At 66.4% G+C, this 56382-nt stretch carries 53 protein-coding genes, 3 tRNA genes and 1 pseudogene (2 of these 57 cut by a window edge); 26 read left to right on the forward strand and 31 right to left on the reverse strand.

Annotated elements, in window-relative coordinates; genetic code table 11:
• Positions 1-124 carry the 5' portion of a cold-shock protein gene (locus DKM19_RS47540; RefSeq protein ID WP_012886943.1) on the reverse strand. It extends 80 nt beyond the left edge of the window, so only the first 124 of its 204 coding nucleotides appear in the window; the start codon lies at positions 122-124; its stop codon lies off the left edge, out of view.
• A 218-nt stretch (positions 125-342) separates the two neighbouring features.
• On the opposite strand from DKM19_RS47540, the gene DKM19_RS47545 reads away from it, so the two are divergent.
• Positions 343-1158, forward strand: coding sequence for an HAD family hydrolase (locus DKM19_RS47545; RefSeq protein WP_369987583.1), 816 nt, complete (start codon positions 343-345; stop codon positions 1156-1158).
• A gap of 68 nt (positions 1159-1226) precedes the next feature.
• On the opposite strand, the gene DKM19_RS47550 is transcribed toward DKM19_RS47545, so the two are convergent.
• Positions 1227-1742: a bacterial proteasome activator family protein gene (locus DKM19_RS47550; protein ID WP_110705135.1), complete on the reverse strand. Its 516-nt coding sequence runs from the start codon at positions 1740-1742 to the stop codon at positions 1227-1229.
• 4 nt (positions 1743-1746) lie between these two features.
• Positions 1747-2703, reverse strand: a complete 957-nt coding sequence (locus tag DKM19_RS47555) for an NAD(P)H-quinone oxidoreductase (protein WP_110705136.1) — start codon at positions 2701-2703, stop codon at positions 1747-1749.
• A gap of 117 nt (positions 2704-2820) precedes the next feature.
• Between DKM19_RS47555 and DKM19_RS52410 the strand changes: the two genes are divergently transcribed.
• The 3 genes from DKM19_RS52410 to DKM19_RS47570 all read left to right on the forward strand — a co-directional run bounded on the left by DKM19_RS52410 (position 2821) and on the right by DKM19_RS47570 (position 6918).
• Positions 2821-5298, forward strand: coding sequence for an AAA family ATPase (locus DKM19_RS52410; protein WP_239513984.1), 2478 nt, complete (start codon positions 2821-2823; stop codon positions 5296-5298).
• 136 nt (positions 5299-5434) lie between these two features.
• Positions 5435-5523: transfer RNA gene (locus DKM19_RS47565), tRNA-Ser, on the forward strand.
• A 420-nt stretch (positions 5524-5943) separates the two neighbouring features.
• On the forward strand, positions 5944-6918 hold the full coding sequence (locus DKM19_RS47570; RefSeq protein ID WP_110705137.1) for an ankyrin repeat domain-containing protein: 975 nt from the start codon (positions 5944-5946) through the stop codon (positions 6916-6918).
• A 442-nt stretch (positions 6919-7360) separates the two neighbouring features.
• Here DKM19_RS47570 and DKM19_RS47575 read toward each other — a convergent pair whose 3' ends face one another.
• A complete protein-coding gene (locus DKM19_RS47575) occupies positions 7361-7681 on the reverse strand; it encodes a hypothetical protein (RefSeq protein WP_110705138.1) in 321 nt (106 codons plus the stop codon).
• A 316-nt stretch (positions 7682-7997) separates the two neighbouring features.
• On the opposite strand from DKM19_RS47575, the gene DKM19_RS47580 reads away from it, so the two are divergent.
• Positions 7998-8570, forward strand: coding sequence for a hypothetical protein (locus tag DKM19_RS47580; protein WP_110705139.1), 573 nt, complete (start codon positions 7998-8000; stop codon positions 8568-8570).
• A 91-nt stretch (positions 8571-8661) separates the two neighbouring features.
• On the opposite strand, the gene DKM19_RS47585 is transcribed toward DKM19_RS47580, so the two are convergent.
• On the reverse strand, positions 8662-9144 hold the full coding sequence (locus DKM19_RS47585) for a GNAT family N-acetyltransferase (RefSeq protein WP_110705140.1): 483 nt from the start codon (positions 9142-9144) through the stop codon (positions 8662-8664).
• 430 nt (positions 9145-9574) lie between these two features.
• Positions 9575-10456, reverse strand: coding sequence for a sigma-70 family RNA polymerase sigma factor (locus tag DKM19_RS47590; protein ID WP_110705141.1), 882 nt, complete (start codon positions 10454-10456; stop codon positions 9575-9577).
• Positions 10457-10536: 80 nt separating this feature from the next.
• Here DKM19_RS47590 and DKM19_RS47595 point away from each other — a divergent pair, with 80 nt between their 5' ends.
• The 3 genes from DKM19_RS47595 to DKM19_RS47605 all read left to right on the forward strand — a co-directional run bounded on the left by DKM19_RS47595 (position 10537) and on the right by DKM19_RS47605 (position 12486).
• Complete coding sequence (locus DKM19_RS47595) at positions 10537-10917, forward strand: DoxX family protein (RefSeq protein ID WP_110705142.1); 381 nt, start codon at positions 10537-10539, stop codon at positions 10915-10917.
• 301 nt (positions 10918-11218) lie between these two features.
• A complete protein-coding gene (locus DKM19_RS47600; RefSeq protein ID WP_110705143.1) occupies positions 11219-12097 on the forward strand; it encodes a permease-like cell division protein FtsX in 879 nt (292 codons plus the stop codon).
• An 83-nt stretch (positions 12098-12180) separates the two neighbouring features.
• Positions 12181-12486: a hypothetical protein gene (locus DKM19_RS47605; RefSeq protein WP_110705144.1), complete on the forward strand. Its 306-nt coding sequence runs from the start codon at positions 12181-12183 to the stop codon at positions 12484-12486.
• A 28-nt stretch (positions 12487-12514) separates the two neighbouring features.
• Here the strand turns inward: DKM19_RS47605 and DKM19_RS47610 are convergent, their stop codons facing one another.
• From DKM19_RS47610 to DKM19_RS51435, 9 genes are all read right to left on the reverse strand, one after another.
• Positions 12515-12796 (reverse strand): hypothetical protein, encoded by a 282-nt coding sequence (locus tag DKM19_RS47610; protein WP_110705145.1) that lies wholly within the window; start codon positions 12794-12796, stop codon positions 12515-12517.
• A 696-nt stretch (positions 12797-13492) separates the two neighbouring features.
• Complete coding sequence (locus tag DKM19_RS52415; protein WP_239513985.1) at positions 13493-15508, reverse strand: endo-1,4-beta-xylanase; 2016 nt, start codon at positions 15506-15508, stop codon at positions 13493-13495.
• 756 nt (positions 15509-16264) lie between these two features.
• Positions 16265-17680: an FAD-dependent oxidoreductase gene (locus tag DKM19_RS47630; RefSeq protein ID WP_110705147.1), complete on the reverse strand. Its 1416-nt coding sequence runs from the start codon at positions 17678-17680 to the stop codon at positions 16265-16267.
• 176 nt (positions 17681-17856) lie between these two features.
• Positions 17857-17985 (reverse strand): hypothetical protein, encoded by a 129-nt coding sequence (locus tag DKM19_RS52700; protein WP_255415489.1) that lies wholly within the window; start codon positions 17983-17985, stop codon positions 17857-17859.
• 76 nt (positions 17986-18061) lie between these two features.
• On the reverse strand, positions 18062-18925 hold the full coding sequence (locus DKM19_RS47635) for a protein phosphatase 2C domain-containing protein (protein ID WP_110705148.1): 864 nt from the start codon (positions 18923-18925) through the stop codon (positions 18062-18064).
• Between the two features lie 354 nt (positions 18926-19279).
• Positions 19280-19447 carry a hypothetical protein gene (locus DKM19_RS50375; RefSeq protein WP_162642311.1) on the reverse strand — a complete coding sequence of 56 codons (168 nt, stop codon included), beginning with the start codon at positions 19445-19447 and terminating at the stop codon, positions 19280-19282.
• Positions 19448-19657: 210 nt separating this feature from the next.
• Positions 19658-19996, reverse strand: coding sequence for a hypothetical protein (locus DKM19_RS47640; RefSeq protein WP_162642312.1), 339 nt, complete (start codon positions 19994-19996; stop codon positions 19658-19660).
• Between the two features lie 51 nt (positions 19997-20047).
• A complete protein-coding gene (locus DKM19_RS47645; RefSeq protein WP_162642313.1) occupies positions 20048-20557 on the reverse strand; it encodes a hypothetical protein in 510 nt (169 codons plus the stop codon).
• A 93-nt stretch (positions 20558-20650) separates the two neighbouring features.
• Complete coding sequence (locus tag DKM19_RS51435) at positions 20651-21274, reverse strand: hypothetical protein (RefSeq protein WP_204358561.1); 624 nt, start codon at positions 21272-21274, stop codon at positions 20651-20653.
• Between the two features lie 597 nt (positions 21275-21871).
• Between DKM19_RS51435 and DKM19_RS47655 the strand changes: the two genes are divergently transcribed.
• Positions 21872-22630 (forward strand): PrsW family glutamic-type intramembrane protease, encoded by a 759-nt coding sequence (locus DKM19_RS47655; RefSeq protein WP_162642314.1) that lies wholly within the window; start codon positions 21872-21874, stop codon positions 22628-22630.
• A 107-nt stretch (positions 22631-22737) separates the two neighbouring features.
• Here the strand turns inward: DKM19_RS47655 and DKM19_RS47660 are convergent, their stop codons facing one another.
• From DKM19_RS47660 to DKM19_RS47670, 3 genes are read right to left on the reverse strand one after another with little or no spacing between them, the layout of a single operon-like run.
• On the reverse strand, positions 22738-23634 hold the full coding sequence (locus DKM19_RS47660) for a TIGR03943 family protein (RefSeq protein WP_162642315.1): 897 nt from the start codon (positions 23632-23634) through the stop codon (positions 22738-22740).
• The gene (locus tag DKM19_RS47665; protein ID WP_110706502.1) at positions 23631-24662 is read right to left on the reverse strand and encodes a permease; all 1032 of its coding nucleotides are present in this window, start codon (positions 24660-24662) and stop codon (positions 23631-23633) included. The genes DKM19_RS47660 and DKM19_RS47665 overlap by 4 nt, the downstream gene beginning before the upstream one ends.
• A 55-nt stretch (positions 24663-24717) precedes the next feature.
• Positions 24718-25581 carry an NUDIX hydrolase gene (locus tag DKM19_RS47670; protein WP_110705153.1) on the reverse strand — a complete coding sequence of 288 codons (864 nt, stop codon included), beginning with the start codon at positions 25579-25581 and terminating at the stop codon, positions 24718-24720.
• A 334-nt stretch (positions 25582-25915) separates the two neighbouring features.
• On the opposite strand from DKM19_RS47670, the gene DKM19_RS47675 reads away from it, so the two are divergent.
• Complete coding sequence (locus DKM19_RS47675) at positions 25916-26689, forward strand: neutral zinc metallopeptidase (RefSeq protein ID WP_110705154.1); 774 nt, start codon at positions 25916-25918, stop codon at positions 26687-26689.
• A gap of 71 nt (positions 26690-26760) precedes the next feature.
• Here the strand turns inward: DKM19_RS47675 and DKM19_RS47680 are convergent, their stop codons facing one another.
• Complete coding sequence (locus tag DKM19_RS47680; RefSeq protein ID WP_239513986.1) at positions 26761-27540, reverse strand: M15 family metallopeptidase; 780 nt, start codon at positions 27538-27540, stop codon at positions 26761-26763.
• Positions 27541-28281: 741 nt separating this feature from the next.
• Between DKM19_RS47680 and DKM19_RS47685 the strand changes: the two genes are divergently transcribed.
• Positions 28282-29463, forward strand: a complete 1182-nt coding sequence (locus DKM19_RS47685) for an ATP-binding protein (RefSeq protein WP_110705155.1) — start codon at positions 28282-28284, stop codon at positions 29461-29463.
• A gap of 120 nt (positions 29464-29583) precedes the next feature.
• Here DKM19_RS47685 and DKM19_RS47690 read toward each other — a convergent pair whose 3' ends face one another.
• Together DKM19_RS47690 and DKM19_RS47695 are read right to left on the reverse strand one after the other, a co-directional pair.
• Positions 29584-30423 (reverse strand): MauE/DoxX family redox-associated membrane protein, encoded by an 840-nt coding sequence (locus DKM19_RS47690; RefSeq protein WP_110705156.1) that lies wholly within the window; start codon positions 30421-30423, stop codon positions 29584-29586.
• 5 nt (positions 30424-30428) lie between these two features.
• Positions 30429-31379 (reverse strand): hypothetical protein, encoded by a 951-nt coding sequence (locus DKM19_RS47695; protein WP_110705157.1) that lies wholly within the window; start codon positions 31377-31379, stop codon positions 30429-30431.
• 307 nt (positions 31380-31686) lie between these two features.
• Between DKM19_RS47695 and DKM19_RS47700 the strand changes: the two genes are divergently transcribed.
• Entirely contained in the window at positions 31687-32232 is a 546-nt protein-coding gene (locus DKM19_RS47700; RefSeq protein ID WP_110706504.1) for a SigE family RNA polymerase sigma factor, read from the forward strand.
• A 44-nt stretch (positions 32233-32276) separates the two neighbouring features.
• Positions 32277-33863, forward strand: a complete 1587-nt coding sequence (locus tag DKM19_RS47705; protein WP_369987593.1) for a fatty acid--CoA ligase — start codon at positions 32277-32279, stop codon at positions 33861-33863.
• Between the two features lie 268 nt (positions 33864-34131).
• Here the strand turns inward: DKM19_RS47705 and DKM19_RS47710 are convergent, their stop codons facing one another.
• Positions 34132-34668 carry a MarR family winged helix-turn-helix transcriptional regulator gene (locus DKM19_RS47710; protein ID WP_239513987.1) on the reverse strand — a complete coding sequence of 179 codons (537 nt, stop codon included), beginning with the start codon at positions 34666-34668 and terminating at the stop codon, positions 34132-34134.
• Between the two features lie 101 nt (positions 34669-34769).
• On the opposite strand from DKM19_RS47710, the gene DKM19_RS47715 reads away from it, so the two are divergent.
• Positions 34770-35330 (forward strand): YceI family protein, encoded by a 561-nt coding sequence (locus DKM19_RS47715; protein WP_179282469.1) that lies wholly within the window; start codon positions 34770-34772, stop codon positions 35328-35330.
• Between the two features lie 268 nt (positions 35331-35598).
• Positions 35599-35687, forward strand: a tRNA-Ser gene (locus tag DKM19_RS47720).
• A 226-nt stretch (positions 35688-35913) separates the two neighbouring features.
• On the opposite strand, the gene DKM19_RS47725 is transcribed toward DKM19_RS47720, so the two are convergent.
• On the reverse strand, positions 35914-37017 hold the full coding sequence (locus tag DKM19_RS47725) for a serine hydrolase (protein ID WP_110705160.1): 1104 nt from the start codon (positions 37015-37017) through the stop codon (positions 35914-35916).
• A gap of 498 nt (positions 37018-37515) precedes the next feature.
• Here DKM19_RS47725 and DKM19_RS50380 point away from each other — a divergent pair.
• From DKM19_RS50380 to DKM19_RS47760, 6 genes are all read left to right on the forward strand, one after another.
• A tRNA-OTHER gene (locus DKM19_RS50380) sits at positions 37516-37617 on the forward strand.
• 848 nt (positions 37618-38465) lie between these two features.
• Complete coding sequence (locus DKM19_RS47740) at positions 38466-39341, forward strand: hypothetical protein (RefSeq protein WP_110705162.1); 876 nt, start codon at positions 38466-38468, stop codon at positions 39339-39341.
• A 573-nt stretch (positions 39342-39914) separates the two neighbouring features.
• Positions 39915-40487, forward strand: coding sequence for an RNA polymerase sigma factor (locus DKM19_RS47745; protein WP_239513988.1), 573 nt, complete (start codon positions 39915-39917; stop codon positions 40485-40487).
• A gap of 20 nt (positions 40488-40507) precedes the next feature.
• Positions 40508-41131: a hypothetical protein gene (locus DKM19_RS47750; RefSeq protein ID WP_110705163.1), complete on the forward strand. Its 624-nt coding sequence runs from the start codon at positions 40508-40510 to the stop codon at positions 41129-41131.
• A 202-nt stretch (positions 41132-41333) separates the two neighbouring features.
• Positions 41334-42059, forward strand: coding sequence for a helix-turn-helix transcriptional regulator (locus DKM19_RS47755; RefSeq protein ID WP_239513989.1), 726 nt, complete (start codon positions 41334-41336; stop codon positions 42057-42059).
• 78 nt (positions 42060-42137) lie between these two features.
• Positions 42138-42665: a hypothetical protein gene (locus DKM19_RS47760; protein ID WP_204358562.1), complete on the forward strand. Its 528-nt coding sequence runs from the start codon at positions 42138-42140 to the stop codon at positions 42663-42665.
• Between the two features lie 304 nt (positions 42666-42969).
• Here DKM19_RS47760 and DKM19_RS47765 read toward each other — a convergent pair whose 3' ends face one another.
• The 3 genes from DKM19_RS47765 to DKM19_RS47775 form a co-directional block, all read right to left on the reverse strand.
• Positions 42970-44211, reverse strand: coding sequence for a serine hydrolase (locus DKM19_RS47765; protein WP_110705165.1), 1242 nt, complete (start codon positions 44209-44211; stop codon positions 42970-42972).
• A gap of 451 nt (positions 44212-44662) precedes the next feature.
• On the reverse strand, positions 44663-45070 hold the full coding sequence (locus tag DKM19_RS47770; RefSeq protein WP_110700390.1) for a hypothetical protein: 408 nt from the start codon (positions 45068-45070) through the stop codon (positions 44663-44665).
• A gap of 330 nt (positions 45071-45400) precedes the next feature.
• Complete coding sequence (locus tag DKM19_RS47775; RefSeq protein ID WP_110705166.1) at positions 45401-46339, reverse strand: LysR family transcriptional regulator; 939 nt, start codon at positions 46337-46339, stop codon at positions 45401-45403.
• Between the two features lie 150 nt (positions 46340-46489).
• On the opposite strand from DKM19_RS47775, the gene DKM19_RS47780 reads away from it, so the two are divergent.
• From DKM19_RS47780 to DKM19_RS47795, 3 genes and pseudogenes are all read left to right on the forward strand, one after another.
• Positions 46490-46762 (forward strand): hypothetical protein, encoded by a 273-nt coding sequence (locus DKM19_RS47780; protein ID WP_204358563.1) that lies wholly within the window; start codon positions 46490-46492, stop codon positions 46760-46762.
• Between the two features lie 411 nt (positions 46763-47173).
• Positions 47174-49306 (forward strand): transglycosylase domain-containing protein, encoded by a 2133-nt coding sequence (locus DKM19_RS47790; RefSeq protein WP_369987600.1) that lies wholly within the window; start codon positions 47174-47176, stop codon positions 49304-49306.
• A gap of 348 nt (positions 49307-49654) precedes the next feature.
• Positions 49655-49834 (forward strand): annotated as a pseudogene (locus tag DKM19_RS47795) (transposase family protein); the annotation flags it as partial.
• A 176-nt stretch (positions 49835-50010) separates the two neighbouring features.
• Here the strand turns inward: DKM19_RS47795 and DKM19_RS47800 are convergent.
• From DKM19_RS47800 to DKM19_RS47820, 5 genes are all read right to left on the reverse strand, one after another.
• The gene (locus DKM19_RS47800) at positions 50011-51690 is read right to left on the reverse strand and encodes a hypothetical protein (protein ID WP_162642316.1); all 1680 of its coding nucleotides are present in this window, start codon (positions 51688-51690) and stop codon (positions 50011-50013) included.
• 351 nt (positions 51691-52041) lie between these two features.
• A complete protein-coding gene (locus DKM19_RS47805; protein WP_204358564.1) occupies positions 52042-53025 on the reverse strand; it encodes a phosphotransferase family protein in 984 nt (327 codons plus the stop codon).
• A gap of 225 nt (positions 53026-53250) precedes the next feature.
• Positions 53251-53640, reverse strand: coding sequence for a VOC family protein (locus DKM19_RS47810; protein ID WP_110705171.1), 390 nt, complete (start codon positions 53638-53640; stop codon positions 53251-53253).
• Entirely contained in the window at positions 53637-53924 is a 288-nt protein-coding gene (locus tag DKM19_RS47815; RefSeq protein ID WP_110705172.1) for a helix-turn-helix transcriptional regulator, read from the reverse strand. The genes DKM19_RS47810 and DKM19_RS47815 overlap by 4 nt, the downstream gene beginning before the upstream one ends.
• Positions 53925-54131: 207 nt before the next feature.
• Complete coding sequence (locus tag DKM19_RS47820) at positions 54132-54881, reverse strand: TetR/AcrR family transcriptional regulator (RefSeq protein ID WP_110705173.1); 750 nt, start codon at positions 54879-54881, stop codon at positions 54132-54134.
• 123 nt (positions 54882-55004) lie between these two features.
• Between DKM19_RS47820 and DKM19_RS47825 the strand changes: the two genes are divergently transcribed.
• Positions 55005-55934, forward strand: a complete 930-nt coding sequence (locus DKM19_RS47825) for an ATP-binding cassette domain-containing protein (RefSeq protein ID WP_110705174.1) — start codon at positions 55005-55007, stop codon at positions 55932-55934.
• Positions 55935-55960: 26 nt separating this feature from the next.
• Positions 55961-56382, forward strand: the 5' portion of a protein-coding gene (locus DKM19_RS47830) for an ABC transporter permease (protein ID WP_110705175.1). The gene runs 364 nt beyond the window's last position; only the first 422 of its 786 coding nucleotides appear in the window; its start codon is at positions 55961-55963; the stop codon falls past the right edge of the window.

Raw genomic sequence — 56382 nt, forward strand, 5'->3', positions numbered from 1 at the left:
GGCTACGGTAGCCATTGCCTTGGATCTCGGAGAAGTGCACGAACACATCCGGTGCACCGCCATCCGGTGCGATGAAGCCGAAGCCCTTTTCAGCGTTGAACCACTTGACGGTTCCCTGAGCCATTAAAGCTCTCCCTCAGGATTTGAAGCTTTGGGATTCACACCTCGTGAACCCCATGTGTCGTACAGCGGGCCCCGGGGTGGCTCAGTCAAACTGGTTTTCACAACGGGATTCAGCTAATACAACGCCATCACATCTAACACTATCCGGAGAGGCCGTGTTCCCGCCATCAGGAAGATTGCTCGGTTAGAGATCCCGGGTCGGGCACGTAGAGGATCACGGTGCAGACTGGACCTGTTATGGGAAGCCCTCGGCTCGTCGCCACCGACCTTGACGGCACCGCTCTGCGCTCGGACGGCACCGTCTCCCCCCGCACCGCGGCCGCATTTGCGCTTGTGGAGAACGCCGGGGCCACGCTGGTCTTCGTGACCGGTAGGCCGCCCCGGTGGATGCACACGGTTGCGGGAGTCGTGCACCATCGAGGGCTGGCCATATGCGCCAATGGCGCCCTTGTCTACGACCTGCACACCGAACAGATCGTCAAATCGCATCTAATGCACTCAGATGTGCTCGAAGAGGTCGTTAGGCGACTCCGCGAAAAGGTTCCCGAGCTGGCCTTCTCCGTGGAATACGAAGGCGGATTCGCTCACGAATCGGACTTCCGTCTCGGAGGTTGGGATAGTAGGGAGGTCGCCGCGCTCAGTGTCGGAATGGCCACACTCATCTCACGGCCCTGTGCCAAACTCCTGGCCCTGCACCCCAGGATGGACCCCGACATTCTCCAGGCGATGGTCTGCGAACTGGTCGGCGATCTGGTTACGCCCACTCACTCCAGCGGCCGGGCTCTGATCGAGATGAGTGCACTGGGTGTCACGAAGGCCTCGGCGCTCGCCGAACTCGCGGAGGCGCAGGAGATCAAGCCCGCTGACGTGATCGCATTCGGGGACATGCCCAATGATCTGCCCATGCTGCAATGGGCGGGTGTCTCCTACGCGGTCGCGAACGCCCATGCGGAGGTGCTGGCCGCGGTCGATCACGTGACCGCGGCCAACAACGACGACGGGGTCGCCAGAGTCCTTGAGGAGCTCTACGCGTAAGGACTTCCATGACTTTCGAGAGCCTTGTGACCAAAGGACTTTGAGAGCGGGAGCCAACACGTGGGTCTTTACAGGTAGGGACCCGAGCTACCGCCCTGCTGCCCCTCCTGCTGCTGGAGGGACACACCGCCGGGCAGCGCCCTGCGCATGTTCTCCAACTGGGCCCGGGCCGCCATCTGCTGGGCGAAAAGCGTGGTCTGTATTCCGTGGAACAGTCCCTCAAGCCAGCCGACCAGCTGCGCGTGGGCGACCCTCAGCTCGGCCTCGCTCGGCGGGGTGCCGTTGTCGTTCTCGGTGAAGGGCAGCGACAGCCGTTCCAGCTCGTCGACCAGCTCGGGCGCCAGACCGTCCTCAAGCTCCTTGATGGAACTCTGGTGGATCTCCTTGAGGCGCTTGCGGCTGGCCTCGTCCAGCGGAGCCGCGCGGACCTCCTCGAGCAGCTGGCGAATCATGCTGCCGATGCGCATCACCTTGGCAGGCTGTTCGACCAGGTCAGCGACGGACCGCTCCCCGCCCTCCTCCTCACCCTGGACTTCCTGGGGATTCATGACCACGATGTGCGGAGTGCTTTCCTCAGCGTTCATAACCTCAACTTACTAGCAGGATTTTCCCGATGTGGTCTCCGGTTTCCATGATCCGGTGGGCCTCGGCGGCGTCGCTCATGGGCACCCGGGCGTGCACCACCGGCCGGATCACCCCGGCGTCGACGAGAGGCCAGACGTTGTCGACGACTCCGCGCACGACGGCCCCCTTCTCGTCCGTGGGCCGCGCACGGAGTGTGGTTCCGTGCACCGAGGCCCGCTTGGCCATAAGCACTCCCAGGTTGAGCTCACCCTTCGTGCCGCCCTGAAGCCCGATCACGACCAGCCGGCCGCCGGTCTTGAGGGCCGTCACGTTTCCCGGAAGATATTTGGCGCCCATGATGTCGAGGATCACATCGGCCTTGACCTTCTCCGCGAAATTCTCCTCGCGGTAGTTGATCGCCTCGTCCGCGCCCAGCTCCAGGCAGCGGGCGATCTTCTCGGCCGATCCGGCGGTGACGACGACGTGGGAGCCGAACGCCTTCGCCAGCTGAATGGACATCGTCCCGATCCCGCTGGAGCCGCCGTGAACGAGGAGGGTCTCGCCCTTCCTGAGACGCGCGATCATGAACACGTTGGACCAGACCGTGCACGCCACCTCGGGCAGCCCGGCCGCCTCGGTCAGATCCACACCGTCAGGAACCCGCATGACCTGCTGCCAGGGCACGGCGACCTTCTCCGCGTAACCGCCGCCGGTGAGCAGCGCGCACACCTGGTCGCCGGGCTTGAAGCCCTCGACGTCGGAGCCCACCTCGGCGATCACGCCGGAGCACTCCAGCCCCGGGTACGGCGAGGCGCCGGCGGGCGGGTTGTAGAAACCTTGTCTCTGCAGCGTGTCTGCCCTGTTGACCGCCGACGCGGTCACGTCGATGAGGACTTCGTCACGCTCGGGCCGGGGGTCGGGGACCTCTCGCCAGACCAGTGCTTCGGGTCCACCTGGTTCGTCGATAACGATGGCGCGCATGATTCCAAAGGTATCCGCTGAGCCCTAACTTGGTGGTTGCGAGCGTTGACGAGAACACAAGGCGTTAACCTGCTATGTGTTTGCTGCCCTTTTATGCCCATCCCGAGGGGGAACACGGTGGCAAGACACGATCGTGAGGAATCTCTCGAGGAACAGCTCGCCTGGCTTGACGCCATTAAGGAGCAGGAGGAGGCGCCTGTCGTCGCGGCGAAGAGCGCCGCCGTGGTGGACGACGCCGTCATTTCGCCATACCCGAAAGACCCCTGGAGCTCGGTGCCGACCGAGTCCGATGCGACGTCGTCGCCGCTGTTCCGCGCGGCCGTCGACTCGGCCTACCAGCCTGCGAGCGCATCCACGACCGTGATCGTCCCACCGGCGGAAGACGCCGACGCGGCCGAATGGATGGAGACCTCCGACACGGAGAGCGCCTTCACCGTGCCTCCTCCCGGTGCGTCCGGCAAGCAGGACAACGACGGTTTCCTCGCACCGCTCAAGCCCCTGCCTCGCCAGGAGCCGGGTGGCGTCGACACCTACACTCCGCCGAGCGAGTTCACCGAGCCCGCGGTCCGCACGCCGTACGTGGAGCCCGAGCAGGAGCCGTCCCGAGGCCTGTTCGAGCAGCCCCACCGTCCGGATGAGCCGGTCGAGCCCTTCAAAATCACTCCGGCCATGCCCGTCGGTCCCGACGCCGGACCGTTCGAGCCCGCGGCCTCCGAAACCCAGCGGTTCGCGTTCGGCAGCGCGGACTTCGCGGACTTCGCTGCCAAGGACTCCGGCCGGGTCACTTCCAGTGGCACGGATGCCGCTTCCGCTTCCGGCGGTACGGACTCCGGTCCGTTCACCGCCGGTGGCGCCGAGTCTGATCGGTTCTCCTTCGGCAGTACGGACTCCGGTTCCGCTGCTTCGGGTGGCACCGACGCCGCTTCCGCTTCCGGCAGTACGGACTCCGGCCCGTTTGCTTCCGGTGGCACCGACTCCGCCTCCGCTTCCGGCGGTACGGACTCCAGTCCGTTCACCGCCGGTGGCACCGAGCCTGATCGGTTCTCCTCCGGCGGGAAGGACTCCGAGGGGTTCACCGACGGCAGCGCCGAGCACGACAGAGACCGGTCCATCTTCAAGGCCGCCGAGCCGATCGAGGCCAAGGAGCCTCCTCGGACGACGCCGGAGCGGTTTGGCTCCGAACCGCTTGAGCCCTTCCGGGCGCCCGAGTCCTTCGGTGCCGACCGGCCGCAGCAGGCGTCCTCGCCGGATCGTTCCGCCTCAGGTGCGTTCGGCTCGGGCTTCTCCGGCCCCTCGGACTCTCCCGGCTTCTCCGGCTTCTCCGGGCCCTCGGCTTTCGGCCGGGAGCGGGACACGGCTTTCGGGCCCAGCAGGGACATGCCTTCCCCTGCCGACCGGCCCTCTCCGGACCGAGCCGACCGGACCTCCTCCGACCGAGCCTCTTTCGATCGGACCTCCTTCGATCGGACCTCTTTCGACCGGGTCGATCAGGTCCCCTCCGACCGGGACACCGTCTCGATCTCGGGGGAGACCGCCTTCGCACCGCCGCGAGAAACGGACGAGCCCGCTCGAGAGCCGTACCAGGCACGCCGTCGCCAGTCATCCGCTCCGCCGCCCGCTTTCAGCACCCCGCCCCGGCAGCAGCTTTCGGGTGTTCCCAGGCAGTCGGCAGACAGCCTGGATCCCGAGTCGCTGCTCAGGGGCCGCCGCAACGGGCCCGCCGGCGGCTGGCGAAAGATGATCTACAAGGCGTCGGCAGGCCTGATCAAGCCCGGTGAGTCTCCCGAGGTCCGCCGTCGCCGCGAGCTGGTCAGCCGTGCCCGTACCCCCGTCGCCACCGGCCATCACCGCGTCGCCGTACTCAGCCTGAAGGGCGGTGTCGGCAAGACCACCACCACGGTCGGCCTCGGCGCCACCCTCGCGCAGGTCCGTGGCGACAGGGTCATCGCGGTCGACGCCAACCCCGATCGTGGCACTCTGTCGGACAAGGTCGAGCTCGAAACCTCGGCCACCGTCCGTGACCTGCTCAACGAGCGTCAGCAGATCAAGCGCTATGTCGACATCCGGGCCTTCACCTCGCAGGCCCCGTCCCGCCTGGAGATCCTCGCCTCCGACCGCGATCCGTCGGTGTCCGAGGCATTCAGCGCATCGGACTACCAGTCGGTCTCCCAGGTCCTGGAGAACTTCTACTCGATCTGCATCACCGACTGCGGCACCGGCCTGCTTCACTCGGCCATGTCCGGCGTGCTCGGACTGGCCGATCAGCTCGTCCTGGTCAGCTCGCCATCGGTGGACGGCGCCCGCGCCGCCTCCGCGACGCTGGACTGGCTGGAGGCCCACCACTACGAAGATCTGGTCCGCTCCGCCACGGTGGTCCTGTGCAGCGTCCGCCCTCGCTCGAAGTCCACGGTGGACCTCGACCGTCTGGAAGCTCACTTCGCAGCGCGCTGCCGCGCCGTGATCCGCGTCCCCTACGACCCACACCTCGAAGAGGGCGCGGAGATCGACCTGGAAAGGCTGCAGCCCGCCACACGCGAGTCCTACCTTCGCCTGGCCGCCTCGGTAGGCGATGGCTTCGCCGGATTGCAACCCTGAATCCGGGTACGGCAGGCGAAACCGGGTAATGCGGGAGCCTCGTCTCGAAGGAGAGGCGAGGCTCCCGCAGTCCCGTGCACGCTTGGGACAGTGAGAGACTAAGGTGCATCTGACACGTTCTTCGGACGTGTCACCAGGAGAGCTCGCCTAGTGGACGATGGCGGCGGTCTTGAAAACCGCTAGGCCGGGTGACCGGTCTCGTGGGTTCGAATCCCACGCTCTCCGCTGAGCATCAGAAACGGCGTCTGACCAGGCACTTCGCCTTGGTGAGACGCCGTTGATCGTTTCCGGGATGTGCAGCCGTAGGTCACCGTGAACGGCTCTCGGCCAGTGGTCGCGGAGTATACGCGGAATGATGTTGGTCACGTTTCCCCAGGTCGTGCTCGCAGAATCGGGTGGGACACGCCGGACCCGCTCATCGGATGCCAACCGGTGCCGCGACGATGACGTTTGTCGACCTCGGCTGTGCCCTCGCGCCGAGGGTCCGTTGACTTTTCGTCGACTCCGCCCAGCCCTCGCGGCATGACCATGATCGCCGGAAGGCGCCGTTCCCTCGTGGACCGACTGCGGCCGCGGCCCGAATCTGTCGGCCTCGTACGCCATGATCGGCATTCATATATCCCGCACATTCCCCCGAGGAGAGCCATGGCCGTCAACGACGTCGTCAACGATGGATCCGGGTGGTCCGGCGTTGGTTGGGACGACTGGACGAACCTCAGCCTGATCCGTGCCCGGCTCGACGCGGGCGCTGACCCGAATTCAGAGGTGTTCTTCCACGAACGACCGCTTCACATGGCGGCCAGGTGCGGCTCGCCCGAGGTGGTCGCGGAGCTGGCTCAGCGCGTCGACGACGTTGACGCGGAGCACGAAGGTCGTACCGCGCTTTGGGAAGCCGTCTTCGCCGACCACCCCGGCAACGCCCGCGCCTTGGTCGCCGCCGGAGCCGACCCGTGGCGACCGATGATGAACGGCTGGTCCCCCGGACGGCTCAGCTTGGCCACTCCCACCCCTGACCTGTTCACTCTTCCCGATGGCGAGGTCGGCCTGTCCACCGCCGAGACCGCCGCCGTGGCAGAGGCCAGACGTCTGATCGCCGCATTGGGGCACATCGACGGCTACGGCCACAGCCTCGCCTGCGTGGCCGACATCACCGCTGCCGAGGCGGTACGGCGCCTGGAGGCCGTACCGGCCGATGCCGCCGACGTTGAAGAGATCATGGATGATCCCTGGACGGATTTCGATGCCGGCTTGGCCGTCATCGGTGTCATGGACGTGCCCGGCGGATGCGTCGTCGTTCAGCCGTGGGGATACGTCGCGTCCAATCCCGGCGTCATGGAGCGCTTGTCGGTGGGCACCGTCTGCTACGGACTGTTCGCCAATCCCAAGAGCGGCAACCAGGGGGCCGTCGCCCGTGACGGCGTCGTCGAGGAATGGGACACCCACCCCGGCGGCGGCAGCGTCGACGCCGAAGAATCCGCAGATGAGATCCTCGCCACCTATCTCTACCAGGGCCAGGCCGAGGCCTACTGCCATGCCGGAGCGAGCCTGCGGCCGACCGACAACCGATCGATCACCGGCCGGGCCGACATGTGGCTGAGACTGCCCGAACACCTGCGTTAAGGAGAATCGATCTTCCACATGCAGAGGCCAAGACGGCCAGCCCATCTCGATCGTCTTGGTCGACTCCAGCAGCACCGAAGGACTGCTCATGAGCTGGGCACAGGGCGTCGAGATCCACCCGGTCGTCCCTCTCCCGGCCCAAGTGGTTCTGACACGGCAGGGATGGCTTACCCCCATGACCCTGTCGCCTGCCAGTGCCCGGAGACTGGGGCGACTCGTCCCATCCGTACTCAGTGATCAAGAGATCTTCGGAAAGATCGAGCGACTCCACACCGTCGCTGCTGAGTCCGCCACCGAACCCAATCCAGAGCTTTGAACGTCGGGCCATCAGCGGGCCATTGACCAGGGTGACGAGGGGCCACCACGGTCACTCATGACCAGTCGAACGCCCAGTTCGGCCGCCTCACCTGTCGTACTCGATGCACTTCTCAAGCTGATGGCCTCAGTCCGCCGGACGTGGCAGTTTCGGGTAGTGCAGGACCTCCACGAACATGATCCGCCCCTCAACGACGTCAAGGATCAGATCACCCTTCGGCGAAATTAGAGGCACGCATCTGTGCCCAGGACCGTACGCCCCATCAGGACGCTCGGCTGTACGGAAGCTCTGGCAAAAGTCATCACCGCATCCGCACTCCTCGTAGAACCGAATGTCCCAGGCGGAGATGGCGAGATCTTCCTCTCCTTCTTCTCTCAGGCACGCGATGAGATCCGCGACGAGATCGGGGAACAACTCGCGTACGAGCGGCCGCTCGGTCTTGCTCATGTCGCGTAGTCTCCCAGTCCCTCTTCGGAGTCTCGTGGGTTCGAATCCCACGCTCTCCACCAAGCTTGAAAAAGGTGCCTGACCGGGGATCCCCCTCGAACTGGGCAGCGTTGATCGTTTCCGGGTTGTGCAATCGTATGTTGCTCTGAGCGGCCGCATGTCGCTGGTCGTGGGGTACCCGTGGGGTGGAGCCGACCGCGTTTATCCAGCTACACCCGTGCGTGTGATGTCGATCTCATGGGTGGGATCCGTTCGGGCGACGCCGCCGAGTCTGCCGGTGATGCCACCGAGATCTTCGCTGGCCACGATGTCGTGCGTGGACACTGACGAAATACGCCATCACATCGTGGAACTCAGCGAGAAGTTCGGTATCGAACCGCCCGGTGTCGTTGAGGGGAAGACCCCGCAGGGGGTCGAGTGCATGGCCAAGGCGGGTGGCCGGCAGATCGTGATCGGGCCTGCGTTCAAGGACCTGCCAGAAGCCGTCCAGCACGCTTCCTTCGCCTTGCTCATCGCGGCCTTCGAACGGAGGGGATCGAGCGGGAAGACATTGATGATCATGATGTTTCACTTCTTGGTGATCCTTGCCATGGGCGTCGGCATCGGCCAGGTGTTCTCCTTCGTCGAGAACCCGCCCCCGTTGGCGATGGAGATCTGCCTGCTGACCTGTGTGGCCGCATACGTGATTCTGCGGTCCAGGCGATACATCTATGCCTGCGACCGGAAAGCCGCCGACGTGTGCGGCAGGGAAACGGTGTTCGCGATCCTGGACCATGAACGGGAACAGAGCAGCCGGCCGCGAGGAATCTACTGGCTGCTGACGAAGATGCAGCCTTCATCGGATCGACGTGCGGCCCGCCTGTCTTCGAAGTTGCGCGCCAATCTGTGAAGGTCGGATCGCATCGCTCGCCTCCCAACCGGCAAGCGGGTTGGCGGAACCCCCGTAGGGCAGCGGCGGCGCCGTCGTAGAGCCCGGCTTCTCATAGGTCGGCGGCGAGCGTGCTCTCCAGCGGGGCGAATCCATGTCGCTGATAGAAACGGATCGCACCCTCGTTGGCGACGTAGGCCGTCACCCGCAGCTGGACTGCGCCTCTGTCCTTGGCCCACGTTCTGAACTGCTCGACGAGCTGCGCTCCCACCTTCTGTCCGCGCCACGGCGCCAGGACATTCAGGCTGACCAGATGTGCCCTGGGCGCGGTCCACATCACCGAGCCGGCGTAGAAAACGCCGGTGAGGTGCCCGAGAACGGTCCCGTGGTGCTCGGCCACCAGGACGAGGGCGTTCGGGTCGGCCAGATTCCCCTTCTCATATTCCAGGGCATGTTCCTGCGGCCAGCCGGAGCTGCGCAACCGGTCACGAGCCACACCATCCTCAATGAACAGTGCGCTGCCCGATGCAACCAAGCCATCGATGTCCGCCATGGTCGCCGTGCGAACCACTACGTTTTTCAGTATCGGTTCCATGAGATGCAAGCGTACTTGAACGCTAAATCGATCGGAGAGCAATTAAATCAGCCCTGGCGCGGGGCGCCAGCCGGTGTTCGGCTCATACGGACCCTCAGGTCAGCGCCTCCCCAGCTCAGCGACCGGATGCGTTGGAGAGTTCCCAAGCTGATGATGCAGATCTCTCTATTCCACGTCGGCTTTCCTGGATCGTTCAGGGTTTAGGAAATATGGAAAGAACTAACTCGTTGACTTGGACGCGGTGGGATCGCATGGCGGATCAGGCCAGCCCTTCGGGAAGTAGCGCTCAATTATGGCGTCCAAGCTGTTCTCTTTATCCATGCCTCTGGCGTGCTATCGCGAACGATATGTTCCGAGACCGGTGGGCAGCGGAGGAAGAGTATGCGCTCTCCCCGGACATGACATCGCGATTCGGCTGGCTGCATAATGCCTAGTCGGGACGTCCCGGAAGGTCCATCGCCGCGAGGCGTTCCGAATCCGTCACCGACAGGATCTCGACGATCCGGCCATCGACCACGGTGCACGCCATCACGCTCAGCGGCTTGCCCTTCGCGCTCCAGGCCACAATCCCCGGCTCGTCATTGACGAGGACGCGGCGCGCGGTTACCTTCGCGCGAATTCCGTGCCGGACCTTACCGGCCACCTCGGTCGCGCCCAGTCTGACGACCACGCCACGCGCCGTGTGGGCACGCCACGTCACCTCCGGATCGAGCACCCGCAGCAGCCCTTCGAAGTCTCCGCTCCGCGCTGCCGCGAGAAACGCATCGACCACTGCACGCTGCTGCTGCCGTTCGCCGATTGGACGATGCGTGCCCTGCACCTTCCGGCGGGCCCGGCTGGCAAGCATCTTGGTAGCGTCCGTGGAGCTGCCGATGATCTGACCGATCTCCTCGAACGGCACCGCGAACATGTCGTGCAGCACGAGTGCCAGCCGCTCGGCGGGGCGGAGGGTGTCGAGCAGCACGAGCAGCGCCAGCCCGACCGAATCGGCGAGCAGCACGTCGTCCTCGGGTGCCCCGTCGTTGTCCTCGGTAACCACCAACTCGGGCAGCTGGTCGTCGTACGACGCCTCGGGCCTGGCCTTGCGCGAACGCAGCATGTCAATGCACACCCGGCCCACCACGGTGGTCAGCCAGCCGGCGAGGTTGTCGATCGAGGCCGCGTCTTGGCGCGCCAGCCGCAGCCATGCCTCTTGCACCGCGTCCTCTGCGTCGGCCTGCGACCCGAGCATCCGGTGGGCCACCGCCACAAGGCGGCCGCGCTGTTCCACGAAGGCTTCCGCTACGGCTTCGTCGAGACCTGATGCGGTCATGTTGTTACCTTCCCCGAGCGAGTTCCGTCATGAGTGATGACGGGCCCGGAAGGGCCGAGGTAACCGGCAAGGAGAAACTCATGAACCTCGCTCTGTGGATTATCGCCGGTCTGCTGGCCGCTGTCTTCCTCGTGGCGGGCGCCAACAAGCTGTTCATCCCCCAGGAGAAACTGGCCAGGGCTCCTGGAGGGGGATGGGTCAACGACTTCGGCGCCGGCTTCGTCAAGGCCCTCGGAGCGGTTGAGATCCTGGGCGCCGTCGGCCTGATCCTGCCCGCCGCACTCGACATCACGCCGATTCTGGTGCCGCTGGCGGCCGTCGGACTGGCGGCGATCATGGTCGGTGCGGCGATTGTGACTTTCCGCCGTCGAGAGCCCATGCACGCGCTGTTGAACCTGACCTATCTCGCCCTGGCCGTCTTCGTGGTGTGGGGCCGCTTCGGTCCTGAATCCTTCGGGTGATCGTGCGTGACGTGGTGCGGTCGCCCTCCCCGGTCGAACGATCTGTGTACGGGCAAGGCAGAGGCGGCGTTTCCGCACATGAGGCCCCCGCGGGTTGAGCCCCGGGTGGCGCAGCTGCGCGGGGCGCCTGACCGTACTTTCGTGCATCGGTTCTCCGCGGTAGCGGCATGAACAGCCGCCGAGGCCGCCGGAGATATCGGCGCCAAGCCGTACGGTGCGGCTCACTTGCGGGGCAGGCGGACCGTGGTGCCCCTCTGACACACCTTGACCGGAACTCGAAAAGATCGACATAGTCGGGCAAATGGAATATGAGGAGTTGGCCTTCGGCGGTGACGACCCTGGTCACGAGCCGGGGTTCGGCCCCTGGGCGGCGGCGCACGCCAAGCTGCTGACCATCTGCGCCGCGGTGCTGGTGGTCCTTGGCCTGGCCGGGGCCGGCGGCTGGTATCTCTATGAGCGATCCTGGCTGCCCCAGCCTCCGCCGGATGTCGCGCTGTCCCCGTCCTTCGGGTTCCAGGTGGCCATGTGCGGATGCGACGGCATGGTCGCGGCGACCGTTGAGCAACGACAGGAGGCCGAGGCCATGCTCCGGGCGTTGCCCCAGGTGGCCTCGGTTGAGGTGCAGAGCGGCCAGGAGCGGTCCGAGCAGTTGCGTAGAAGTTTCGAACGGATTGGGGACACCAGGCGAGCGCAGAGTTCGAGTCTCCCCGGCGACGTCCTGCATGGCACGCTCCGTCGCGCAGAGGACTTCCCCTCCGTGGTCGAGAAGATGAGGTCGGCGCCGATGATCTCCACCGTGTCGCGGTCGGCGGCGAACTTCTGGGAAGGCAGGGCTGAGGCCGAGATCTCTCTGTGCGGGAAAGATTTCGTCTCCCAGGCCACATCCGGGTGCCAAAAGGTCAAGCGCGGAGAAGTAACGGGGATGGTCACCGAGAAGGAGAAGGCGGCGATCGTCGCTCGGCTGAGGGACCTGCCCGGAGTGGAGACGATTTACTTCCAAGATCCCGGCCATGCACTGAAACTCGCGAAGCTCTCCGATCCGAAGTCCGAGTTGGATGGGACCTATCCGGGCTCCTTCTATGTCAAGTTCTCCGATCCGGCTCTCGCCCGCACGATCACCCCTGCCATCGGACCGATGCCCGGCGTCCTGGAAGTGTGGCCGGTCTTGCTGAAGAAATGACGGGCAGGGCTCTTCAGCCTGTAGGGCTCTCGCAATCTTGTTCGCGAAACGCCAGACTTTCCTCTACGCGTCAGGGGAGACAGATGATCAGGGAAGTTCCACTTCAGCCCAGTTCCAAACGGGTATGGCGCCGCTGGCCGGTGCTCGTTTCAGGGGTCGCGCTGATGCTCATGGTCGGGTTCTACCTGGCGAACCGGAGCGATCCCGGGCAGGTGAATCGGCCGGTCACCACCCCGGTTGAGCAAGATGGCACATCAAATATGAAGATTATCGAAAAAAATCAAGTCATCGACGTCACCACTTTTGATCAGAAAGACAGCCCGCTGTGGCCACTGGTTCTTGAGTTCCGCAAGGCGGAGCTTAAAAGGGACCGTATGGTCACCGACTGAAAGGGCTGCGCCGCAAGGGCCGAGTGCGTCACCCGTCGATCCAGGATCGCAGCCGACGGAGAAGCTCGCGCAAGTGAGCGTCGTCGGCGAGCCCGGGAGGCGCCCATGGTTCGGTCCTGAGCTCGCTCTCGGCATCAAGTTCGGCCCAGAGTTCCTCGAACGAGTCCCTGATGCTCAGCTCGCGGGGGCCGGCGGCCTCGAACAGGCCGCGGAGATCGTCGACCAGCTTGGGCAGGGGGATCTCACCTGAGTCGTACAGGGCGAGGCGCCCGGTCATTTGGCCGATGAGGGCGCGCTGGTAGTCCTCCACGGCATCACCCTCTCGACTCCCCGGTCGTTATGTCGATGGTCGGCCGGCGCGGGATATACGCGGGATGACTTTCATTGCATCTAGGCGCAAGGGATTTCCGGGAGCCGGTACCGGCCGTCGGCGGCTCGGATACACCAATGCACAGCGTCGATTCGCATCACAATTCCTTGGTTGCCCAGGATTTTTCCGTACGGCATCGTTCGGCATTGCGTACTGTTTCCCCGTGATTGAGGCGATCTTGAGCATTCCTGTAGCGTTTGCGATCGGCTCCGTGGGATTCGCGGCGCAATCGGCTTCGGACGGCCGGCACGCTCGCGTACGTCGACAGCATCTGATCTGGGGATTGACTCTGTCGGTGATCGGCGTCGTAGTGATGGCACTCACCGCGCCGGTGGATGAGCCTCGAGGGTAGCGGTAGGGCATCGCGCACCTCTCGCACCAACGATCGCCTCCGCGTGGCTGATGTGCGTAGCCGGCTGGGGGCGCTGAATGATGCCGGCCGCATCCGCGCGGGTCGGGTTGGACGTACTCGTGGCGAGGCGTTTTCGCGGAGCGACGGTGAAGACGGTGTAAGACCGGGCAGTGGCCACCTCATCCGTCGCGTGCCCAGGCCGGGAGATCGTCAAAGTCGTGTGGTGCGGCGATCTCCCGATCGCCGCACCACACGACTGGTCGTTCAGGGGTTCGGCGCGAGTGTCAGGCCACGCGACAGGAGACGGATGGCCAGGTCAGGTTTCCGCCGTGCTGGATCGTGAGTCCGAAGGTGTTCCCATTGCCGTTGGGCCTCATCGTCATGACGTTGCCGCTGGAGTCCCAGCTCGGCGTGCCGTTCCAGGTGGCGACGGTCTTCTGCGGGCTGCGCACGGTCAGCGTGACGATCCACGAGTTGGTCCCCGAGACCGTGACCGACAGATTGAACCGGTCACTCCACTGCTGACCCTGGGAGATCGTGGCCGTGCAGCTGCCGCCACCGGGCGGAGGAGTCGGCGTCGGGGTGGGAGTCGTCGGCGGGTTTGTCGGGCCGGTGCCGCCACCGGTCGGCGCGACGGCCCTGCCGGTCGAGGGCGAGATCATGCCCGGGCACAGGTTGCGGCTCCTCAGGTTCGCGGCGATCTGCGGAATCGCAGCGATAGTCGTCGCGTACTGGTCGTGCATGAGGATGATCTGGCCGTTCTGCAGGGTGCCGGCGGCCTGCACGATCTGGGCGGTGCTCGCGCCGTTCCAGTCCTGGGAGTCGACGTCCCAGATGATCTCGGTGAGACCGAGCTGCTGTTCGACCGACTTGAGCGTGGCGTTGGTCTCCCCGTACGGAGGCCGGAACAGTCTCGGCGCGGTTCCCGTGATCTGCTGGATGGCCTGCTGCGTCTGCTGGAGCTCTGACTGGATCTGTGCGCTGCTCATCTGGATCAGGTGCGGGTGGGTCCAGCTGTGGTTACCGACCCACATGCCGGCACTCTCCTGGGCTCTGACCAGCGCCGCGTTGTTCTGAGCGTTCTGGCCGATGTTGAACATCGTGGCCCGTAGTCCGTTTGAGGTGAGCGCGTTCAGCAGATTGTTGGTGTTGCTGGGGTTGGGTCCGTCGTCGTAGGTCAGGCCGACGTATCCGGCGCTGCAATTACCACCGGGGGGAGGCGTGGGGGTCGGCGTCGGAGTGGGGACGGTGGTGCCGTTGTTGAGGGCGGTGAGTACCGCGTCGTAGGCCGGCTTCTTGGCGTAACTGCTGGTGAACAGCAGCGGGGTGCCGCTACTACGCCAGGAGTAGTTGTCGGGGATGCCCCAGACGGTGATGCCGGTGCAGCGCGAGACGGCCAGGCAGGCGTTGACGACCGTGCGGTAGCTGTTGGCCTGGGCGGTGCCGGAGCCTTCGATGTCGAGCTCGGTGATCTGCACGTCAACGCCCAGGGCGGCGAACTGGGCGAGGTTTTGCTGGTAGTTGCCCGGCACCGGTGACTGGCTGTTGAAGTGCGACTGGAAACCCACGCAGTCGATGGGTACGCCGCGGGCCTTGAAGTCGCTGACCATGTTGTAGACGGCCCGGGTCTTGGCGGCGCCTGCGTCGTCGGTGTTGTAGTCGTTGTAGCAGAGTTTGGCGCCGGGGTCGGCGGCGCGGGCGGCGCGGAACGCGGCCTCGATCCAGTCGTCGCCGGTGCGCTGCAGGTTGGAGTCGCGCCGGCCGCCGCCACCGCCGTCGGCGAAGGCCTCGTTGACCACGTCCCAGGAGTGGATCTTGCCCCGGTAGTAGGTGGCGACCTGGGTGACGTGGTTGAGCATGGCGCTGCGCAGGGTGGAGCCGGACAGGCTCTGGGCCCAGCCGGGCTGCTGGGAGTGCCAGGCGAGCGCGTGGCCGCGGACTCTCATGCCCTGGCCGATGGCGTGGTTGACGATCCGGTCGGCGTTGGCGTAGCTGAAGGAGCCGCGGGAGGGTTCGGTGGCGTCCCACTTCATCTCGTTTTCGGGGGTGACCATGTTGAACTCGCGGTTGAGGGTGGCGGCGTACTGTGATTCGCCGAGGTGGTTGGCGGCCACCGCGGCGCCGAAGTAGCGGCCCTTTTCCGCGGCGGAGGCGCCGAGGGTGGTGCCGGCGTTGGCCGGGGCGGACAGGGCCACGGCGAAGGCCGCGCCGAGAACGCCGACGGCGCCGATGACGAGCGCGGTGCGGATGCCCGAGCGGCTTTTTTGGGGTCTGCCGTGTGGGACGGCGTTGTCGATCACGTCTGTTCCTCCACTGGAACATCGATCGGAAATGGGGGATGTGCGTACGGTGCCGCGGCTCGCCGCGGTGAACGTACATAGGTCACAGAGCCGCGTTGAACTGGCGGTCTGCTGTTGGCCACCCGGGTGTCAGATATGGAGAGCTCTGTCGGGACTCATTCTGGAAAGGCCTACGAAATGTGTCAATAGATTTCCGGAATGTTTCGAGGAAATGAATGTTTCATTGGTCTAGTCCGCCATCTTACCTGGAGGAATTCCCCGAAAACTTTCGGAATTTAATGAGGTCGACTCCTGATGGGCGCGGCTGATGCGCAGGTAGACAGGGAGATCTGACCGGCGAACACGGGGATGCCAAAATGCCGCGGCCGATACCGGCAGGTCATACCGTTGCCGGGAAGTGAGCGGGTGGAGGCGGCCGGTCCACTCCACGGGGACCCGAAGATCGTTGTGCCGTGCGGCCCGCTACTCCGCCCGGGCGGAATACCTGGGAAACCATCGGTTGCCGGTTGTCCTCGTTGAATACAACGGGTTCCGGGGAGTCCGTGATCCGGCGTTTCCGAGGCCGCGCGTCGGCGCGAGCGTACGGCTGGACCGCGGGTCGGGAGAGGTCTGGATCCGGCGGCGTCTGGAACGTTCGCATCATGCCCACGGATGCGAGTGCGGTTTCCAGGAAGCCGAACTGTTCGTACAGGTGGTGGGCGTCTCCGTCCGCGATCGGGGACCCATGGGCAGTGGCCCGGAGTATCCCTGAACGGGTTACACGTCGGCGGTTTGCGGCTCATCGACACGCACGATCGTGGCCAGCACCTCGTTGAAGGCCTCGGTCGAGGTGGGATGGTTGTACACCGCATCACGCAACTCGCTCGCCGTGATGCGGTGCCGGATGGCCAGCGCGACCGTGTTGATCAGCTCCTGGGCGTCGATGCTCAGCAAAACCGCACCGAGGATCTCATCGCTGTCGGCGTCGATCACGAACTTCATGAAGCCGCGGGTCTCTTCCATGATGTAGGCACGCGGCATCGCCACGATCTCGGCCACCGGCTCACTGGCGATCTTCACCCGGTATCCGGCCGCGCGGGCCTCGGTCTCGGTAAGCCCGACGGTGGCCAGCGGCGGGGTCATGAACAAGGTGCGCGGCACCGCGACGCGATCGGACACCGAGCGCCGGCCCTGGCCGATGAGCTGATCGAGCACGACCCGGCTGTCATCGAGGGACAGATAGGTGTGCTGCGGCCCGCCGCGCACATCACCCAGGGCGTAGATGTGCGGCTGGCTGGTGCGCAGGTACTCGTCGACCTCGACCGCGCCGTGGGCGCCGGTGCGCACCCCGGCGGCCTGCAGCGCCAGGCCGCGGGTGGCCGGCGCGCGGCCGGTGGCGGCCAGGATGGCCTCGACCTCCAGACTGTGCCGGCGCCCGCCGGCCTCGTAGACGACGGTCGCGCCGTTTTCCCCGTCGCGGACCTCGGTGACGTGCGCGCCCTTGATGATCTCGATGCCGTCGCCGGTGAGGATGGCCTCGGCGACGGCGGCGGCCTCGTCGTCCTCCCGGCCCAAGATCCTTGATGAGGCCTCGAACAGGGTGACGTGCGCGCCGAACTGTCGGTAGATCGAGGCGAACTCGATGCCGATGTAGCCGCCGCCCACGATCGCCAGCCGTTCGGGCAGGGTGGGGGTCTCGATCAGCGCGGTGCTGGTCAGGGTGTATTTGCTCTCGCGCAGGCCGGGGGTGTCCGGGATGATCGTCTCGGCGCCGGTGTTGATCAGGATGGTCTCGGCGCAGACCAGCAGGCGGTCGCCGCCCGCGTCGACGCTGACGGTGTGCGGGTCGAGGAAGGTGGCCCGGCCGGTGAGGACGGTTGAGGTCTCGGCGTTGTTCAGCGCCTCGTAGTTGCCGCGCCGAAACAGCGCGGTGAGGGCCTGGACCTCCTCGACGGAACGCGCGTACCACTGCTGCGCCGGGTCGCTGTCGCGGCGTTTTTCGGCGTGGTGGACCAGTGCCTTGGTCGGTACGCAGCCGACGTTGGGGCAGGTGCCTCCGTACATCCGCGGTGATTGCTCGACGAGCACCACGCGCTTGCCGAGACGGCCCATCGTTTTCGCGACGGCGGTGCCGCCCTTGCCGAAACCGATGACAAGAAGATCGGCGTGAAGAGTGTCGTTGGTGGTGTCCATGCCTCCAGTCTTGACACGCGGAATTCCCCACAAAAGGCACATTGGTTCCTTTTTGCCTCAGGAACGTCTCATCATGGATTTGGCGGGTCGTCTCACCCGCCTGGCGATCCTGGGCACGTGCTGCCTTCTCGTCGGCGTGACCGTCATGGACGTGTCGCCGCAGGGAGCGGGGTCCGTCAGCCGACGGTGAGATCCGGCTCGGGGTCGGGTTCGAGGGCGTCGGCGTATCGGGCACGCCGGAACGGAGAGATCGCCATCGCCGGTGCTACGGGCTGGTTGGCCGCGTCGAACAGCAGTGACGGCAACCCGAACCGCCGCCATCCGCGGCAGTTTGATCGGCACGGCGTGGGGTGGATCGCCTGGATCATCGTGCCGATGGTGCTACTCGGCTCCGGGTTCGGGCCGGCGGACGGAGAAGCCCTCACCGCTGAGGAGGCAGTAGGCCGCGGTCGCGTTGTCGTGGGTCTTTCCGCGCGGCCATCGGGAGCCGGCGGGGTCGGCGTGCTCGGCCTCCCGGACCTGGCGGATCAGCTCGTCAGGCCCGGATTCTTCGAGGATGCCGAGAGCCTGCCTCCAACTGGCCAGATGGAATCGGTCGACGAGCCGGGACGCGCCGTCGCTGAGCAGCGCGACGGCGCGCACCTGGTCGGCGCGGACCGTTCCGGTGAGTGCCTGCTCCGCGGTGAGAGGGTCGACGGCCGCGATCCAGAAGCCGCCGTCACGATTACGGTGATCTCGTAGGGTCTCCACGTACCGCCGATGGGCGGTGACGTGTGCGGAGCTTCCGGTGTCGAGAGCGTCCATGGCGGCCCGGTAGGGCGTGCCGACCGTCGCCTCCCGCTTGTCGCAGACGACCGTCGGCTCAGCTGCGCCGATGACGTCGAGGACGAGGACGGAGTCGGCCAGCACGAGAAAATCCAGGACGCCGGCCGTACGGCGGATCATGATCACTGTGGCGGACGGCGAGCCGGGGTGGTCCAGGTCGCAGATGAAGTCGTGCAGGGAGGCGACGGCCTTGATTCCCTCGGCCAGGATTTCGGTCAGGGTCCCCGTGCCCTGGGTCATGCCGGCGAGGAGGGTCGAGCCGAGAGACCGCGCGTACCAGGCGACACCGTGGACGCAGCCTGACTCCGAGTCCACGGGAGTGCCGGCGCCGTCGAGAAGGACGAGGGCATCGGGGGTGGAGGCGATGAAATCTTCGTTCGGGTGGCCGGGGGCGGCTTCGCTGGCGAAGGTGACGCGCACCTCTGGGGCTCCTCACGGAGTAGGGGGCGTACGAGTTCTTCCCTGACGGGTTCCCCGGTTGAGGGCGCGTATTCCCGCCGGTGACCGTGGAGAATCGCCCGCCGGCGACCCGGCCTCGACGCCTGTGCGTACCGAGGGAGGCGACACCACCTACCGGCGCCTGTACGTACCGAGGGAGGCGACACCACCTACCGGCGCCTGTGCGTACCGAGGGAGGCGACACCACCTACCGGCGCGTGTGCCGAGCCCGCCTCGTCGGCGTCCTCGGGAGACCATGATCACTCGGGCGTCGGCCCGTTGCTGCCGGACCAGGTCTGGTCCGGCCCCCCGAGCATGGCTTGCTCGTACCTGGTCTCAGTACGACGGGTCCGAGATCGACTCGGCTCGATAGACGTCCATCGCCTCGTCGCCGTCCTCGTCGACGCCCACCTTCCGCAGCGCCAGAGTCCGGCTGCCGATTTTCAGTGAGCGTTCACCGTTGTTCTCCGTGGACGCGAACACCGACACCGCATGGCCGTGCATATCGCGTACCTGGTCGTATTCCGGGCTGTCGGGAATGTCAAGTTTGATGCGCCTTACCTGGTCTGTCACCCTCTCAGTGTGAGGGGCTGAGCCCTACAAATCGACAGTATGCGCACAATATTCGGCACCATTCCACGGTGGAAGGTTCTGGCGGGAGGCGAGAGGTTCCGCCTAATCGCAGCCGCCGGCGGCGCGACCTATCGATATCCCCTAGGGCAAGGGGTCGATCACGATGTGCTGGTCGTATTGGGCCAGCTCTCCGCCGCGATCCGTAAGGATGGGCCACTTGGTGCTCCGAGCGCACCAGATGACGTGCCCGGCGGTGATATCGCGTGAACCGTCGAGGATCTCCGCGATGTCTCCCACTTTGCCGTGGGTAAAGTCATCGATCTTTACACCGGGCGTCGTGACAAGCTCGAACAACTCCACCTGGGTGGACATGGGAGAGATGGACAACACGGCCGCCAGACTGGTTGCCGGAATGCATATTCCGCCACCGCGGAAAAGGCACATGGCGGCAATGCTCCGGGAGTATTCGGTCTTCGCCACCGCGATGTCTACCAGGGCACTTACGTCAAGCACACGACCCGGGAGCATGTTTCAGCCCCTCCGGAAATGACGAATGCCGATCTGTCCCCACTCCGCCTCGGACAGTTGGTCGACCCCGAGTGATTCGGCCGCGGTGTCGAGATCTTCCCGATGGAGGTTCCAGCGGTGCATCAGGGTGATGACGTGGGGTTTGTTGCCGATCTCTCGCTGGACGGCGGCATGGATCACGTCGGCGATCTTGTTTCCGGTCAGCCGGGCCATACGAGAAAGCGCTTCGTAGTCCGCTCTGTCCAGCTCTATCGTGATGGAGGTGTCAGGGCTCGGAACGCTGATTTCCGGCTGGCCTTCTCGGAGCTGGAGATGCGCCAGCCACAGGGGAACCGATGCCGATTCCCGCATGGCGGAATCCTTGTCGGTCGGTGGTGACGTGTCCGATCCTGTGCCGTCTCGCCAGGCCGGCAGTGGGTAGGCCATACGTTTGACAGTAGCTGTGAATTCCGGCGCGGGCAGCACCTTGGTGTGACTTTGAGGATCAGTCGATATGTCGATCAAAGATTGCACCGGCGTCTTCGTTCTTTCTCCGTGTATCGGGTCTGCGCGCATCGGGATCGGGCCTCGGCCTCGAATGTCCCGGAGACCTCGGAGCCGAGTGGATCACCCCGTGAACAAGGTGACAGGCGGAGCGGTCTCCGAGGTGGCAGGCGGCGTGGCGGGCGAGGTAGCCGGTGGGGTGGCAGGCGGCGTGGCCGGCGGGGGGACGGGCGAGGTGGCGGGCGGGGTGGCCGCAGCCGCGCCGCAGGCTCCCGCAGCCTGCCGTTCCTGGACCAGCTGGTCGACCGTCTTGCTCTGATATTCCTGTCGCAGATCGGGCGAGGGCACAGACCGCCACGAGCCGCTCTCGTAGAGGAAGTCGAAGGTTGCCGTCTCGCTCAACCGGGTCGCCTGGACGCTGGCGTTGTCGCCGGTGATCGTGGCCTTGGTGATGGTGAACGAGGTGCCCGGTGTGCGTTGCGGACAGAGCTGGAACAGCCGGACGTACTCCTCGCGGGCGATCAGCCCCTGGGCCTCTGTGCTCCACATGTCCCAGAAGTCGCCGTAAGATCCGCTGGCGTAGGTGTCGAGCATCAGCTGGGCGGCCTGGCGGACCGAGGTCTCGGAGTGATCGGGCCCCTGCGTCGAGGGAGAGCTCGCCGGTGAGGAAGGCGGGTTGAGGACCGTGAACACGGTGATGGCAGCCCCGATGAGCAGGCCGACAACCATGATCAGTATTGCGGCCAATCCCCGACTTGTCTCGCCCCGGGACGGCGGGCCGTACTGCGGCGGATAGCCCACGTGCGGTCTCCGAGGGGCCGACAAGAACGGACAACATGATCGTAACGCTCGCCGCATCTTACTGGCCATGTGACCGTGGAGGGCGTGCGGCTCCAGGCGTCACGCCCCTTGGAGAGGCCACGATGTGCCCCGTGGAAGGCCCGGGGACTCCAGGCGCCCGTGGGTCAAACGATCGATACGGCCGCCGCTGTCCTCGCCGGAGCCGATGTGGACGACATCATCATCCTGACGGTGCTACCACCACGCTCATCACCGTGGCGGTGTTCGCCGTCCTGGTCGGGCTCTGGTGTGCCGCTGCCTCGTGGCCCGGATCACACAAGAAGGTCATTGCCCTGGTCGAGTGCCCTGGGAGATAGCTGGTGCCGGTGGTGCTCGTGATGGTTGGCGCGACCATTGGGGCGGAGTCCTTTTTCTGCCAAATGTTGATCTTTAGGTAAATATGGGCGATTAGTCCGAATTTGGGTCACCTTAATCGGGGAACAACTCCCCATGCGTGAGCATTTGAGGTTCTACCGACATCGATGGTTCAAGGTGTGGATCGCCATGATCGCACTGTCTGCCGCGCTCATCGCCGTCATCCAGGCGGTCGGCAACCAGGCAGTGCTGCCGGCGGCATTCTTCTACGGTGCCGCGGCCGGGCCGATCGCGCTCCTGGTCGCCATCCACGACCGCACCGGGATCGGCAACAGCGTGCCGGGCACCACGCTGATAGGAATGTTCCTGTTCGGCGGGGGCGTCGCCCTCATGATCGGCGGATACTTCGACTCACTCCTCATCACCTCCAAGAACGGTCCCACGATCCTGCGGGTCGGATGGATCGAGGAGGCGGCCAAGATCGTCCCGCCCCTCGCCGTCGCGCTCAAGGGCCGCTACCTGACCAAAGCCGCCGGCGTCGCACTGGGCCTGTCGTGCGCGACCGGCTTCGCGGTCATGGAGTCGATGTCCTACGCCTGGAAGAGCATCCACTCCGACGGTGTGATCGGCGCGGGCACGGTGCTGTTCATACGCGGTCTCACCACTCCTTTCAGCCACCTCGTCTGGACCGGCCTGATCTGCGCGATCGCCTTCGGAGTCTGGGAGGTGAAGGGGCGGGTTGTGATCACGCTTCCCATCGTCGGCGCCTTCGTGGCGGCAGCCGTACTTCACTCGCTCAACGACGGTCTGCTCACGATCGACATTCCCGGGCCCGCCAGGTTGCTCTTCATCGGCGTCGCGGCCGTGAGCTACTGGCTTTTCTACCGGGCGACCCGCGACCTGAAACCGCCGAGGGTGGTCTTAGGCCCGGAGCCGTTACGGGTCTGACCTGCTGAGCCCGTACTCGTTCCCGTGCCGCCAGGTGAGCCGGCCGTGAGGCCGTCCTGGCGGCACGGGCCGTACGGACCGGGAAGGAGGACCTTGAGAGGCCTTGACTACTCGTACGGCTCGTCCGGAGCCGCCACCTTCGCGAGGCTTCTGCCGGACAGCTGTGGATAGATGACCCCGTTGGGCATCTTGCCGAACGTCTGCGGGACCCAGGTGCCGGTGACCTCGACCCAGGTGTCGGTGGGCGGCGGCTCGATTCCCCTGACCGCGACCTTCAGCGGGAACGCGTCCGCGGCGCAGCAGGCGATCTGCATGCGGGTGACGTACCACTGGCCCTTCTTCTTCGCGGGGACGACAAAGCCGGTCAGCCTGACCTCGCGGTCGGTGAGGGACTTCTTGTCGTCGTCCCAGGCCCGGCCGATGAACTCGCTGATCGGCATGTCCACGGCGCCGTCACCGGTCAGCGGGGTGAAGGCGCTGAGGACCTGGCTGCGCGGCGCGGGCGTGTCGTCCCGGGAGGCGGCGAACGAGCCCAGCGCGGGCGGTGCGATCAGGAAGATCGCGAAGACCGGCAGGCACATCAGCCACGCGATCCGAGGTCCGCCGTGCGCGTGGTCGTGCCCATGCGCATGGTCCTCGCCCCCCGGCGCCCGTCCGTCCCACGGGGCCGGATCCCCTGAACCACCGTGCGCCGAACCCTGCGAGGCCAGGTCGTACGAGGCCGGAACCCCTGAGCCGCCGTGCGCGGAGCCCTGCGGGACCAGGTCGTACGAGGCCGGCTCCCGCGCGGGTGTCTCGCCGTCCGAGCCGGAGGAGGCCTCCTTCTGCCGGAAGGACTGGACCAGCCCGATGATCCCGAGGACCACCAGCACCACCCCGGCGCCGATCAGGAACGGCCGGAAGCCCGGTTTCACGTAGTTCAGGTACGTCGTGGAGAACGCCGAGATCTGCAGTACGGCGCAGCCGAGCAGCGTCAGGACCAGGTTCTGGGTCACGCGGTTCACAGCAGCGACCATCCGAGAAGGGCGCTCACCACGACGGCGAGTGCGAAGGTCATCGGGACGAACCTGACCGCGAAAGCCCTGCCGAACGTGCCGGTCTGCAGCGCGATCAGCTTCAGGTCCACCATCGGCCCGACCACCAGGAAGGCCAGTTTCGCGGTCGGGGAGAACGCGGTCATCGAGGCCGCCACGAACGCGTCGGCCTCCGAGCAGATCGACAGCAGCACCGCCAGCAGCGCCATGACCAGGACGGCCAGCCACGGCACCCCGGCGATCGTGGTCAGCCACTCGCGGGGGACCGTGACGTTGAGCGTCGCGGCGGCCAGCCCGCCGAGGATGAGGAACCCGCCCGCGTGCAGCAGGTCGTGACGCATCGCCTCGCCGAACTGCGCCCACTTCGGGCCGTCGCCCCGCGGGCGGGAGGGGATCCGCAGCCACTCGCTCCGGCCGAACCGCAGCCAGAGCCAGCCGACCAGCACCGCCACGGCCAGCGAGGCCCCGAACCTGGCCACCACCATCAGCGGCTGCCCGGGAAAGGCGACGGCGGTCGCGATCAGCACGACCGGGTTGATCGCGGGTGAGGCCAGGAGGAAGGCCAGTGCGGCGGACGGAGCCACGCCCCTGGCCATCAGCCCCGACGCGACCGGAACGGACGCGCACTCGCAGCCCGGTAGCACCGCGCCGGCCATTCCGGCGACGGGTACGGCGAGGGCCGGGCGCCTGGGCAGCGCCCTGGTCCAGAACGACGCCGGGACGAACGCGGTGATCGCGGCGGACAGGGCGACGCCGAAGACCAGGAACGGCAGGGCCTGCACGCAGATCGCCACGAAAATCGTGGCCCAGGTCTGGAGCGCCGGGGCCGTCAGGTGGGGAGTGAGCGCGAACCGTCCCACGACCAGCAGGACGATGACAAACGCGAAGCCCCATGGAAGGGCGCGTCGCGAGGAGGTTTCGCGACCCCAGGAGTCAGGAGGGATCGGCCCTTCCTCGTCGATCCAGGCACGCTGCGGATCGGTTCGGAGCTCTGACATGCGCGTCATTGTGACAGCCGGCGGCGATGTTCCACGTGGAACATCCGCGGAACACTCACAACTGCGACAGGAGCCACCGGGGACCGGTAACCGTGGCACCCAGGCTCGTGACCCGCTCGCGCAGACCCCGGTCGGCGGTGACGACCAGGACGCGCTCCCAGGGAAGGGCATCCCGTACGGCCTGCACGATGGCGTCGTCCCCGTCGGCGGGGGCGGCGACGACGGAGACGCCGGGCAGCGGGGCGGCGCCGCGGGCGGCGCCCTCCACGACCGCGGTGAGCCGGGGGAACCACCGCTCCAGGTGCGGGAGCTGGTCGGGTACGGCGCGCAGCCCGCCGGAGTTGAGGGCGTCGACCTCGGCGATCAGCTTGGCGGCGGCCCCGGCGCGGTCCTTCCACCATCCGTGTTCGGCCCGGGCTCCCACGATGTTGGCGACGTCGAGGACGACCAGCGAGGGGGCGAGCGCCTGGCCGACCTCCGGCCAGGTCTCGGCGAAACCGGGATGGAGCCGCTTGGCGGCGAGCTGAGCGGGGGTGAGCCAGCGCAGCTCGACGCTCTCGCTGTTGGCCGGGACCGCGTTCAGCAGCCCGGAGGCCTCGGCGATCACGGTCTCGAAGGACCAGCCGCCGTGGTCGTCGAGATAGACACCCTGGATCCGGAGCCCGTCACCCTCCAGGGCGGCCTCCTCGCGGGCCTCGCGGAGCGCGCTGGTGATGGCGTCCTCGTGACTGTCGCGGGCACCGCCCGGCAGGCCCCAGGTGCCGCCGTGATGGCTCCACAGGGAGCGCTTCTGCATCAGGATGTGAGGCAGCCCCGTGGCGTCATGGTGGACGGCGAGCAGCCCGGAGGCGCCGTACACGCCCCAGTGCTGATGTCCGCGATCACATTGGGCCCACCCGTCACCGTCTTTGGCCGCCATGGGACCAATGATGCACCAAGGAACCCTGACCTCCGGGAACGGACCGTACGGCGAACGCGTCCCACGCAGCGTGCCCGGCTCACGGCGATTCCGCGACCACGAGCGGCGCGGCGTCCGAAACAGCACGTATGAAGCGCCGCATATGTGAAGTCGCGCGTCCAAGGGACCCCGTATGAAGGCTTGTTGAAGTGCCATATCCGAAGTGCCGTGCCGAACGGCGCCTCCGATGCAAGATGCCGATCCCACGGATGCTTCACACCATCCCGAACAGACAGAACCGGCGCGGTGGCTTGACTCACTTTGCGCGCTATTTAACTTTTATTAGGTTGGTCTCATGCGGACGCTCCCCTTGGCGGTGCTCTCCGGCGTGCTGGCGAGTCTGTTGTTCACCGGTACGGCCCCGGCGACCGTCGACCGGCGTGAGAGGGTTCCCACGGGTGAGGTCGCCCTGACCGGCAACCCGATCTACAAGACGGGCCGGCTGCAGCGGCGGACCTGCCGGGAGCAGCCGATCCACGGCACCAGCCTCAAGAGCATGGAAAGCTACCTCGGAGCTCTCCTGAAATGCCTCAACGGCAGTTGGAAGCGTCAGTTCGCCGAAGCCGATCTGCCTTTCGCCACGGCGAGACTGCGGACCGTCAGCCGTTCCGGTGTGAACACCCGCTGCGGCAGGTTTCCCAAGGACGCCCAGGCGATCTACTGCGCCGCGGACAGGACGATCCTCTTCCTCCTCGACAAGGACCTCTTCCCCTACCTGGACAGTCTGTTCCTGTTCGAGACCGTCGCTCATGAGTACGGCCACCATGTCCAGAAGCTCTCCGGGATCACCGACGTCGCTTACTCCTGGAACTACCGCACCAAGAAGGGCTACAACGCCGTCCAGCGCAGGTTCGAACTCCAGGCCGAGTGCCTGAGCGGCGCCTTCATCGGCAGCGTCTGGGACTCCCTGGACCGTCCCGAGGAGGACTTCGCCTACCTCCGGGACATCGCCGAGGACAGTCCCACCCACGGCAAGGCCGAGAACTACGCCCACTGGCTGACGCGCGGCTTCCAAGACGGGGATCCCGGCGCCTGCAACACGTTCGCCGCCAGGTCCAGGATCTCCTGACCGCTCTTTCCCGGGCCGGGCACCTGCCACCCCGAGCGATGATCGCGTGGAGGCCTCGGCGAGTACGGCTCTCAGCCGCCGCTCTCGGAGAAGTGCTGGAAGTCCTTGGCCCCCGACCAGATGCCGCCCCATCCCCAGCCGACCTTCGCGAAGGCCTTGACCACCCGGTCGCCGGGATTGATCACGCCGGGGGCGTCCAGCGGGCGGGTGCCGAACTTACGGGCGTTCTTGTGCGCCAGCGAGCCGTCAGCGGACACGTAGGGGTTCTCGCGGGGGTTGATGTCGACCGCCCTGCCGTAGGCGTGCTGGGACCAGCTGCTCGACCCCGTCGCCGGGCGGCAGTTGAAGGCCGAGGTGTTGTCGGCCTCGATCGAGTCGAAGTCACTGCCCTTGTAGGCGTCGACGAGCTGCATCTTGTAGATCGGCCACCGCCAGTCGTACAGGCGTCCGAAGACGGTGACGATGGCGTCGGTCCCGTCCTTGTTCACGACCAGCTCGCCGGTGTGCGGCTTGTCGTCGAAGCCCCAGTAGCTCATCGTGATCAGTCGCAGGTCCTGGACCGGGACCGGGCATCCGGGCCGCCAGGAGTAGGGGAGCTGCTTGCGGGTGACGCGCGAGACCTTGGCCGAGAACTTCGGCGGTCCGGTGGGAGAAGGGCTCGCGGTGGTCGGCTCGGCCGAGGGCGTGGGGGGCGTGGAGGGCGAGACCGGGGCGGCGGCGGACGACGAGATCGGCGCCGGGGTGGACGGCGTCAGTGCCGAGGTGGACGCGCTGCACGCGGCCCCGGACAGGCAGCCGGCCACCACCGCGACGCTCGTTCCCATCCGCACTGCCAACTGAGCGTTTTTCATCTGTTGTCATCCCCCATGCCTGACAAACACGATAAGCGGTCATTGTATTTGATTAATTACATGAGGTGATAAATAGCAGCTGAGGCGCTTCCGGCCACGCCGATGCGCCAGAGAGCGTTGAGCCGGCATAGGTCGCCGGTGGGGTCCGGGGTCGCCGCGCTTCAGTGTGGCACGCGGTACGGCGCGGGTCGCCGCGGCGATTCGATCGGCGTCTTCCACCGTTCGGAACCGCATGGGACCGCGCCGAACCGTACGGGGCGCGGGAGAGGGCCTGGCGCGGGTCGCGGTCGCCCGGCGATCCGACGGCGCCGGATCGACGGTCGATCTCGATCCGGTCGAGAAGATCATTTTGAGTACGACGCGTTTGATGGGGCTGGCTGTCCGGGACTGAGGCGTTTCTCCTGCCGTGGGCGATCTCGGCGTGGCTTCCATCCCTTGTTTCGGAGGTTTCTGGCCTGATTTCAGATGTACTGACCAGCGAGTTCAAGTTCTTGGGCGGAGGTTTCTTCGAAAACTATCGTCCCTGTGTTCGAAGCCGCGCTACAGTCGGAGGCGTTGGATCGAACACGGGTTCGGACGGTGTCTGCCCAGGTGAAGGGGTGTGTCATGGCGATGCTCGCGGTGCCGCCGGTGGTTCTCGCCCCACTTCCCCGGGTTTCCGTCGAAGATGGCGCGACACGCCGTAGCGCTTTCTACGGAAATCTACGTCGGCCGCTATATCCCGTCATAAAGTCCGAGACCGTGGACCCCGTGCGCAATCCCTACGCCCCCGGTGCGGGGCAGCGTCCCCCAGAGCTCGCCGGGCGCGACCGTGAGTTACAACAGTTCGAGATCGTCCTGGAGCGGGTGGCCCGAGGGCGCCCGGAGCGGAGCATGGTCGTCACCGGCCTGCGCGGTGTGGGCAAGACCGTCCTCCTCAACACCTTCAAGTCGATGGCCATGCAGCGGCTGTGGGGCACCGGGAAGATCGAGGCCCGGCCCGAGCAGTCGATCCGGCGTTCGGTGGCGGCGGCCCTTCACATGGCGATCCGTGAGCTGGCCCCCCGGCATCGGGCCCCCGAGCGCATCGAGGAGTTCCTCGGCGTGCTCAAGGCGTTCGCGATGCGCGATCCGTCCGCGGCCAAGGGCACCTCGCACTGGTCTCCCGCGATCGACGTGCCCGCGGGGCGGGGTCGTGCCGACTCCGGCGACCTGGAGATCGACCTCACCGAGCTGTTCGTCGACGCCGCCGCGGTGGCCACCGACCTGGGCGTCGGCATCGCGCTCTTCATCGACGAGATGCAGGACGTGCAGGCCCCCGACGTCTCGGCGCTCTGCGCGGCCTGCCACGAGCTCTCCCAGAGCGGTGGCCCGTTGATCGTGGTCGGCGCCGGCCTGCCGCACCTGCCCAGCGTGCTGTCGGCCAGCAAGAGCTACTCCGAGCGGCTGTTCCGCTATGCCAGGATCGACCGGCTCGACCGTGAGGCGGCAGACCTGGCGCTCATCGCCCCGGCCGAGAGCGAGGGCGTGGAGTTCACTCCGGAGGCCCTCGACGCGCTCTACGAAGCCGCCGACGGTTATCCCTACTTCGTCCAGGCCTACGGCAAGGTCGCCTGGGACCTGGCGCTGCGCAGCCCGATCACCGCTGACGACATCCGGGTCTCCGCGCCGGAGGCGGAGGAGGAGCTGGCGGTCGGCTTCTTCGGCAGTCGCTACGAGCGGGCAACCCCGGCCGAGCGCGACTACATGCACGCCATGGCCTCCATCGGTGACGAGCCCGTCGCCACCGCCGATGTGGCCGACGGCCTCGGCCGCAAACCGTCAAGCCTCTCCCCGGCCCGTGACAGCCTCATCAAGAAGGGGCTGATCTACAGCGCCGAGCGCGGATTGATCGCGTTCACCGTTCCGCACTTCGGCAAGTTTCTCCGTTCTCAACCCGTCTGAACACATGTTCGATATAGTGTGAGAGACCCCTAGTCCTCTATATGGCTCTCTAGTGGGGAAGCTAGAGAGCCATATAGAGCTCAATGATGCTGCGCTAGAGAAATCTAAGGTTCTCTAGCGTCAGGCCGATACGGGGAGAGAATCCGGCAGAGGCTCGGCCTTGATCGGCTGTCCGTCGATGCCGACGAGGGCCACCCGCACGGCCGGATGGCGCCCGCTCAGATAGATCGCGAAGACCACGTCCACCGGCTCACCGGAGTGGCTGAGCCCCGGGTAGGCGAAGAATCGCCAGCAGAGCTCCCGCCAGCTGTCAATCGGTTCCGTGCCCGAGAGCAGGCTCTCGTGCGACTGCCAGGCCTTGCTCACACGCAGGCGGTTGAGCGCGGTGGCCGTGTCAAGAGGCCGCTGCTCGCAGGGGGCGCGATACCGGAGCCGGGCGGCCGCCTCCTCGATCTCCGGTGAGAGCGCCAGGAGCACGAGCAACCCGCCGATCGCGGCCGGAGCGTGGGTCCACGTGATACCGGTCAACATCGACCAGCCGGTGGCCTCAGGGGCCTGGATCATTCCCGCGGACATGGCGGTCAGGACAACGGTGCGGCCCAGCGAGCGCAGTCCCACGGGGGTGGCGCTGACCTCGCCGAAGCAGCCGCAGCCCACATCCGGGCGACGGCGGCGCAGCTCCCAGAGGACGTAGGTGGACACCGCGAAGAACGCGGTTACGCCCCACCGGAAGAACGAAAAGTCGGTCGCCAACAGGCCTACCGTCAAGAACAGCTCTCCGAACGCGCAGCACAGCATCGCGGGCGTGTGCCATCGTTCGGCCACCAGCACCGCCGGTCCGAGCTTGCTCAGCGCACCCGGTTCGGACTCGCGCGCCGCCGTCCAGATCTTGGCGACCGTACCCGCCACCAGTAGCAGAACCAGAACCGGAAGCTGCGCGATGACAATCGTCGTCAGCATCTGTGTCACCCCAATCCGAGCCGGACGTTGAAGCACCCGTTGGTCAGGTCACCACCGAGTTCCACGAAGGAGGTCGGCGACAGCTCCACGATCCGGCCACGCGGGGAGGTCCCGCATTCCAGGCAGCGATCGCAGAACCGGCCGGCCATACAGCCGCATGCCACGATCGGCAGGACCGAGGTGCGTCCCGCGCACACGTTGCGCACGTTGAGCATCGAACCCAACGAGAGATAGGGCAGACCGGCGCAGGACACCCCGGCCTCGTCACAGGTTGTATCGGACCGCTCCAACATGGGGTAGGCCGCTCCCTGCTCGTCGAAGTCGAAGGCGTCCGACCAGGTGGCCGTGCCCGAGATCCGTGACTGCACGCTGCTGTAGCCGAGGGGCGGCGGAGGAACGGCCGTCCACCGGTAGGGCGGCTGCGAGGTCGCCGGCAGTCGTGCGTGGGTCATGCCGTTCTCGCGGATCCCGATCGCGTCGAACAGGTAGCCCGGTTCGAACTGCGGGTGCCGAACCCGTAGCCGCCCCGAGGCGCCGTAGGGGATGACGATCGTGCGCTGCCCTCGATGCGGCCCGCAGTACAGCTCCACGGTGCGGTCCTTGGCGTCGGTGCCGATCGACTGGATCACCCCGGTCATCCGGGTGATGTCCGCCCAGATTCGCTCCACGACCCGGCCGGCCCGCAGTGCCCTGATGATCACGTTGGAACCCACGGGCAGATCGGCCGGGCTGACGGCCTCGCCGCGCCAGGCGGTCGCCCACGGCGCGATGATGAGCCGTTCCTCGCGGCCCTCGGGAGTGTCGATGACGATCAGATGCGGGCTGACGTCCAGGATCTCGCCGGTGACCGAATGGAGGAGTTCACCTTCGCTGGAAATCGGCCCCGGATCCTGAACGGTCCGGCCAAGCGCGGCCGCCGCCAGGACACGGCGGCGTTCAGCGCTGCGATAGGGCATTGTCGCTCTCCATGTTCGGCGAGGTGTTTCAGTCAGCGTCACATGCTTCGCGCAGTCCCGCTGTTCGCTCCACCAATAAATACGGCAGGTGTCCGACCATGTACTAGAGTTCCCCCCCTTCGTAGAAGGCATTGCACCCATAAACTGTCAAAGCCGCGCCTAGCGTCTCTTGAGTGTCTCACCGCTCAACAATGCCGATCTTTGCCGTTGCCGGGATAAAATATGGATTTCGGTTCAGCCGCACTATGGGCTCCGGCTGCGATTCTGGCCAAACGAGGCACACCCTGAGCGCGGGCTGGTGATCGTGTTGACCGGCGGGACCGAAGAGGAGTTCCGCGAGTATGTCGTTGCTCGCGGGTCTGCGCTTCTCCATGCCGCCTACCAACTCACCGGGCACCCCAACGATGCCGAGGACCTGCTCCAGGCGGCGCTGGTCAAGACCTACCTCGCCTGGGACCGTATCGAGGACCGCGGGGCCCTGGACTGCTACGTGCGGCGGGCGATGGTCAACATCAACATCTCCTGGTGGCGCCGGCGCAAGCTGGAGGAGTATCCCTCGGAGAACCTCCCGGAGCCGGTGCTCGGCGGCGGACAGGGCTATCTGCCCGAACAGATGGTCACCGGTGATCACGGCCGGCTGCCCGAGCAGGTGGAGGAGGCACTCGACCGGCTGCCCACCCGGATGCGGGCCGCGGTCGTGCTGCGCTACTACGAGGACATGACCGAGCCGGAGATCGCCAAGGCCCTGGGCATCAGCGTGGGAACGGTCAAGAGCACGGTCTCCCGGGCGATGGCCAAGCTCCGCGGCGACCTCACCGTCCCGGAGCAGCGGCAGTTGGAGCCGCAGACCTAGCGCTTGCCCGGTAATCGAGTCAAACTCGATTGATGCGGAGCACGATGGGTGATTTCCCCCTCACAATCACTTCGATCATGCGGCACGTCACAGAACTCTTCCCCGATCGCGAGGTTGTCACCTACACCGGAGACGGATTCACGCGGCAGTCGTACGGAGAGCTGGTACGGGACGCCGCCCGCCTGGCGAACGCCCTGCGCGGGCTGGGGGTCACCGGTGACCAGCGGGTCGCCACGTTCATGTGGAACAACACCGCTCACCTGGCCGCCTATCTCGCCGTGCCGAGCATGGGCGCGGTGCTGCACACGCTCAACATCCGGCTCTATCCCGAGCAGTTGACATACATCGCCAACCACGCGGAGGACGACGTCCTGCTCGTGGACGCCACGCTGATCCCGCTTCTCGCGCCGATCCTGCCCCAGCTCAAAACGGTCCGGCACGTGATAGTCGTCGGGGAGGGTTCGATCGACGGGCCGCAGGTCCACGACTATCGGACGCTGCTCGACGCCGCGGAGGACTCCTTCGACTGGCCGGAGCTTGACGAGAGCTCGGCCGCGGCCATGTGTTACACCAGCGGTACCACCGGCGGCCCCAAGGGCGTCGTCTACAGCCACCGCTCGGCCTACCTGCACTCCATGTCGGTCTGTACGGCCAACGCCATGGGCCTGTCCGCCAGGGACCGGGTCCTGCCGATCGTGCCGATGTTCCACGCCAACGCCTGGGGCCTGCCGTACGCCTCCCTGATGGCCGGGGCGTCGCTGGTCATGCCGGACAGGTTCCTCCAAGCCGAACATCTGGTACGGATCATCGCCGAGGAGCGCCCGACCGTGTCGGGGGCGGTCCCGACGCTCTGGAACGACATCCTCCGATACGCCCGGACGCATCCCACCGAGCTGGGCTCGCTGCGGCTGGTGGCCTGCGGCGGCTCGGCGGTCCCCGCGTCGCTGATACAGGCGCTGCAGGAGGAGTTCGGCGTGCGGATCGCGCACGCCTGGGGGATGACGGAGACCTCGCCGCTGGCCACCGTCGCCCCGCTGGAGGACCCCTGGGACCTGCGGGTCACCCAGGGGCGGCTGCTGGCCGGGGTCGAGGGACGCATCGTGGGCGACGGCGACACGGTGCTGCCCGCCGACGGCGAGGGGGTGGGTGAGCTGGAGGTCCGCGGCCCGTGGGTCACCTCGGAGTACTACCTCGACCCCGACTCCGACCGGTTCCACGACGGCTGGCTGCGTACCGGCGACGTGGGCCGGCTGGACGCCGGATACGTGACGCTGACCGACCGGGCCAAGGACGTCATCAAGTCGGGTGGCGAGTGGATCTCCTCCGTGGAGCTGGAGAACCTCCTGATGGCCCATCCGGCGGTCGTCGAGGCGGCGGTGATCGGCGTGCCCGACGAGCGCTGGGGGGAGCGGCCGCTCGCGTGCGTGGTCCTGGACGGCGCGGTCCTGGACGGTGTGGCCTCGGCCTCGGAGCTGAGGGAGTTCCTCGAGGACAAGATGGCGCGGTGGCAGCTGCCGGATCAGTGGGCGTTCGTGGAGGAGGTCCCGAAGACCTCCGTGGGCAAGTTCGCCAAAAGGACACTGCGCGCGATGGCCGCGGAGGGGGAGCTCTCCGTCATCTGGACGAGATGAGATCCACCGGCGTGAGCGTCACTCGTCCACACGGGTAAGCCTCATTCGTCCACAGACGTGAGCATTACTCGTCCACAGGCGTGAGTGTCACTCGTTCGCCGGGGTGAGCGTCACTCGTCCGCACGGGTAAGCGTCACTCGTTCGCCGGGGCGAGCATTGCTCCTCCACATGGGTAAGCGACACCTGTCCATACGGGCAGGCATCACTCGTCCACAGGCGTGGGCATCATTCGTCCACCGGGGTGAGCATCCGTCCACCGGGGTGAGCATCACTCGGACGGAGTGAGATCCGCCGATATGCGCTCTTCCGCCTCGTGGTCGCACGGTGTGCGCTGGGACGGGAATTCGGCGCCCGCCGTGGCGCAGGGCCGTACGGCGTCGCGAACGACCCTGAGGGTGTCCAGGAAGACATCGAGCTGCTCGGGGGAGAGCAGGCCGGTGAACCACTTCTCGATGTCGTGAAGGTGCTGCGGGACCACGGCACCGAGCCGGTCGGTGCCGAGCTCGGTGATGACCGCGTAGGAGGCCCGGCGGTCGGTGGGGCATGCCTGTCTTGTGACGAGCCCCTCACGTTCCAGCCGATCGACGACCCTGGTCATCCCACTGGTCGACAGGTTCGTCTGTGCGGCCAGGTCGCTCATGCGCAGGCGATTTTCCGGCGAGCGTGCCAGCCGGATCAGCGTCTCGAAGTCGATGTCTGAAAGCCCCACCGCGAGGAAAGACTGGTGCGTCTTCGCTGAGATGCCGGTGTAGACCTCGGCGAGGAGGCCCATGGCCGTCAGGCGCGAGTCATCAAAGGGGATCACGTTCACACTCTATCCCACAGTAGTTGACGTGAGGAATATTCCTCGTGTAGAAATCTGTTGTCGCAACCATCATCGCAGCAAGCATCTCTTCGGGAGTAGACATGACCACTCGGACTTGGGAAAACCTCCAGCTCCCCACCCCCGGCACCTTCACCTTCGACGTGGCCCACACCAGGATCGGTTTTGTCGCCAAGCACATGATGGTGAGCAAGGTCCGCGGTCACTTCGACGAGTTCACCGGCACCGTCACGGTCGCCGAGAACCCCCTCGAGTCCTCCGCCGAGCTCACGATCAAGGCCGCGAGCATCAACACCAGCTCTCCCGACCGTGACGGCCACCTGCGCAGCGACGACTTCCTCTCCGTCGACAAGTTCCCGGAGATCACCTTCCGCAGCACCAGCGTCGCGGGCCACTCCGGCGACGAGTTCGTTCTCGTGGGCGACCTCACCGTCCGTGACGTCACCAAGCAGGTCGAGCTCACCGTCGAGTACGGCGGCGCCGGCACCAACCCGTGGGGCCAGGAGCTCTGGGGTTTCTCCCTCACGACCGAGATCGACCGCGAGGCGTTCGGTCTGACCTGGAACCAGGCGCTGGAGACCGGCGGCGTCCTGGTCTCGAAGAAGATCAAGATCGAGGTCGAGGGCGAAGCCAACCGCGCCTAAGCTCCATGATCTGTACGGGCTCCTTCCTCGTCCGCGAGAAGGAGCCCTCGTTGTGCTCGCGTGTTGAGATTTAGTGTCTCGAATAGTAGGAATCCCCAGGGTTACCATCAGGCCTAGCTGGGAATTCCTTGCTCTGTCCACAGATGTGGAGCAAGTTATCCACCATCTGTGGATAACTTGGCGGCGATCGCCGTTCGCGACGCGAAGGCAAACCACTTTGCCGCCTCGCCGTAAGGCCGGTACGCTGTGCTGAGCCGCACGGCAACCAGGAGGCTTCGCCTAGTCAGGTCTATGGCGCCGCACTGCTAATGCGGTTTGGCAGCAATGCCATCGGGAGTTCAAATCTCCCAGCCTCCGCAGTTCAGAGGCCCTCTCCCAGAATCTGGGAGAGGGCCTTTTTGATGGGCACGCGGCCCGGTGGTCCGAGCTTGAGGCCGGTCCTACCGCTCTGTGACGAGGCGTCCCCGGATGAGGCCGGTGGCCTCGTCGAAGAACAGGTGCTCGGTTCGAGCTCTGCATGATGTACGCGCGACCGTACGGAGTCCACCCTCAAGGTGTACGGGTCCACGGTGCACGGCTCTGTCTACTGAGCCGGCGCGGCCTCCGGGGCCAATTCGGCGTGGAACACCTCGTTGACGAGCTTCTCCAACACCTTTTGGAACTCCCCCGCCATGGACATCGCGACGTCGTCCACATAGGTCAGCGAGGCGGTCAGGGTCTTACCACCGTCGGGCGTGCTGTACATGAGCGCCGCGGAGCCGTCGAGGCCGCCGTTGTGGTGGAAGATGGCGCCGCCGTCCTGCACGAACACTCCCAGGCCGTAACCGATCTTCGGGTCCGGGGTGCGCATCTCGGCCAGCAGCGGGGCCGGCAGGAGCTTGCCGCCCATCAGCGCGGAGAAGAACGTGCGGAGATCCTCGGTGGTCGAGATCATGTCGCCGCCGGCGGAGATCCAGGAGGGGTTCTGCCGGGTGACGTCGACCGTCTTCTGCTCGCCGTCCTCCTCGTACCGGTAGTAGGTGTGGGCGTGCGGCTCGGGGATCTCCGTGCTGGTGCCCGGCGCCACGGTGTTCGACATCCCGAGCGGTCCCAGGATCAGCCGCTGCAGCTCCTCGGCGAACGAGCGCCCGGTGACCTTCTCGACCAGCAGCCTGGCCAGCACGTAATTGGTGTTGGAATAGCTCCAGTCCGTCCCCGGCTCGAACCGCGCCGGCTTGGACAACGCCAGCTCCACGAGCTCCTGCGGCCGGTAGGTGCGGAACCGGTTGTCCACCCATTCCTGGCCCGACCAGACGATCCCCGGCACGAACGTCACGCCGTCGTCGTAGTCGCCGGTGTGGTTGAACACCCCGCTGGTGTGCTGCAGCAGCATCCGCACCGTGATGCGCCGGTCCAGGCCGAACTCGGGCAGGTAGTCGGCCGCCGGGCTGTCCAGCCCGATCGTGCCCTCGGCCACCAGCTGCAGCACCAGGGTCGCGACGAAGGTCTTGGTGGAGCTGCCGATCCGGAAGTGCCCGTTGGTCGGCGGCTTGGCGGTCCCGCCCAGCTCGGCCGCCCCGGCGCTGCCGATCCACTCGCCCCGCTCGTCGTGCACGCGCAGCTGCACCCCGACGAAACCGGCATCGACGATCTCCTCGATGGCCTTCTGCAGCTCCGGGCGACCCTGCGGGGTGTTGAACTTCTGCATCGTGCTCTCCTGTGCTCGCTGTTTCTTATAGTGGAAACGCTACGTTGCATTCCAATTATATGCAATAAGAACGTTGCGAGGAATCGACATATGCCCAGGTAGGAGCGATAAAATCATTGCGATGGCTTGTAGGCTAATGCAACGATCATCTCCTTGGTCGTTGCAATGAATTGAGAGTGAACGCTATGGTGGAGGCCTTCGAGGAGCACGAAGGAGATCGCGATGCCGGGAGGCAGGCTCACCCAGCAGGATCGCCGGCAGACCGCGCTGGGACTGGCCGACGGCTCACCCGAGCGGAGATCGCCAGAGGTCTTGACCACCCCACCTCCGCGACCACGCGTGAGGTGATGTGCAACGGCGGCCCCACCGCCCAACAAGCCAAGCGGACCAAGGTCAGGCGGGGTGAGCAGGCAGACGGAGGGTGTGCGTCCGCGCAGGTGAGGAACAGGTTCGGGTTGCGGTTCGCTGCCATCCCATGCCGTTCCAGACGGACCGGTAGGGGGCGTTGGTCCATGTTGAACCGATCGGGACGGGCAGGATCGGATCTGCTGATGCGGTTTGGCAGCAATGCCATCGGGAGTTCAAATCTCCCAGCCTCCGCAGGTCAGAGGCCCTCTCCCAGATCTTCCGTTCTAGTGGTCGTCGCAACACCCCAGCTGAGGGGATGCGATGGACTTCGAGATCCGGAAGAACCGGGAACGGTCTCAGGGACGCAAGAGGCTTACTCAAGAGCGGGCGGCATACTTGCGGCTCATGCGGCAGGGCGTGAGCAATAAACCAGACCGACACCAGCGCCAGGCCGTACCCGTCGTGAACATCAGAAGCGATCTCCAGGGCGGCCGGCTCATCGCGTAGACGCCGCGCCGCGCTCACCGGCGTGATCACTGCGGTCTTCCTGATGATCGGAACCTCATTCACGCTCATCAGGCCGTCACCTCACCGGTGCCCGCACAGCCGAGGCACCCGAGCAGGACCGGTCTTACAACCTGACCGTCAATGCGATATTCGACACCTGCACGGCCCCGGCGGATCCACCACCGGCTACGCCCGCAACGGGCTCCGCGATCTTTGTTCGCCGGTTCGCACTCGGAAGTCATGAATCAAGAGTCATCACCCGCACTTACGGTGCCCATCCCGAGATGGAATCCCTGCCCCGGATAGCCGGTATCCCTTGACGGGATAACCCACAGTGGCAAGCGTTGTATATCCGGTAGCCGAGGAGCCGCAGGGGGTGCGCCATATGCCCGCAGAAGCGACTGAACCGGCCGTTATCCCGTCGGAGCTATGGCAACGCTAGGTCTCCGTAGTGGTGGCAGGAATAGTCGCTAAGACCGCCGGAAGTATCGGCGCCAAGCCGTACGGTGCGACTCACTTGCTGGGCAGGCGGACCGTAGTGCCCCTCTGACATGCCTTGACTGGAACTCGGAAAGATCGACATAGTCGGGTGAATGGAACCTGAGGAGTTGGTCTTCGGCGGTGACGACCCTGGTCACGAGCCGGGGATCGGCCCCTGGGCAGCGGCGCATACCAAGCTGCTGGCCGTCTGCGCCGCGGTGCTGGTGGCCCTCGGCCTGGCCGGGGCCGGCGGCTGGTATCTCTACGAGCGGTCCTGGCTACCCCAGCCCCCGCCGGATGTCGCGCTGTCCCCGTCCCTCGAATTCGCGGTGACCATGTGCGGATGCGACGGTCTGACCGCGGCGACCGTTGAGCAACGGCAGGAGGCCGAGGCCATGCTCCGGGCGTTGCCCGAGGTGACCTCGGTTGAGGTGCGAAGCGGCCGAGAGCTGGACGACCAGTGGCGGAGAGGGTACGCCCGAATCGGGGACACCAGGCAAGCAGAGAGTTCGAGCCTGTCCGGCGACGTCCTACAGGGCATGCTCCGTCGCGCCGAGGATTTCCCCGCCGTGGCCGAGAAGATGAGATCGATGCCGAGGGTCTACACCGTGTGGCGGCCGGGGGTTAGCTTCTGGGCCGGTAGGGCTGAGGCCCAGATCTCTCTGTGTAGGAACGACTCCTCCCAGAACGTGTCCGAGTGTCAGAAAACCCAGCGCGCGGGAGCGACGGGGATGGTCACCGAGAAGGAGAAGGCCGCGATCGTCGCTCGGCTGCGGGACCTGCCCGGAGTAGAGACGATTTACTTCCAAGACCCCGGCCATTACCTGAAACTCGCGAAGCTCTCCGATCCAAAATCCGAGATGGATGAGACCTATCCGGGTTCCTTCTACGTCAAGTTCTCCGACCCGGCTCTCGCCCGCACGATCGCCCCCGCCATCGGACCAATGCCCGGCGTTCTGACGGTGCGGCCGGTCATGCCGGAGGAATGACGGATGGGGACATGGAGAGCTTTGCTGAATTATTCTTATAGGTATCAAGGGGCGCCGGCGCTGCGCGCCGTTGCCCGGCCCTGAGCCTGCGGCGCACGCCGGGCATGCGGCCTGGGGGCCGGTCCCGACGCGCGAGCAGGACTCCGGGCCGTCACCGTACGCGCGCTACGCCGTACCCACACCCTTCGCCGACCTTGGGTCGCGCCGCCGCCCAGATGCAGCCCTACGATCGCCACATCGTGGCTGGTGTCTGTTGTAGTCGGGGGCGATCGAAGATCCAGGGTTCGTTCCTCACCCTGGCTCACCGGGGAACGTGGTGGACGACCGCTCTTGCGTCGGCTGCCTCCGGTTCTCATTTACGGTGACGCAGGCTTTCCCCTTGGCTGTGTTTCATAACCGCACCGTGTTGTCTTCGGCGCCGGCCAGCCAGGTGCCATCGGAGGAGGCCCTCTTTCGCAGGCTCAGGTTTATAACCTGTCAGCTTGGCCTGCTTATGTCAGCCCATGTAACGCTTCGTCTGGCTTCTTTCAAGTAGAGGTGTAGCTCGGGAGGACAACGAAGGGAACACGGCCGGTGCGCCTCAGACGAACGGGGTCGGTGGAGATCTCCACCGACCCCGCGGCTTTCGAAGCCTTCTACCAGCGCCACATAGAAGCCGTCACGCGATTCCTGGCCCGCAGGGTCGATGACCCCCACACCGTCGCCGATCTGGTCGCCGAGGTCTTCATCGCGGTGCTCGACTCGGCGCATACCTATCGCCCCGACCTGGGCAGTGAGATCGGCTGGCTGTACGGCGTCGCACGCAACACGCTCTCCGCCGAACGGCAGCGAGCCGCACGCGAGCTCCGGCTGGCTGGACGGATCAGCGGACGCAGACTCCTCGACGCCGACGACCTGTCACGCCTTGAGGAACGCCTGGACGCGGAGAGGCCCGCCCGGCGGGCGCTCGCCGCCATGGCCATGCTGCCCGAGAGCGAGCGGGCCGTCCTGGAGCTGGTCGTCGTCGACCAGCTCACTGTAGGAGAAGCGGCCGTCGCGCTCGGGATCAGGCAGGGGACCGCCAGGGTCCGCCTGCACCGTGCCCGTCAATCATTACGCCACGCTCCCGGCGTGGTCCCTCCCGCCGTCATGGAAGGACTCCGATGAACTTCGAAGAGAGACTGTTAATGGAACTCAAAACCGAGATGGCCGAGCGGGCGGCACGGGAGCCTGCCCGCAGGCCACGAGGGATCGTGACCCGTACGCGCCTTGTCACGACGGCAGCCGTGGCGGCGGTCGCCGTCGCGGTTCCGCTTGTGCTGGGCGGGGGAACGGCCGCATACGCGGTCACGAAGAACCCTGACGGCACGCTGATCGTGACGATCAACGAGCTGCAGGATCCCGAAGGCTTGCAGGCCGCGCTGAACGCCCAGGGCATTGAGGCCGACGTCACCTACAGCCCACGAGACAAGCAGTGCGCGCCTGGCCGGTTCACCAGCGCGGACTATGCCTACGGCTCGCCCAACCCCAAGGACATGACCGCGGAGCAACGTAAGGAGTTCAACCGGCCGGAGCACTGGCGGTCCAGGGACGTCACCCGCCCCATCGCCAAGGACACGTTCAGGATCTCCCCGAACTTCATGAGGCCCGGAGAGACCCTGGTGCTGGAGTTCAGGCTCGGTAACGATCCGCGGGTTGGCTGGAGCCTGGGGACCTGGCTGGCCAAGGCGGGCAGTTCCGTGCTGCCCTGCACGCTCGTGGACGAGGGAGGGTCCGACAAGGAGCACGCCAAGGAGATGGCGGGAGGCTGACAGTGAGGCTTCTGCGGGGCGGCCATGGCCTTCGGTTCCCAGTCGCAGTTCCAGTTGCAGTTCAGCGCCGCGTCATGCCGTTCCAGATCCTCTGAGGACGGGTCGGCGGTAGAGGGGATGAGTCAGCGAATCGCACCGGTCAGAATCTGCCAGTCGGGTCTGCGTAAGGTGTGAGGGGTGGCGCGGCCGGCGAAGGAGACGTGTGGACGAGAGCGTGTCGTTGGCCCAGCTCGCTCATCGACTGGAAGAGGTGGTCGGTGAGCTACGCGGAATCCCTGTCGACGTCGAGCGGCTGGAGGACAGCGAGCTCGTCCGGCAGCAGATCGCGCAGGCTACCCACTCGGCGAGCGAGTTGCGCGCCATGCATCCGGTGGGCTCGCCGGAGAAGGGCCGCCAGGAGCAGAAGAGCAGGCGCAGTGTGCTCGACGCCCTGCGGCGCGGCATGGCGATGCGCACGATCGTTCACGCGAGCGTGCTAGACGACCCTCGTAAGGCGGCCCGGGTCAGGGAGCTGCATGCCGTCGGTAACTTACACCGGGTCGTCGCCGAGCCGATCCAGCAGCTGCTCGTCTTCGATCGCGCAGTGGCGTTCGTCCGGATCACTCCTGTCGCCTACTCGCCGGGCGCCCTGGTGATCAGGCAGCAGAGTCTGATCACTACCCTCATCGACCTGTTCGAGCAGACCTGGGCCAGGGCCAGGGAGGTTACTGAGCCGACGCACCGGCTGACCCCGCGCGAGCGCGAGGTGCTCGGTCTGATCGCCGAAGGGCGCTCCAACAGCGCTGTCGCCCGAGCGCTGTCGATCACGGAGGCGGCCGTCGGTAAGCACGTGGCCAGCGTGTTCGTCAAGCTCGAGCTACCCGCGACTCAGGACGACAACCGGCGGGTGCTGGCGGTGCTCGCCTATTTGCGCGGCGCGGCGAGGTAGTGCCAGGCCGACCTCGTCCTAGCCCTAGCTCCCATGCAGACGGAGTCCGGCGCGGATTTCAATGAGGTCATGCAACGAATGACTGGATTACTGGTTGGTGCGATTTTCGGCGCGGTCTTCGTCGTCGTCAACGCGCAGAGCCCGTTGAACGCCGTGACCGTGAATTTCCTGCGGGTGGCCGCCTGTCTAGGGGCGGCGAGTGTTATCGCCATGTGGTTCGCCGCAGCCCGGAAGGAGCAGTCCACCACGGGTCCGCAGCGGAACATGTTCGGCCGTGGCTACTTGGTTGTCGTCGCCGCCGAGGTGATCCTGCTCTTCGGTGGAATCCGGGTGCTCGCCGCCCTGGAACGTCCTGAGCAGACCAACGTGGCCTGGGTGGCGTTCGTGGTCGGGGTGCACTTCATCGCGTTGGCGCCCGTCTGGAAGGACTGGGGTATCGCCGTACCCGGTGGGGTTCTCACCCTGCTCGGCGCCGCCGGTCTCGTGCTGGCGTCGACGGCTGTCGTCGCCTGGGTGCCGTTCGTCAGCGGTGTGCTGTCCGGGGTGGTGCTCCTGGCCGGCACTGCCACTTTCGGCTGGCGTGCTATGACAGTTCGGACGGCCTAGCCAGGCCGCGGCCGTGTTGCCCAGGTTGAAGGCGGCGATTGATGTTGCCGGTGGAGATGGGGGTGGGAACTCTGGTTGCAGCAAGGGCCGAGGTAGCGAAGAGGCTGCGCGGATGCCGAGAGACCAAGGGCGGGAGGCGCAGGTCGTTCTTCCAGTGGGAATTCCACCTTTCACCTCCGGCCCTTGGCCCGCTCCCCTGACGGGCGGGACGACGGCGACGGGAAAATCCGGCCGGGAAGCGCCTGCGGGAGCGCGCAACTCATGATCCAGAATAGTCAACGGCGGCCCGAAAGGGGGTTTGGTGTCAGTTGTCGATCGCCTGGTAGAGCGTGGTCCAGAAATCGTGGATGACCCGCGCCGAATCCGGAGTGGACATCCCGACCTGGGTGATCAGGATTCCGGTGAGCCGGTTGACCGGGTCGGCATAGGTCGAGGTGCCGCTTCCGCCGTCCCAGCCGAACTGGCCAACAGGCGCGTAGTCGCCGCGATAGGTGCGCACCGCCATCCCGAAGCCCCAGCCGCCGTGCTGACCCTGACCGTATGACAGATGGACGACGCTACGGGCCCAGGCCTCCCGGGCGGCCTGCTGCTCGGGCGTCAGACGGTTGGTGGTCATCAACTCGACGGCGGCCCGCGACAGGATCCGCTGAGTCCCGTGCATCCCGCCGTTCAGCAGCATCCGGAAGTAGGCGTGATAGTCATCGACGGTCGAGTCCAGCCCGCCGCCACCTGACGGAAACGCCGGAGGCGTGCTGTGGTGTCCCCCCTCGACCTCGTCGGCCACGTTGAACTCCCCGGTCTGCGGATCGGGGGCATACAGGGGCGGAAACCGATCGATCTTGTCGGCGGGCACATGGAAACCGGTGTCGGTCATGCCCAGCGGGCCGAAGATGCGCTCGCGCAAGAACGCCTCGAACGACTGGCCGGTGACCCGGGCCACCAGCACGCCGAGCACGTCGTCGCCGAGGTTGTACAGCCAGCGCTCTCCGGGCTGGTACATCAGCGGAAGCGTGCCCAGGCGGCGCATCCACTCATCCGGCTCCGACCCCGGCAGCAGCCATCCGTCTTCTTGGCCGTAGACCCCTTGTGCGAAGAGCGCGCCCATCATCGGCGAGGTCATCGCGGTGGTGTCCAGTCCGAGCCCGAAGGTGGAGGTCAGCAGGTCTCGCACGGTGATCGGCCGTCGCGCCGGCACGGTGTCTTCCAGCGGGCCGTCGGGCCGCTTGAGCACCTGGCGGTCGGCGAGTTCGGGCAGCCACCGATCCACCGGGTCATCCAGCCGCAGCCGGCACTCATCCAATAGGACCATCGTCGCGGCCGCCGCGACCGGCTTGGTGGTCGAGGCCATCCGGAAGATGGTGTCGCGGCGCATCGGCGCGCCGCCGTCATGGCGCATCGTGCCGAGCGCTTCGACGTGTGTGTGGTCGCCTCGGCCGACCAGGGCGACGAGCCCGGGAATCTTCTTGGACTCCACATGCCGTGTCAGCACGTCGCGCAGTCTGAGCAGCCCCTTTTCGGAGAAGCCGTCGTTGCTTTTTTCCATCATGAATCTCCTTGCTTAGAGTGTTCGATCTTGCGAGACCCGTCCCGGCCTGGCGCTCATGACTTCGATGAGCGACGCACGGGGGTCGGCGATGAGCTCGGCGTGGCCCGGTTCGCAGCCCCGAGGGCGCAATCGCTGAACCGTTCATGGCATCCACCATCGCCAGCCGCTCTGGTACCGGGCCGTCGCCGTCCTGACGTAGTAGCCGGCCGGGCATGACCCCGTGGCCGCGTAGTGCGGACAGCCGATGAATCGGTGCTCGGCCCCGGGCAAGATGAGCAGCTCGACGTCCTCATCGGCGGTGATGAGCCGGGTCGACCAGCCCGGCCAGGGTGAGCGAGCCGACTTGGCCGCCCCGGCGGGGCTCGGCCCTTCCCTGACCAGCCACGCCCCCGTGACACGGGGGCCGGAGAGGACCCCGTGACAAGCGGTGGCTGCGCAGACCGACCTTCCGTCAAGCGGCGTCGAGGGCCTCGGTGATCTTTCGGGTCATGTCCGCCACGGTGGGGCTGGGCTGGCCCTGGTGGGTGCGGGCGGCTGCTTCGACGGCGACGATGACGGTGCGGCGGAAGTTGTCGGCCTCTGCCGGATCCTGGCCCTTGAGCAGGCTCATGGCCGCCGTCAGGTCCGGCAGCACCTGGTCGGCGATCGCGGCGACGGACTTGCTGTCCAGCTTCATGTCCTTGGGATACTCGGCGAGCACGTGCCCGACCAGCCCGGTGGCCGAAGCCAGGGCGATGGAGCCGTCGGTGGCGGCCTTGTGGGGCTTGCCGGAGGCATCGGCGGCGGCCATCAGCGTGACGGCGCCGTAGGCGGCGGTCCGCAAGGTGAGCTTGTCCTGATCGGTAAGGGCGACGGACATGGTGGTGTGCTCCTTCGAATCTGTTCTGACGTTCAATCGAACGGTCGGATGGTGAAACGCGGTCCCGGTGGTGCCCGGGTATCCGGATTGCTCAGGTCGGGGCACCCGGGGAGATCGCACCCAGCCTTGAGGCCGCAATCGCTGAACCGTTCTTGGCATCCACCATCGCCGACCGCTCTGACCCTGGGTTGTTGCCGTGCTGACGCGGCCGCTGACAGCACCGACATGGCGCTGATACGACCGCGTTTAAATATCGCGAATTGGCGCGCGGAGAAAAACGGCGAATCCCGCAACGTCTCTTAACGCTGGGGTTCACAAAGGGGTGATGTGTCAGTTCAGGTCGAAGTGGCGGGGGCCGATGTCCTGGGCCACCTGGACGTAGGCGCGGGCCATCGGGGTCTCACGGTCAGTGCGCCAGACCAGGCCCCACCGGCCGCGCGGCGCATCGTGAAGCGGCACGAAGCTGATGCCGGGGCGGCTCGGGTAGTAGCGGATAGCTTCAGCTGAGACCAGGCACACGCTTCGGTCGGCGGCGACCATCGCCATGGTCTCCTCCCAGTTGCCGAACGCGGGACCGCGCGGGATGGGACGGCCGCCAGGCGTGTGGGACGGAGAGTGCATCCGCACCCAATAGTCGGGAACCGAATCGAGACCCTCGAAACCCACCAGCGCATAGTCGCCGAGCTCCTCCATCGACACGGAGACGCGCTGCGCGAGCGGATGTGTGGCCGCGGTCATCAGAACCTTCGGCTCGGTGATCACGATCGGGCCGAAGGTCAGGCCCGGCTCACTCGCGATCATTTCCCGCAGACCCTCGTCGTCTGGATGGAACCAGTAGGTCTGCAGGTCGACCTCGCCGGCCCGTAACGGTGCCAGCGGTTCGAAGTAGCCCACCTCGCGAAACGTCAGCCTGCATTCGGCATGGCGCGCCCTGAACGCGGTGGTCACCGGAAGGAGGTCGTGGGCCTGCGGACCTATGGCACCGATCGTGAGGCCGGCCTCCGCGTCACGGGCCCCCGCCTTGGCGCCCTCGATGCCGTCCTCGATCAGCTGATACCCGGCCCTGAGGTCGCGGTGCAGGCGCTCGCCGAGCGGGGTCAACCGGACGTTACGGGTGTCGCGCACGAACAGGACACCGCCGATCGCGCGTTCCTGCTTCTTGATTGCCTGGCTGACCCGGGCCGCCGACACATGCAGGCGCTCGGCGGTACGGCTGAAGTGCAGCTCCTCGGCCAAAACCAGGAAGATCTCGATGTCCCGAAGCTCCACGAACCCGCCTTCGACCTTTAACTCACGCGTTAAGGACTATAAACCACGCTGACGCGATAAAGGGCCGTCGAACTCGATCATGTGGACTGCTCAAACCCACTGGCGTGCTCGCCGGCGTCGGGTGGGGCCGGGCCGGCGTCCGAGGCGGCGTTGGATGCGGCGCGCGGCGCCTACGCCGCGCTCGTCGCGGACCGGACCATCCTGCGTTTTCTCATGCACGCGAACTGTGCCGCCGGCGAGCCGCCGGTAGGGCAGGCCGTGCGTCGGTGCTACGCCAAGCAGGTTGACACCGTGCGGCAGCTGCTGGGCGACGATGACGCCGTGCGGCGCTGGTTCGGCGCCGGAATACTCGACAACGTGGTCGCCGTGCTGGGTCTGGCCGACATCGATGAGCCGTGGGCGCACGTCCTCACCACTCGATGACCAGACACCGGGGGATACGCCCGAGATCCCCTGCCATCGGAACCGGCAGGGGATGCTTCTTCTGAAGCTCGACGCAGCGATCGGCCACCCGACGCGCGGCCGTCACCGCATCATCCACAGGGCAGAAGGCATACCACCGCCGTCGAGCACGCCCGGACTCCTGGCCCGTCCACCAGCGAAACACCCGGCCATCGGTCCACAGGACCAACTCGGACCAGACCGACACCAGAGCCAGGCCGTACCCGTCGTGAACAGCGGAAACGATCTCCAGAGCGGCCGGCTCATCGCGTGGAAGCGGACACTTGCTCATACGAGCGTTCAAAGCATTTCGTGCTTTCGTAATAATCTTGGCGCATGCCAAATCGGGGGTTAAATCGGACGGGACTGGGCAAAGGCGTCGCTCTTCTCCTCGTGATCGCTGTCGCGGCGGGCGTACTGGTGGCGGGCATCTGGCTACCGGCGGTCGGCGGCATCGGGCTCGGCGTGGTGGCCCTCACCGATGAATTTGATCTCAAAGCCAAGGGTCTGGAAGAACCTCCGCTTGCCCAGAAGTCGACCGTGCTCGACGCGAATGGCAAGCAGATCGCGCAGTTCTACGACACATACCGTGTGATCGTGCCGCTGGACAAGGTCTCCAAAGTTATGCGGGACGCGATCATCTCGATCGAGGACTACCGGTTCTACCAGCATGGGCCGATCGACATCGAGGGCACGATCCGCGCGCTGGCCAAGAACCTGCAGGCCGGCGGGGTGAGCCAGGGCGGCTCCAGCATCACCCAGCAGTACGTCAAGCAGGTGCTGTACAACGCCGCCGACACCGACAAGGAGAAGGCCAAGGCGGTGGAGTCCAACTACGCGCGCAAGCTCAACGAGCTGCGGTACGCGATGGGCATGGAGCAGAAGTACTCCAAGGACGAGATCCTCGCGAAGTACCTCAACATCGCCTACTTCGGTGCCGGGGCCAACGGTATCGAGGCAGCGGCCAAGCGGTTCTTCGGCGTCTCGGCCTCCGACCTCGACCTCGCCCAGGCAGCGACCCTGGCCGGGACCGTCCAGGACCCCAACGCGACCTCTCCCAGCGCGGGCAAGAAAGCCAGGGAGCGACTGCTGGCCAGGCGCAACGTGGTGATCGGCCGGATGCTGGAGCTGAAGAAGATCACGCCCGCACAGGCCGCCGAGGCCAAGGCCAAGCCGCTGGGTTACAAGAGCACCAAGGTGCTCAGTGGCGGGTGTGGCACGAGCCCTTACCCGTTCTTCTGCACGTACGTGCGCAACGACATCCTCACAAACCCGGCCTTTAAGGCGTTCGGCAAGACGCGGGACGCCCGCGAGAAGTACCTCGACAACGCCGGCATCACCATCAAGACGACGATCAACCCGACGATGCAGAAGGCCGCGGAAAAGGCGATCAGGGCGAAGGTGTACCCCACCGACTACCCGGTCGCCTCCCAGGCCCTGGTCGAACCGGGCACCGGAGAGATCAAGGCACTCGCGACGAGCAGGAAGTTCGGGGACAACAAGCGCAAGAAGCAGACCTCTCTCAACTTCGTCGCCGACAGTGCCCACGGCGGCGCCACCGGTTTCCAGGCCGGCTCGACATTCAAGGTGTTCACACTGCTTACCGCCCTGGATAAGGGCTACAAGATCAACGACGGGTTCAACGCCCCCGGCGGCTACCGGGCGCCCGGGTACTCGTCGTTCAAGGACTGCAAGGGCGGCACCCGCGGAGATCCCACCCACACCGTCACCAACGACGAGGGCGACGCCGGTTTCCTGACCCTGCGCACCGGCACCGAGCAGTCGGTCAACACGTTCTTCATGACGCTGGAGCAGCGCGTCGGCCTGTGCGACGTGGTCACGACGGCCAAGGCGCTGGGCATCAAGCGTTCGGACGGCCTGCCGCTGCAGGAGGTCGAAAGCTTCACGCTCGGCGTCAACGAGATGGACCCGGTCACGGTGGCCACCGCCTACGCGGCCATCGCGGCGCGGGGCAAGTACTGCGCGCCGATGGTCGTCACCTCGATCACTGACCGCGAGGGCAAGACCACCACCTACGGGCCCAAATGCCGCCAGGCCATCGACGAGGGCGTCGCCGACGCCGCGACGGACATCATGTCGGGGGTCTTCACCCGGGGCACGATGAGCCACGTCGGAGGCATCGGCCGCCCCGCGGCCGGCAAGACCGGAACCGCCGACAACTCCTACACTGCCTGGTTCGGCGGGTTCACCCCCGACCTCGCCAGCGCGGTCAGCCTCGGCGACCCTCGCGGCCCGATCGATCACCCGCTCAGGGGGGTGACCATTGGCGGCCAGGGCTACTCCACGGTCTTCGGAGCCGACATCTCTGGGCGGATCTGGAAGGCCACCATGCTCGACGCACTGAAGGGCATCAAGAAGACCCCCTTCCACCCCGTGGACAGCTCCCGGTTCGGCGGCTGCAACAGCTGCGCGCCCAAGAAGCCCGAGCGCGTCGAGGGCGACACCGAGGGCGACGCCGAGGGCGTGGACCTCGGCGACGAGCCCGGCCAAGACGACGGCTTTTGACGGGTCTTTCGCTGATCTCCCCATGACTCCGGCGGGGCGCTCGACTCCGGGGTGATCACCGGCGCAAGTCCGCGGAGTCGTAGGTGGCGAAGAGGATCTTGATCGTCCGCCTGCTACGGCCCAAGCTCAGCGGGCCGGCCCTCCGGCTCAAGCCCGTCTGTGACCGTTGGCATCCCATGACCGAGGAACGGCGACCGGCGAACGGACACACGAAAACGGGCTTGCCCCTCCGTCGCCGGCCTGCTGCCGCTTCGCGGTGGGTCGAGGCAGAGGGGGTGATCAGACGGGCGGAGCATGCGCGGCGCGTAGCTCGAACCTTGCGCGGGTTGCAGTTTGGGTTGGTTCCCGTCCCACCGTCAACGGTCCGTCAACCGCGCTCATGCCCGCATCCGCGCGATGGGCGAACGCGCTGTCGCGACCGTGAAAACCTGGAAGGTACTGGTCCAGCTCCGTTGTCGCCCTCATCGCGCCATCGCGATCGCGCACGCCGTCCTCGTCCTGCAGACTGTCGAATCCGATTATTACGCTGCTGAGCTCGAAGAGGGCTGGGACGACCGGCTTGGCGGTCCTGCAGGCGGTTTGATCGGCAACTCCGATCACCCCGGCCATGTCGTGCCTGCCCATGAGTCGCAGGCTTACCCGAGCTGGGCAGACCAGACCACGAGCAGCGTAATCCAGCCCGGCCAACGTTCAGGGGCAGCGCACTAGGGAGTGGGAAACACCACCACAAGGTCTTCTCCCACTCCCTCGTCCAACGTTCGGGTGTGCAGGCGAACCCGGTATTTCCCCGCCTTCGGAAGGGCGACCGCGACCTTGATGCCCCTGCCCTTGAGGTGCACCCGTCCCGAGCCGAGAACCAGATCCGCGTCGACCACGTCGTCCCAGCCCTTGCGACGGATCGGCGGGGCCGTACGCAGGACCTTCACGGTGACGCAGGTGGCGCCGTACTCCAGCGTCGTGCCGACCCTGGCGGCACCCCCGTGAGCCACGAGCGGGCTGTCGGATTCGATGTTCTCGGCGTCGAGCGTCTCCAGGCTCGCCGCGCGTCCGTCGAAGATGTGGTAGCCGTCCCAGTCGGTGGGCAGATGGACGGCTGTGACCTGGCGGGAGGTCCGTAGCGCGGGCCAGGGATCGCGGCAGCCGCTCACGTACTGAGCGGCCTCGTCCGCCACCTCCTGTCGTCGCCGGGCTCGCTCCTCGGCGGCTCGCTGCTTGAGCTGAGCCGCCGTGAGCAGGAGGTCGGGATGGTCACGTGCGACGGTTTCCGGGCACAGGTAGACCAGCGCCTCGGCTCTCACCTTGCCGTCGCCTGCCGCGCAGCTCTTCCAGCCCTTGCCCAGGAGCTGCTGGTCCGTGACCGGGCTCCCGCCTCTGCTCGAGAACCGTATGTTTTCGTAGAGCCCCCCGTCTCCGGCCAGGCACAGGTAGACGCGCCGGCGATCCTGCGGAGGGGTGTCGGCGAACAGGGGGATCGACGAACAGTCGGCATCGAGCCAGGTGGAGGTCATGTGGGGCTTGGCCTCGGGGGCGATGACCGCCATCGGGGCCAGGACCGTCAGCGCGAGGAGCGATCGGGGTGAGCGCAGGGGCTCGGGATCCGGTGCGGTGCCGGGGCGGTTGAGCTCGTGGGCCGTCCGGGCGAGCCAGACCAGCTGGAAGACGGCCAGCACATCCAGGAGGTCGGACAGGACCACGCTCTCCGGAAAGTCGACGAGCTGGTTCAGGACGACGGTGACGGGGAGGGGCACCAGCTGGCACGCTCCCAGGACCATCGTGGTCCTCCTCCAGCGGCCGTCGCGTCGCTGGGCGATGAGGATCATCAGAAACCAGGCCAGCCCCGCCGCCACGAGTGCCAGACTCACAGTGGAAAGCGCGGGTGAGCCCCAGTCGGCGTAGCTGTCCGGGGACCCGGCTTCGAGTACCGGTGGAAGCACCGTGCTCAGCAGAGCGGTGGTGACCAGGATCAGGCGGAAGGTCTGTCCTGAGCGGGTCAGCACCTGCGCGAAGAGGATGACGATGGGCACCCACAGCACCACGTCGAACGCGGTCCCCACCTCGTCCGGGAGCGGCACCGGGATCAGTAGCCAGCCGACGTAGACGTAGAGCAGGCGACGCAGCCACAGCGCGCGTCGCGGCAACGGCGCGGCATCGGCCGGCCCCTGGAGCACCTGCCAGAACATCCACGAGTTGACCGCGCCGACCAGTAGCAGCCCACCCAGCACCGCGAGCAGCGAGGTCTCGTTGGCGAGGAGGGAGGGTGGATACCACTGGACCACGGTCCAGGCCGGATCAAGGGAATCCCGGACCAGGCTGACGATGACCGCGACCACCACGGCCACCATGTTGACGACTGCCGCTAATCGCCCCAGACGGTATCTCCGCACCGTATGCCGCCCTTCCGCGCGAAAGGGCTGATCGTAGCGCCCACCTGGCGGCGCCTGCGGGCGAACCGTTCACAAGATGATCAACCGAGATTTTCTCCAAGCTGCGGGGGCGCGCAAAAGGCCACGGGTGCGAGGAAACACAGGTCGCGTCGTCAGCGGCCGGTCAGGGCGTGGTCGATCGGCAGTGGGGAGTCGCAGCTCAACGGAGTGCGCTGACCATGAACGTCAGCCGGGCTTCCGGCGTCGACCCCAGTCGGGCCGGCGATGGGTCTCGTGGAGCTGCCGGTCGCCGTCGAGCTGGAGCGTGCGGCGGATGAAGGCTGCCCTCCGGTCGGGTGCAGTTCGGTGACGTCAGCCGTAGCGGTTGAAGAGCTCCTGGAGGTAGTCCTCCAACCGGGAGGTGAGCAGCGTGGACGTCAGATCGATACGTCCGAGCTCGTGCCAGGGGCCGGCGACCTTTTCGGCATCCGGCGCGAAGGCCAGGGCGTCCAATATCCGCCAGTACAGGTGGGCGGCGGAATCGGCGGTCAGCCGGCCGCCCGCGGCGACGTACCGATCGGCGAAGAGCATCCCGGCAGGGGCGCCGTGGAGGAATGCCAGTGCCGTGGAGCAGTGGGCCACGTCCAAGTCCGCCGGCCCCCAGGAGGTCTCCACCCAGTCGACGATGCCGCTGATCCGTAGGTCGTCGCCGTCTTCGGCGAAGAGCACGTTGCCGGGGTGGAAGTCCCGATGCAGGAAGCAGGCGCGGTAGTCCGGAGGATCGCGGCGAATGACGTCCACGGCACGCTGCCACAGCCCGGGCCGGTGGGTGACCTCAGGGATGCGAACGCGCTCGGGTGAGGTCCACGCCTGGTAGGAGCGCGGGCGGGTCTGCTCGGTCACCCGCACCTGGTGGATGAGCACCAGCTGCCGAGCCAGGAGGTCGGCGCGCTGTTCGGCTCCGTCCTCATCCAGCCGCACGCTGCCGGGGAGCAGGGACATCAGCAAGGAGGGGTGGTCGCAGTGCTGAGCGGTCGCGTCGACGGCGTGGAGCGTGGCCGCCAGCACATCCGTACCCTGGAGCAGGGTCAGGATGTCCGCCTCGCGAGTGAGCAGCCCTTCGGCGTGCTGCCGGAAGAACGGCTTGACGAAGGACCGCAGGACAAGTGAGCGTTCGCCGCGCGGCCCGGTGATGCGTAGACGCCGCATCTCCGACGTCCACCCGCCGCGCAACCGCTCGACATGCTCGACTCGGTCCCCCTCGGGCAGGCCCTTCTCCACCCAGGTACGCGTGGCGCCCCAGCCCTGATCATCGATGCCTGCTTCGATCGGATCCCTGTCCCTGTCCCCAGTCACGCGGGCAGCGTACCGATCAACGGCCGTGACCAGAATCCACAGCTGAAAGCCGAGACCACGACGGGAGCCGTACGGCAACCTCGGTGGGCGCCGGTCCCGAACGGCGGCGGGGCTCAGGCCGCCCGCGGCACCGCACCCCGCCGCTACGCACCCGCCGACCGTGAGCCACGCCACCGTCCGACCGCGAGCGATTCTCCGGCGACCTCGCCCGAGGATGACAAAGGACTACGAGGCCAGGGTCACGATCTGGATCAGGTTCCCGCAGGTGTCGTCGAAGACCGCCATGGTCACCGGCCCTGCCTCCATCGGCTCCTGGGTGAACGTCACCCCCAGCCCGCGCAGCCGCTCGTGCTCCGCCTGCACGTCCGTGACCTGGAACGAGGCGGCCGGAATGCCGTCGGCGACCAGCGCCTCCTTGTACGGCTTGACCGCGGGGTGCCCGTCCGGCTCCAGCAGCAGCTCCGTGCCCTTGGGGTCCTCCGGTGAGACGACCGTCAGCCACCGGGCCTCGCCCAGGGGGATGTCGTGCTTCATGGTGAAGCCGAGCACCTCGGTGTAGAAGTCGAGGGCCTTCTGCTGGTCGTCCACGAACACGCTGGTGACATAGATCTTCACGGTGCCTGTCCTTTCCTGGTGACCGGCCACCGCTCGAAGATGGCGGTCAGGGGGGTGGTGTCGAGGTGGTGGAACTTGTACCGCCCCTGCTTGCGCGTCGTGATCAGCCCGGCCTCCTCCAGCACCGCCAGATGCTGGGATACGGCCTGCCGGGTCAGGCTCAGCTGATGTCGACTCGTCAGGCGGACACAGATCTCGAACAGGGTCTGGCCGTCGCGCTCGGTCAGCTCGTCAAGGATGGTTCGCCGGGTTGGGTCGGCGAGGGCCTTGAAGACATCGCCCATGTGGGTGAGGATAGGCAAGTCGTCACTTGCCTGTCAATCCAGCCTCCGGCGGGGCACTCCGGCTCAGGGAAGAGCTCAGGGAAGAGAGGTGCACCGGCCGAGGGCCGTAGGGAGACGTAGGTCAGGTGGACGATCTCAGGGAAGGAATCCGCCCTTCCCGTCGCTCGCTGAGACAGAGGCCGCCGAGAGATCCGAGTGGCTTCGGGATCACCCCTGCCTTGCGGTCCTGCGCTCGATGAACGCGGCCACGCCGTCCAGGTACAGGCCCAGCACGAACTCCCCCTCGGCCTCCTCGTCGTAGGGGATCTCGCCCTCGAAGACGCCGGCGACGACCACCTTGCTCAGCGCGGGAAACCGCTGCGCGTCCACCACCTGCGCGAGTGCCATGCCGTACTGGCGGCCGAAGGCGTCGGGGTTCTCCGCGTAGCCCTTGGCCAGGTCGATGCTCAGCCGGAGCTCGCCGTGCACGAAGGTCAGCAGCCCCATCACGACGCCGACCTTGTCCTCCTCGGTGAGACCGGTGTCGCCCAACGCGTGCAGCGCACGGTCGAACCACCAGAGGTTGTTGGGCCCCATCGGCGGACCGCTGATCGGGATCTGCGCGGACCACGAGTGCCGTCGCAGCACCTGCAGCACGCCCCGCGCCCACAGCGTCAGCCCGGTCCGCCAGTCCACGCCGTCCGGCAGATCCGGCGGTCCGTCCAGAGCCGCGTCCGACATCAGCAGGAGCAGCTCGTCCTTGCTTTTCACGTAGCGGTACAGCGCCATCGTGGAGTTGCCGAGCTGGGCGGCGACCCTGGCCATCGACACCGCGGCCAGCCCTTCCGCGTCCGCCACCTCGATCGCGGCCCGCGTGATGTCGGCGACCGTGAGGGACGGTTTGCGCCCCCGCCGCACCGTCTCGCGCAACCCCCAGAGCAGGGTCACCTCGGCGGGCAGTTCGGTCTCGTCGGTCATCCGGTCCCTCTCATCACGAACACGAACACAGTCTAGGAACACCCTTCCGCGCGCCGATGCGTATGGGCTACGCTTTTAGGCGTAGGACATACGCAATTATGCCATCGCACCCGAGGAGCTCGAATGATCGTCGAGGCCACCGGCCTGCACAAGGCTTTCGGATCCACCAAGGTCCTGGAGGGAGTGGACCTGAACGTCGCGGAGGGCACGGTCTTCGCGCTGCTGGGCCCGAACGGCGCCGGGAAGACCACCACCATCCGCATCCTGACCACGCTGTTACGCCCTGACCTCGGCAGCGTGCGGATCGCCGGGTACGACGTCGTGCGCGAGGCGACCAAGGTGCGCGGCGTGATCAGCCTGACCGGCCAGTCCGTCGCGCTGGACGACCAGCAGACCGGCTGGGAGAACCTGGTCATGATCGGCAGCCTGATGCACCTGGGCAGACCCGCCGCCCGCCGCCGCGCCACGGACCTCTTGGAACGGTTCGACCTGGTGGACGCCATGAACAGACGGGTGAAGACCTACTCCGGTGGCATGCGCCGACGGCTGGACCTGGCGATGAGCCTGGTCGCGCAACCGAAGGTGATCTTCCTGGACGAGCCGACCACCGGCCTCGACCCGTCCAGCCGGACGACGATGTGGGACGCCATCAAGGACCTGGTCTCGTCGGGGACGACGATCGTCCTCACCACGCAGTACCTGGAGGAGGCGGATCGGCTGGCCGACCGGATCGTACTGATCAACGGTGGCAGGGTCGCCGCGTCCGGCACGACCGACGAGCTGAAGTCCCAGGTGGGCGGGGACCGGCTCGACCTGCGGTTCGCGGTGGAGACCGACGTGGCCCATGCCGCCACGCTGTTCGACGCGCCGCGCGGCACCGACCCGCTCGTGCTGGGCATCCCGTCCGACGGCAGCGCGGAGCACCTGCACCGGGTGCTGGACGACCTGCGGATCGCGGGCGTGCCGGTGGTCAAGGTGTCGTCGCACCGGCCGACGCTGGACGACGTGTTCCTGTCCCTGACCACCACCGACCTGACCCCGGTCCGGGTCTGACCCGGCTTTTCGAAAGGACCACGACCATGACCACCATCGCTGTGCACGGCGGCGCCCGCAACGCAGTGGGCGACTCCCTGACCATGATCGGCCGCAGCATCCGGCTCGGCCGCCGCAACGTCGACACGCTGATCATGTCGATCGTCCTGCCGCTGCTGATGATGACGCTGTTCGTCTACGTCTTCGGCGGGGCCATCGACACCGGCACCCAGTACATCAACTACGTGGTGCCCGGCATCATCCTGCTGTGCACCGGCTACGGCGCCGCGTCCACCGCGATGTCCGTCGCGGACGACATGACCAGCGGCATGATCGACCGGCTGCGCTCGTTGCCCATCCGTAGCTCCGCAGTTCTGACCGGACATGTCGTCGCCAGCGTCGTCCGGAACCTGCTGTCCACCACCGTCGTCATCGGCGCGGCCGTCGCGATGGGCTTCCGTCCCAACGC

Source organism: Streptosporangium sp. 'caverna' (genome assembly GCF_003203775.1).
Classification (GTDB): Bacteria; Actinomycetota; Actinomycetes; order Streptosporangiales; family Streptosporangiaceae; genus Streptosporangium; species Streptosporangium subroseum.

What these genes read in the sequence shown, in the direction of transcription:
- DKM19_RS47655 (WP_162642314.1), top strand. Translation starts at nt 21,872, where the DNA reads ATGATCGCACTGTCTGCCGCGCTCATCGCCGTCATCCAGGCGGTCGGC.
- DKM19_RS47740 (WP_110705162.1), top strand. Translation starts at nt 38,466, where the DNA reads ATGGAACCTGAGGAGTTGGTCTTCGGCGGTGACGACCCTGGTCACGAG.
- DKM19_RS47575 (WP_110705138.1), bottom strand. Translation starts at nt 7,681, where the DNA reads ATGAGCAAGACCGAGCGGCCGCTCGTACGCGAGTTGTTCCCCGATCTC.
- DKM19_RS47595 (WP_110705142.1), top strand. Translation starts at nt 10,537, where the DNA reads ATGAACCTCGCTCTGTGGATTATCGCCGGTCTGCTGGCCGCTGTCTTC.
- DKM19_RS47550 (WP_110705135.1), bottom strand. Translation starts at nt 1,742, where the DNA reads ATGAACGCTGAGGAAAGCACTCCGCACATCGTGGTCATGAATCCCCAG.
- DKM19_RS47750 (WP_110705163.1), top strand. Translation starts at nt 40,508, where the DNA reads ATGGAACTCAAAACCGAGATGGCCGAGCGGGCGGCACGGGAGCCTGCC.
- DKM19_RS47770 (WP_110700390.1), bottom strand. Translation starts at nt 45,070, where the DNA reads ATGTCCGTCGCCCTTACCGATCAGGACAAGCTCACCTTGCGGACCGCC.
- DKM19_RS47725 (WP_110705160.1), bottom strand. Translation starts at nt 37,017, where the DNA reads ATGCAGAAGTTCAACACCCCGCAGGGTCGCCCGGAGCTGCAGAAGGCC.
- DKM19_RS47555 (WP_110705136.1), bottom strand. Translation starts at nt 2,703, where the DNA reads ATGCGCGCCATCGTTATCGACGAACCAGGTGGACCCGAAGCACTGGTC.
- DKM19_RS47585 (WP_110705140.1), bottom strand. Translation starts at nt 9,144, where the DNA reads ATGGAACCGATACTGAAAAACGTAGTGGTTCGCACGGCGACCATGGCG.
- DKM19_RS47760 (WP_204358562.1), top strand. Translation starts at nt 42,138, where the DNA reads ATGACTGGATTACTGGTTGGTGCGATTTTCGGCGCGGTCTTCGTCGTC.
- DKM19_RS47680 (WP_239513986.1), bottom strand. Translation starts at nt 27,540, where the DNA reads ATGAAAAACGCTCAGTTGGCAGTGCGGATGGGAACGAGCGTCGCGGTG.
- DKM19_RS47825 (WP_110705174.1), top strand. Translation starts at nt 55,005, where the DNA reads ATGATCGTCGAGGCCACCGGCCTGCACAAGGCTTTCGGATCCACCAAG.
- DKM19_RS47605 (WP_110705144.1), top strand. Translation starts at nt 12,181, where the DNA reads ATGATCAGGGAAGTTCCACTTCAGCCCAGTTCCAAACGGGTATGGCGC.
- DKM19_RS47695 (WP_110705157.1), bottom strand. Translation starts at nt 31,379, where the DNA reads ATGCCCTATCGCAGCGCTGAACGCCGCCGTGTCCTGGCGGCGGCCGCG.
- DKM19_RS47765 (WP_110705165.1), bottom strand. Translation starts at nt 44,211, where the DNA reads ATGATGGAAAAAAGCAACGACGGCTTCTCCGAAAAGGGGCTGCTCAGA.
- DKM19_RS47690 (WP_110705156.1), bottom strand. Translation starts at nt 30,423, where the DNA reads ATGCTGACGACGATTGTCATCGCGCAGCTTCCGGTTCTGGTTCTGCTA.
- DKM19_RS47630 (WP_110705147.1), bottom strand. Translation starts at nt 17,680, where the DNA reads ATGGACACCACCAACGACACTCTTCACGCCGATCTTCTTGTCATCGGT.
- DKM19_RS50375 (WP_162642311.1), bottom strand. Translation starts at nt 19,447, where the DNA reads ATGCACGGCCATGCGGTGTCGGTGTTCGCGTCCACGGAGAACAACGGT.
- DKM19_RS47820 (WP_110705173.1), bottom strand. Translation starts at nt 54,881, where the DNA reads ATGACCGACGAGACCGAACTGCCCGCCGAGGTGACCCTGCTCTGGGGG.
- DKM19_RS47670 (WP_110705153.1), bottom strand. Translation starts at nt 25,581, where the DNA reads ATGGCGGCCAAAGACGGTGACGGGTGGGCCCAATGTGATCGCGGACAT.
- DKM19_RS47570 (WP_110705137.1), top strand. Translation starts at nt 5,944, where the DNA reads ATGGCCGTCAACGACGTCGTCAACGATGGATCCGGGTGGTCCGGCGTT.
- DKM19_RS47600 (WP_110705143.1), top strand. Translation starts at nt 11,219, where the DNA reads ATGGAATATGAGGAGTTGGCCTTCGGCGGTGACGACCCTGGTCACGAG.
- DKM19_RS47815 (WP_110705172.1), bottom strand. Translation starts at nt 53,924, where the DNA reads ATGGGCGATGTCTTCAAGGCCCTCGCCGACCCAACCCGGCGAACCATC.
- DKM19_RS47665 (WP_110706502.1), bottom strand. Translation starts at nt 24,662, where the DNA reads ATGTCAGAGCTCCGAACCGATCCGCAGCGTGCCTGGATCGACGAGGAA.
- DKM19_RS47590 (WP_110705141.1), bottom strand. Translation starts at nt 10,456, where the DNA reads ATGACCGCATCAGGTCTCGACGAAGCCGTAGCGGAAGCCTTCGTGGAA.
- DKM19_RS47715 (WP_179282469.1), top strand. Translation starts at nt 34,770, where the DNA reads ATGACCACTCGGACTTGGGAAAACCTCCAGCTCCCCACCCCCGGCACC.
- DKM19_RS47705 (WP_369987593.1), top strand. Translation starts at nt 32,277, where the DNA reads ATGGGTGATTTCCCCCTCACAATCACTTCGATCATGCGGCACGTCACA.
- DKM19_RS47675 (WP_110705154.1), top strand. Translation starts at nt 25,916, where the DNA reads ATGCGGACGCTCCCCTTGGCGGTGCTCTCCGGCGTGCTGGCGAGTCTG.